The organism is Gemmatimonadota bacterium (genome assembly GCA_016719105.1).
In the GTDB taxonomy this organism is placed as follows: Bacteria; Gemmatimonadota; Gemmatimonadetes; order Gemmatimonadales; family Gemmatimonadaceae; genus SCN-70-22.
Map to the genome: position 1 here is coordinate 57,672 of JADKAQ010000020.1, position 57,671 is coordinate 115,342.

The 57,671-nt window shown below is 70.5% G+C and carries 39 protein-coding genes and 1 pseudogene (2 of these 40 cut by a window edge); 16 read left to right on the forward strand and 24 right to left on the reverse strand.

From position 1 onward, the window contains the following. Positions 1–2,200, reverse strand: the 5' portion of a protein-coding gene (locus IPN47_19270) for an EAL domain-containing protein (GenBank protein ID MBK9410141.1). It extends 158 nt beyond the left edge of the window; the window shows 2,200 of its 2,358 coding nt (coding positions 1–2,200); it begins with the start codon at positions 2,198–2,200; its stop codon lies off the left edge, out of view. Between the two features lie 296 nt (positions 2,201–2,496). On the opposite strand from IPN47_19270, the gene IPN47_19275 reads away from it, so the two are divergent. From IPN47_19275 to IPN47_19300, 6 genes are all read left to right on the forward strand, one after another. Continuing rightward, on the forward strand, positions 2,497–5,853 hold the full coding sequence (locus IPN47_19275) for an exodeoxyribonuclease V subunit gamma (GenBank protein ID MBK9410142.1): 3,357 nt from the start codon (positions 2,497–2,499) through the stop codon (positions 5,851–5,853). Then, complete coding sequence (locus IPN47_19280; GenBank protein ID MBK9410143.1) at positions 5,850–9,080, forward strand: UvrD-helicase domain-containing protein; 3,231 nt, start codon at positions 5,850–5,852, stop codon at positions 9,078–9,080. The genes IPN47_19275 and IPN47_19280 overlap by 4 nt, the downstream gene beginning before the upstream one ends. Beyond that, entirely contained in the window at positions 9,077–10,891 is a 1,815-nt protein-coding gene (recD, locus tag IPN47_19285; protein ID MBK9410144.1) for an exodeoxyribonuclease V subunit alpha, read from the forward strand. The genes IPN47_19280 and recD overlap by 4 nt, the downstream gene beginning before the upstream one ends. Continuing rightward, complete coding sequence (locus IPN47_19290) at positions 10,884–13,094, forward strand: WYL domain-containing protein (GenBank protein MBK9410145.1); 2,211 nt, start codon at positions 10,884–10,886, stop codon at positions 13,092–13,094. Before recD ends, IPN47_19290 begins: the two co-directional genes overlap by 8 nt. Positions 13,095–13,288: 194 nt before the next feature. Continuing rightward, positions 13,289–14,275, forward strand: coding sequence for a YbjN domain-containing protein (locus IPN47_19295; protein MBK9410146.1), 987 nt, complete (start codon positions 13,289–13,291; stop codon positions 14,273–14,275). Between the two features lie 168 nt (positions 14,276–14,443). Further along, complete coding sequence (locus tag IPN47_19300) at positions 14,444–14,974, forward strand: hypothetical protein (GenBank protein ID MBK9410147.1); 531 nt, start codon at positions 14,444–14,446, stop codon at positions 14,972–14,974. A gap of 199 nt (positions 14,975–15,173) precedes the next feature. Here IPN47_19300 and IPN47_19305 read toward each other — a convergent pair whose 3' ends face one another. Next, the gene (locus IPN47_19305) at positions 15,174–15,731 is read right to left on the reverse strand and encodes a Uma2 family endonuclease (GenBank protein MBK9410148.1); all 558 of its coding nucleotides are present in this window, start codon (positions 15,729–15,731) and stop codon (positions 15,174–15,176) included. A 354-nt stretch (positions 15,732–16,085) separates the two neighbouring features. On the opposite strand from IPN47_19305, the gene IPN47_19310 reads away from it, so the two are divergent. Continuing rightward, a complete protein-coding gene (locus IPN47_19310; protein MBK9410149.1) occupies positions 16,086–16,646 on the forward strand; it encodes a sigma-70 family RNA polymerase sigma factor in 561 nt (186 codons plus the stop codon). Next, positions 16,647–19,328 carry a serine/threonine protein kinase gene (locus IPN47_19315; protein ID MBK9410150.1) on the forward strand — a complete coding sequence of 894 codons (2,682 nt, stop codon included), beginning with the start codon at positions 16,647–16,649 and terminating at the stop codon, positions 19,326–19,328. 75 nt (positions 19,329–19,403) lie between these two features. Here the strand turns inward: IPN47_19315 and IPN47_19320 are convergent, their stop codons facing one another. The 4 genes from IPN47_19320 to IPN47_19335 form a co-directional block, all read right to left on the reverse strand. Further along, complete coding sequence (locus tag IPN47_19320; protein MBK9410151.1) at positions 19,404–20,045, reverse strand: hypothetical protein; 642 nt, start codon at positions 20,043–20,045, stop codon at positions 19,404–19,406. Between the two features lie 110 nt (positions 20,046–20,155). Then, on the reverse strand, positions 20,156–20,713 hold the full coding sequence (locus IPN47_19325; protein ID MBK9410152.1) for a Uma2 family endonuclease: 558 nt from the start codon (positions 20,711–20,713) through the stop codon (positions 20,156–20,158). 126 nt (positions 20,714–20,839) lie between these two features. Then, a complete protein-coding gene (locus IPN47_19330) occupies positions 20,840–21,397 on the reverse strand; it encodes a Uma2 family endonuclease (GenBank protein MBK9410153.1) in 558 nt (185 codons plus the stop codon). A gap of 129 nt (positions 21,398–21,526) precedes the next feature. Continuing rightward, positions 21,527–22,084 (reverse strand): Uma2 family endonuclease, encoded by a 558-nt coding sequence (locus tag IPN47_19335; GenBank protein MBK9410154.1) that lies wholly within the window; start codon positions 22,082–22,084, stop codon positions 21,527–21,529. Between the two features lie 342 nt (positions 22,085–22,426). On the opposite strand from IPN47_19335, the pseudogene IPN47_19340 reads away from it, so the two are divergent. After that, positions 22,427–25,688 (forward strand): annotated as a pseudogene (locus IPN47_19340) (glycosyl hydrolase). 131 nt (positions 25,689–25,819) lie between these two features. Here the strand turns inward: IPN47_19340 and IPN47_19345 are convergent. Further along, positions 25,820–26,059, reverse strand: coding sequence for a hypothetical protein (locus IPN47_19345; GenBank protein ID MBK9410155.1), 240 nt, complete (start codon positions 26,057–26,059; stop codon positions 25,820–25,822). 40 nt (positions 26,060–26,099) lie between these two features. Further along, positions 26,100–26,318, reverse strand: a complete 219-nt coding sequence (locus IPN47_19350) for a hypothetical protein (protein ID MBK9410156.1) — start codon at positions 26,316–26,318, stop codon at positions 26,100–26,102. 244 nt (positions 26,319–26,562) lie between these two features. Here IPN47_19350 and IPN47_19355 point away from each other — a divergent pair, with 244 nt between their 5' ends. Next, on the forward strand, positions 26,563–27,282 hold the full coding sequence (locus IPN47_19355) for a hypothetical protein (protein ID MBK9410157.1): 720 nt from the start codon (positions 26,563–26,565) through the stop codon (positions 27,280–27,282). On the opposite strand, the gene IPN47_19360 is transcribed toward IPN47_19355, so the two are convergent. The 13 genes from IPN47_19360 to IPN47_19420 all read right to left on the reverse strand — a co-directional run bounded on the left by IPN47_19360 (position 27,283) and on the right by IPN47_19420 (position 42,513). After that, positions 27,283–27,645, reverse strand: a complete 363-nt coding sequence (locus IPN47_19360; protein MBK9410158.1) for a hypothetical protein — start codon at positions 27,643–27,645, stop codon at positions 27,283–27,285. A 163-nt stretch (positions 27,646–27,808) separates the two neighbouring features. Beyond that, positions 27,809–28,186, reverse strand: a complete 378-nt coding sequence (locus tag IPN47_19365; protein MBK9410159.1) for a hypothetical protein — start codon at positions 28,184–28,186, stop codon at positions 27,809–27,811. A gap of 37 nt (positions 28,187–28,223) precedes the next feature. Further along, entirely contained in the window at positions 28,224–28,811 is a 588-nt protein-coding gene (locus IPN47_19370; GenBank protein ID MBK9410160.1) for a serine/threonine protein kinase, read from the reverse strand. Next, a complete protein-coding gene (locus tag IPN47_19375; protein MBK9410161.1) occupies positions 28,811–29,515 on the reverse strand; it encodes a sigma-70 family RNA polymerase sigma factor in 705 nt (234 codons plus the stop codon). Before IPN47_19375 ends, IPN47_19370 begins: the two co-directional genes overlap by 1 nt. Positions 29,516–29,662: 147 nt before the next feature. Next, positions 29,663–30,232, reverse strand: coding sequence for a DUF4287 domain-containing protein (locus IPN47_19380; GenBank protein ID MBK9410162.1), 570 nt, complete (start codon positions 30,230–30,232; stop codon positions 29,663–29,665). 177 nt (positions 30,233–30,409) lie between these two features. Continuing rightward, on the reverse strand, positions 30,410–32,335 hold the full coding sequence (locus IPN47_19385; protein MBK9410163.1) for a protein kinase: 1,926 nt from the start codon (positions 32,333–32,335) through the stop codon (positions 30,410–30,412). Next, complete coding sequence (locus tag IPN47_19390) at positions 32,332–33,252, reverse strand: Stp1/IreP family PP2C-type Ser/Thr phosphatase (GenBank protein ID MBK9410164.1); 921 nt, start codon at positions 33,250–33,252, stop codon at positions 32,332–32,334. Before IPN47_19390 ends, IPN47_19385 begins: the two co-directional genes overlap by 4 nt. A gap of 166 nt (positions 33,253–33,418) precedes the next feature. After that, a complete protein-coding gene (locus IPN47_19395) occupies positions 33,419–34,741 on the reverse strand; it encodes a serine/threonine protein kinase (protein MBK9410165.1) in 1,323 nt (440 codons plus the stop codon). A gap of 34 nt (positions 34,742–34,775) precedes the next feature. After that, positions 34,776–36,581 carry a trypsin-like peptidase domain-containing protein gene (locus tag IPN47_19400; protein MBK9410166.1) on the reverse strand — a complete coding sequence of 602 codons (1,806 nt, stop codon included), beginning with the start codon at positions 36,579–36,581 and terminating at the stop codon, positions 34,776–34,778. 227 nt (positions 36,582–36,808) lie between these two features. Further along, on the reverse strand, positions 36,809–38,437 hold the full coding sequence (locus IPN47_19405) for a tetratricopeptide repeat protein (protein MBK9410167.1): 1,629 nt from the start codon (positions 38,435–38,437) through the stop codon (positions 36,809–36,811). A 77-nt stretch (positions 38,438–38,514) separates the two neighbouring features. After that, positions 38,515–39,360 carry a serine/threonine protein kinase gene (locus tag IPN47_19410; GenBank protein MBK9410168.1) on the reverse strand — a complete coding sequence of 282 codons (846 nt, stop codon included), beginning with the start codon at positions 39,358–39,360 and terminating at the stop codon, positions 38,515–38,517. 1 nt (position 39,361) lies between these two features. Next, positions 39,362–41,908 (reverse strand): serine/threonine protein kinase, encoded by a 2,547-nt coding sequence (locus tag IPN47_19415; protein MBK9410169.1) that lies wholly within the window; start codon positions 41,906–41,908, stop codon positions 39,362–39,364. After that, complete coding sequence (locus IPN47_19420; protein ID MBK9410170.1) at positions 41,905–42,513, reverse strand: sigma-70 family RNA polymerase sigma factor; 609 nt, start codon at positions 42,511–42,513, stop codon at positions 41,905–41,907. The genes IPN47_19415 and IPN47_19420 overlap by 4 nt, the downstream gene beginning before the upstream one ends. A 279-nt stretch (positions 42,514–42,792) precedes the next feature. Between IPN47_19420 and IPN47_19425 the strand changes: the two genes are divergently transcribed. Then, the gene (locus IPN47_19425; protein MBK9410171.1) at positions 42,793–43,416 is read left to right on the forward strand and encodes an outer membrane beta-barrel protein; all 624 of its coding nucleotides are present in this window, start codon (positions 42,793–42,795) and stop codon (positions 43,414–43,416) included. Positions 43,417–43,730: 314 nt separating this feature from the next. Further along, positions 43,731–46,139 carry a response regulator gene (locus IPN47_19430; protein ID MBK9410172.1) on the forward strand — a complete coding sequence of 803 codons (2,409 nt, stop codon included), beginning with the start codon at positions 43,731–43,733 and terminating at the stop codon, positions 46,137–46,139. A 90-nt stretch (positions 46,140–46,229) separates the two neighbouring features. On the opposite strand, the gene IPN47_19435 is transcribed toward IPN47_19430, so the two are convergent. Further along, complete coding sequence (locus IPN47_19435) at positions 46,230–47,561, reverse strand: cardiolipin synthase B (GenBank protein ID MBK9410173.1); 1,332 nt, start codon at positions 47,559–47,561, stop codon at positions 46,230–46,232. Continuing rightward, entirely contained in the window at positions 47,558–48,865 is a 1,308-nt protein-coding gene (locus IPN47_19440) for a threonine/serine exporter family protein (protein MBK9410174.1), read from the reverse strand. The genes IPN47_19435 and IPN47_19440 overlap by 4 nt, the downstream gene beginning before the upstream one ends. Positions 48,866–49,063: 198 nt before the next feature. Between IPN47_19440 and IPN47_19445 the strand changes: the two genes are divergently transcribed. Then, positions 49,064–50,053, forward strand: coding sequence for an enoyl-[acyl-carrier-protein] reductase (locus IPN47_19445; GenBank protein ID MBK9410175.1), 990 nt, complete (start codon positions 49,064–49,066; stop codon positions 50,051–50,053). Here the strand turns inward: IPN47_19445 and IPN47_19450 are convergent. Further along, entirely contained in the window at positions 50,050–51,216 is a 1,167-nt protein-coding gene (locus tag IPN47_19450) for a TonB-dependent receptor plug domain-containing protein (GenBank protein ID MBK9410176.1), read from the reverse strand. The two genes, IPN47_19445 and IPN47_19450, sit on opposite strands and share 4 nt — an antisense overlap. Before the next feature lie 384 nt (positions 51,217–51,600). On the opposite strand from IPN47_19450, the gene IPN47_19455 reads away from it, so the two are divergent. The 3 genes from IPN47_19455 to IPN47_19465 form a co-directional block, all read left to right on the forward strand. Beyond that, the gene (locus tag IPN47_19455; protein MBK9410177.1) at positions 51,601–53,352 is read left to right on the forward strand and encodes a D-aminoacylase; all 1,752 of its coding nucleotides are present in this window, start codon (positions 51,601–51,603) and stop codon (positions 53,350–53,352) included. Between the two features lie 42 nt (positions 53,353–53,394). Further along, entirely contained in the window at positions 53,395–54,855 is a 1,461-nt protein-coding gene (locus tag IPN47_19460) for a M20/M25/M40 family metallo-hydrolase (protein MBK9410178.1), read from the forward strand. Between the two features lie 100 nt (positions 54,856–54,955). Beyond that, positions 54,956–57,671: the 5' portion of a protein kinase gene (locus tag IPN47_19465; protein MBK9410179.1), read on the forward strand. The gene runs 107 nt beyond the window's last position; only the first 2,716 of its 2,823 coding nucleotides appear in the window; it begins with the start codon at positions 54,956–54,958; the stop codon falls past the right edge of the window.

A 57,671-nucleotide genomic window follows, 5' to 3' on the forward strand; every position in this document is an offset into this window, starting at 1 on the left:
GCGCCGCTCCCGTCTCGACCCCCTCGGCCGTCGTCACGCACCCCAGGCGGCGCGCCATCAGCGTCACCGCCTCGATGATCGCACTGCGATGCTCAATCGAGGCGCCCCCCGCGACGAAGGTGCGGTCGATCTTGATCTTCGTCACCGGATACGTCGTGAGGTAGTTGAGCGAGGAGAAGCCCGTGCCGAAGTCGTCGAGGGCGATGCCGATCCCCAGGGCGCGCATGTCGGCGAGGAGCCTGATGGTGCTGGTGTCGCGCGCGAGAAAGAGCGCCTCGGTGATCTCGAACTCCAGCCGGTGCGCCCCGAGCCCCGACGCGGCCAGCGCCTCCAGGACGGTCGCCATGAGGGTCGGGCGCCCCAGCTGCGCCGGCGAGAGGTTCACCGCCAGGTGCAGGTGCGACGGCCACTGCGCCGCGTGGTGGCACGCCTCGCGCAGGATCCAGTCGCCTAACGGGGCGATGATCCCCGACGACTCGGCGATCGCGACGAAGGCGTCGGGGGCCAGCAGCCCGCGTGTGGGGTGCTGCCAGCGCACCAGCGCCTCGAAGGCCACCGTGTGCCCGGTGGTGATGTCGACGATGGGCTGGAAGTGCAGCACGAACTCCTGCCGCACGAGGGCGAGCGCCAGGTCCTCCTTGATCGTTCGCGCCTCCTCGGCCTCCGCCAGCATCAACCCGCTGTACCGCGTGACGGTGCCACGCCCGCCGTCCTTGGAGCGGTAGAGGGCGAGGTCGGCGTTGCGGATGAGTTCATCCACCGTGTCGCCGTCCTCCGGGCCGCAGGCCATGCCGATCGAGGCCCCGATCGTCACGCGCGCCCCCTGGATGCTGTAGCTGCGCGCCACGCGACGGATCACCTCCTCCGTCAGCGTCTGGATCTCGTCGGCGTCGGCGATCCCGCAGAAGAGGAGGCCGAACTCGTCGCCCCCCAGTCGCCCCACGGAGACACAATCGCGCTCGAAGGCCAGCAGTTCGCTCGCCACTTCGCGCAGGAGGAGGTCGCCCGCGGGGTGGCCCAGCGTGTCGTTGACCCCCTTGAAGTGATCGAGGTCGAGACAGGCGATGGCCATCGGTACGCCGCGGCGCCGCGCCTCGATGAGCGCCTCGGCGGCACGCTCCCGGAAAGCCGAGCGGTTGCGGAGCCCGGTGAGGATGTCGGTCTGCGCCATCCACGCGATCTCGTCGCGAGCACGCCTGACGTCGGTGGTGTCGGAGCCCACGCCGCGCCACCCGACGATTGCCCCCGCGTCGTTGGCGATGGGGCTCGCGCTGATGGACCACCAGCGCTGGCCGTGGCGCCCGCGCGCCGACACTTCGGCGTCGCGGAACGGGCGCCCGGACTCCATGCGCGCGCGCAGTGCATCGCCACTGTCGCCGTCGATGAGGGAGAAGAGCGAGAGTCCCTGGAGCCGCGAGCCACTGGCCTGCGAGACGTCGGCGAAGCGCGCCGAGTGCTTGACGATGTGGTAGTCGCGATCGAGCTCGAAGAGCCAGTCGGAGCCGTTCTCCTCGAACTCCGCCAGGAGCAAGGCGATCACCTGCCCGCGTTCCCGCAGGTCGTGCTCGGCGACGAGGCGATCGATGAAGAGGCGGGCGGTGCCGGTGGCGCTCATCACGACCACGACGGCGTAGGCGACGAGGAGCCCCGTGAGGAGAAAGCGATGTGGCGAGTCGGAGGTGAGGAGCCCGATCAGGCTCCCGACGGAGAGGAGGACGATGTACGCCACCGCGGCGCGTGGCACGGTGGCGAGGGCGAAGCCGCCCGCGCAGATCATCCCCGTGATGACGGTGCCGAGGACGAGTTGCGCCTGCGGGTCGACGTTGGGGAACCAGACGATCGGGACGACGGCCCACGTGGCGGCGAGGATGGCCGCGTGCATCGTGGCACGGCGCACGGCGCGCACGGAGGCGGTGGCCCGCGGGGCGCGGTGGCGGCCCGAGTACCAGGCCCTGGCCCCGGTGGCGACGATCCCCGTCAGCAGCAACACCCAGAGCCCCAGCACGCGGCGATCGACCTGCCCGACGATGGTGTCGGCCACCAGGGCGGCGTTCACCAGGTTCACGAGCATCGTGACCGGGGTGAAGCGGAAGATCGCGTGGAGCTGCGACGCACGGACGCGGGCGCGCGAATCCTCGTCCTGCGCACGGGGGGATTGCGCCTCCTCCTCGCCGGTCACGCTGCGGTACAGCGATTTCACGCGCCGCCTGCTGGGGGTGACCACATTGCCGCGCGCGCGCCACCGCGGACCTGGCGCCGGTGCGCCGCCGCCGCGCGGGGAGTTCGACCGTTCATGCCGGCAGGTCCCGGAGCCGCCGATCCCTGGCTGGAGGACCGTCGAGACCTGCCAGCGAGGAGCGGGAAATCCGAGTGAAGTTCACGGCCTTTTCAGGAGGGGCGCGGAGGGTGCGGCGTCTGCCGAGGGACGAGTGAAACGCAGGGATCGTTTCGAGCTGCGTGGCGACTGTCAGCGCGGGGGACGATTATTCCTCACCCATGCCGCTGTCGCTGCTCACCGCCCCCCGACTCACCCCCCTGCTGGAGCACCTGGCCGGCGGCTTGGCACGCGCCCCGCTCCCGCCCCGGGAGGAGGAGGTGATCGTCGTGCAATCGCAGGGGATGCGACGCTGGCTGACGTTGCAGCTTGCGGACCGGTTCGGCTGCGCGGGGTCGCTGACGATGCCCTTTCCGGCGACGTTCGTGCGGGAGCTGTCGCGGTCGATCCTGGGGGAGCACGCCGGCCGCGATCAGCAGGACCCATTCTCGCGCGACGCGCTGACCTGGCGCATCGATGCGATGCTCGACGCGCTCCCCGCGGGCGACGAGACCTTCGCCCCGTTGCGCACCTACCTCGCGCGGGCCGACGACCGGACGCGTTTTGGGCTGGCAGCGCAGGTGGCGGCCCGATTCGACGACTACCAGATGTTCCGGGCCGACATCCTCGATCGGTGGGAAGCTGGCGACGACTACCCGGGGACATCACATGGGCGCTGGCAGGGGGCGCTCTGGCGGCGGCTGCGCGCCGAGGCGGGGGACGGGACGCCGCACACGGGGAACCGGTTGCAGCGCCTGATCGAGACGTTGCAGCGCGCCGAGTCGAGCGGTGGCCCGGGCGACGCGCCGCACGGGCTTCCGTCGCGGGTGACGGTCTTTGGCGTGAGCACGCTTCCCCCGCTCTTCGTCGACCTCCTGTTCGCCATCGCGCGGCACCGCCCGGTCACGGTCTACTCGGCGGCGCTCGAGGTTGCGGCGTCGCATCCGCTGGCGCTGGCCTACGGCGGGCAGTCGCGCGAGTTCGTGGCGGAGCTGGAGGGGCGCGGGGCGGCGGTGCAGCGCGTGGGGGAGGTGCCTAACGGAGCGGGAGTGCTGGCGCGGCTGCAGCGGGAGCTGGCCACCGACGATGCCGGGACCACCCCGCTGGAGCTGGCGTGGAGCGACGACTCGCTGCGCGTGCACGACGCGCACGGTGCGATGCGGCAGCTGGAGGTGGTGCGCGACCAGTTGCTGGCGGCGCTGGCCGCCGACGACACGCTGCGTCCGCACGACCTCCTCCTGCTCGTCCCCGACGCGGCGGAGTGGGCGCCGACGGTGGATGCGGTCTTCGGCGTCTCGGTGCAAGGGGCGCCGCGCCTCCCGTATCGCATCGCCGACCGTCCGTTGCGACGCGCGCAGCCGGCGGCCGAGGCACTGGCGCGGCTGCTGTCGCTGGAAGGGGGGCGGCTGGAGCGGAGTGCCGTGCTCTCGCTGCTCTCGCTCCCACTCGTCAGGCAGGGGGCGGGGCTGGCGGCGGGCGACGTGGAGTGGGTCGAGTCGGCGCTCGAACGGGCGAACGTCCGCTGGGGATACGACGGGGCGGCGCGCTCGGCGCTCGGCTTCCCCGACTACGAGGAGGCGAGCTGGCGCGCGGGGCTCGATCGGTTGTTGTTAGGCGTGGTGGTGGGGCGGGTGGACGACGAGGTCCTGGGGTTGCTCCCCGAAGCGGGGGACATGCTGGGCGAGCCCGAGCTCCTGGCGACGTTTGCGCGCTGGGTCGACGACCTGGCGGAGATGCTGGCGCAGTGGCGACACGAGCGCTCGCTCGCCGATTGGACGGCGACGCTGATCGGCACGATCGAACGGTTCCTCGCGCCTGACGACACGTACGAGCAGCAGATGGTGGGGGCGGTGGCGGCGACGATCCGCCGGCTCTCGGCGCTTGGGGAGGTCGCGGGTTACGACAAGACGGTGAAGTTCGCCGTGGTGCGCGACTGGCTCGAGACGGAGCTCGACGACGAAGGGTTCGGGAGCGGCTTCCTGCAGGGGGGGATGACGGTCGCGGCGCTCAAGCCGATGCGGTCGCTGCCGTTCCGCGTGATCGCGATGGTGGGATTGGATGACGGCGTCTTTCCGCGGCGCGACCGGCGTTCGGCGTTCGACCTGCTGGAGCATGAGCGACGCGCGGGGGATCGTGACCTGCGCAGCGACGACCGGCAGCTCTTCCTCGATACGCTGATGGCGGCGGAGGGGCGGCTGATTCTCGCCTATGGCGGCCGGGCGGTGAACGACAACTCGCCGCGGGCGCCGTCGGTGGTGATCGATGAGTTGCTCGATCATGTGGGGCGGCGGGCGACGCTTGCGGCTGGCGGAGGGGGGCAGGGTGGGACCGCGGAGAACACAGAGGACGTGGAGAACACGGGGGGAGCGGAGAACGGTGCTGAGGATGTGGCGCGCAAAGTGATGGTCGTGCGGCATCCGTTGCAGCCGTTCTCGTCGGCGTACTTCGGGGCGGGGAAGGATGCGCGGCTCTTCTCGTATTCGAGGGAACAGGCGGGGGCGGCGCGGGCGCTGGGCAACCGGCGCGACGAGGAGTCGCCGTTCGTGGTGGGGGAGGTGGAGGCGCCGGATGACGGGGCTTCTGGGATCTTCGCGCTCACGCTTCGGAACCTCACTGACTGCTGGACCAATCCGTCGAAGTTCTTCTGCACGCGCACGCTGCGTATCTACCTGGGGCACGAGCTCGAGGAGGCGTCGGACGAAGAGACCTTTGCGCCAAACTACATGGAGCAGGGGGGGATTCGTGCGCGCATGCTGGCGGGGGCGCTGGCGGGGACGCGCGATGCGGTGGCTGAGGAGCGGCGGTTGATCGCCGATGGCTCGTTGCCGCCGCGCGAGTTGGGGCGGGCGTGGCATGTCGACCTGTGGAGCGACGTCGCGCTGGTGCTCGCACAGTTGCCGAACGACGAGTCGGCGGCGACGATCCCCATCACGCTCGAGGGTGATGGCTGGCGGCTCACTGGGCGCATCGATGGCGTGCGCGGTGCGCAGCGATTCGCGGTGCGCGCCGGGTCGATGGGGGCCGACCACTACCTGCGCGCGTGGGTCGAGCACCTGGCCATGCTGGCGGCGCGCGAGCAGGGGGATACGTCGCTCCCCGACACCACCGTCCTCGTGTGGCGCGAGCGGGACAAGGTGAAGTCGCTGCGGTACGGGCCGGTGCCTAACGCTATGCCCCGGCTGGCGGCCCTGGTCGAGTCGGCGCGCGACGGGATGCGCCGCCCGCTCCCGTTCTTTGCCAGGGCGGGCTACGCGTGGGGGGCGTCGACCTTCGTGCAGCCGCCGGGCGAGCAGGGAAAGGGGAAGGGCAAGGGGAAGAAGACGGCCACAGCCGCGACCAAGGACCCGCGAGACGAAGCGACGAAGGCGTATCACGAGCAACCCGCGGACTACTCGTCAGGCGGCGATGCGCAGGACGCCTACGTGGCGCTCTGCTTTCGCGGGATCGACCCGATGGTCGAGCTGTGGGACGACTTCGAACGACTGGCCGAGCGGCTCTTCGATGGGTGGCGGCAGGCCATGCTGGAGGGCGAGGGATGACCGGGCAGACGCCAGCGCCCTTCCGTGCGCTCGAGGTCGCGCTCGATCCCGGGATCACGCTCGTCGAGGCGAGCGCGGGGACGGGGAAGACCTTTGCCATCACGCGTCTCCTCCTGCGCCTCCTGCTCGAGCGGCGCGTGGAGTCGCTGGCGCGCATCCTCGTCGTCACCTTCACCGAGAAGGCGACGCAGGAGCTGGTCACGCGCATCCGCAAGACGCTGCGCGAGGCGGAGCGGGTGTGGAGTGCGTCGCCACCGCCGCGCACCAGCCGCAACGACGACCTGTTCGTCCTGCGCGAACGTCACGGCGACGCCGGCAGAGCCATCGTCGACGAGGCGATGCGGTCGCTCGATGACCTCGCCGTCTTCACCATCCACGGCTTCTGCCAGCGGGTGCTGGGCGAGAGCGCGCTGGAGAGCCGGATCCCCTTCCGCACGACCTTCATCGAGGACGACACCGAGCCGTTCGGGCGTGCCGCGCGCGATTGGGCGCGCAAGCGCCTCATCAACGATGCCGCCGACGCCACCCTGGTCGCCGAGCAAGGAAAGCCGTTCGAGCCGTGGGTCAAGAAGCTCGTGATTCCCTATCGTCGCCACGAGGCCTCGCGCATCGCCTTCGACTCCGCGTCGCGCGAGCAGGGGTTGCTGGCACACTTCACGTCGGTGGTGCACGAGTCGTTCGAGCGGGAAAAGGAGCGGCGTCACCTGCGCGGCTTCGACGATCTCCTGCGCACGGTGAAGCGCGTCCTCGAGGAAGAAGGGAGCGAGGGGCCGCTCGCCCAGCGCATTCGCTCGCGCTTCGGCGCCGCCCTCATCGACGAGTTCCAGGACACCGATCGCACGCAGTACCCGATCTTCTCCAACGCCTTCGCTGGCTGTCCGCTCTTTCTCATCGGCGATCCCAAGCAGTCGATCTATCGCTTTCGCGGAGCCGACATTCGCGCCTATCTCCGGGCGGCCAGCGAATCCGACCGTCGCTTCACCCTGATCCAGAACTTCCGCAGCAGCGACGCCTACGTGCGCGCGGTCGAGGCGCTCTTCACGCGCCAGCCGACGCCGTTTCGGGTGAGCGAGGGGGAGATCGACTTTCCCCGCGTGTCGGCGGCGACCACGCCCACCGCGCCCGGGACGATGGCGACCGATGGGGGCGCGGCGCTGGAGTGGTGGTGGGTCGACGGGAGCCACGGCAGCAAGGGCTTTGCGTCGAAGGAGAAGGCGCGCACCATCATCTTCGAGGAAGTCGCGCACGAGATCGTGCAGCTGCAAGCGCGTCATGTGGCCTACGGAAAGATCGCCGTCCTCATGCGTACCAATGCCGCGGCGCGCGACCTCAAGCGTGTGCTCGACCGGGCGCACATTCCGGCGGTCATCGGCGGCGATGAGGACGTCCTCGCGTCGGAGGAAGCGGACGAGCTGGTGCGCGTCGCCACCGCGATCGCCGAGCCGGGCGACGGGAGTGCGGTCCGCTCGATGCTCGCCACGCGGCTCTGGGGGGGCACGGCCTCGGAAGTCGCCTCGATGCTGGGCCCGGCGCAGGAGGCGACGTGGCAGGCGATTGTCGAACGCCTGATGGCGGCGCGCGAATCGTGGCGCCTGCGTGGTTTCGCGGTCGCGATGGGAGAGCTGCTCGCCGAGCGCGACATGGCGGCGCGACTGCTCGCCATGCCCGACGGCGAGCGTCGGATGACCAACGTGCGGCACGTGATCGAGCTGCTGCACGACGAGTGGGCCGAGGCCTCGGTGCCGCCGGAGGGGTTTGCGGCGTGGATGGCCCGCGAGCGGACGGTGCCTAACGTTCCGGGGCGGCGCGAGCTGCGGTTGGAGACCGACAGCGCGGCGGTGCAGCTGCTCACCGTGCACAAGGCCAAGGGGCTCGAGTTCGACGTCGTCTTCTGTCCCGAGCTGTGGGACCGCAAGACGGAGAAGGAGGTAGCCTTCAAGGTCATCCCGGCCAGTGTGGTGGAAGGCGAGGAGGGGATCGTCGACCTGGGGAGCCCGGAGCACGCGGCGCGCCTGGCGACGATGACGAGCGAGACCGACCAGGAGGACCTGCGGCTCGCCTACGTCGCGCTCACGCGCGCGGTCCATCGATGCTACGTGGTGTTTGGGGAGATCGGACAGCCCACCAAGGGGTCGGGGCATGTGGCGGCGAGCAGCGAATCGTCACTCGGCTGGCTCCTGCGCGACCCCGAGAGCGGGACGACGAACCGGGTGACGCTCAAGGCGCTGGTCGACGGCAGCGGCGGGACGATGGCCTTTCGGGACATCGGCGACACGAAGCGCCATCCCAAGGCACCGGAGCCCGCCGCGAGCGCCGTCGTCCCCGCGCCGCGCGCGTTGCAGCTCGCGGCTCGTCAGCTCCACACCTGGCAGCTCACCTCGTTCACCGGGATCGTCGCCGACACGCACAGCGACGAGGGGCGCGACGTTGCCGATCCGCTCCTGCTGCCGAGCGAACCCGTCGAGCGCCCGGTGGTGACCGGCTTCCGCGCCTTCCCGGCCGGGCGACTGGGCGGTATCGCGCTGCACGACGTCTTCGAGTCGCTCGACTATGCGCGAACGGCCGAGCCGCGCACGCGCGAGATGGTGCAGCGCATTCTGGGGCGCCACGGGATCCTCGACGACGCGGCGACCGCGGAGGGGCGGGTGGAAGACGTGCTGGCGATGCTGCAGCGGGTCTGCGCCGCCCCGATTCCCGGCGCTGGCTTCGCCCTCGCAGAGGTGCCGGCGCGCGCGTCGATGCGTGAGTGGCGTTTCGACCTGTCCGTGCAGACGGCGTCGGTCAAGCGCATCGCCGACGTGCTGGCCGCGCACGGCTCGGCGCACGCGCGCGCCTATGTCCCGGTATTGCGCGGGCTGCGAGATTCCGCCGTCGGTGGTTACTTGAGTGGTGTGGTCGACATCGCCTTCGAGCACGACGGGCGGTGGTGGGTGATGGACTGGAAGTCGAACCACCTGGGGCACGACGACCAGGACTATGTCCCCGAGGCGCTCTCCAACGCGATGATGCAGGCCCACTACACGTTGCAGTACCACCTGTATTGCCTGGCGCTGCACCGGCACCTCTCGGTGCGGCAGCCCGGGTACGATCCGGCGCGCCACTGGGGGGGCGTGGGCTACGTCTTCCTTCGCGGCGTCACCGGCACGGGGGACAACGGCTGGTTCCGCGACACGCCGACGCCGGCGTTGCTCGAGGCGCTCGACGCGGCGCTGGGACGGCGGCGATGAGCGCGTCGGGGGAGGAACTGGTGCTGGGGGACGACGGCGGCTCGATGATCGCGCCGTTCGAGGTGCGCGACCTGCTGGCGGCGCTGCACGGCGAGCGGATGCTGGAGTCCATCGATGTGCAGCTGGCGGAGCTCTGCGTGCGCCGCGGCGAGATTGGGGAGGAGGCGCTGGCCGTGGCGCTGGCCACCGCGCTCACCAGCCGCGCGCGCCGCGAAGGGCACAGCGCGCTGGCGCTCGACCAGCTGGCGCGGCAGGCGCGCAGTGCGGTGGCGCTCGTCATCGCGGCGGTGGAGGAAGCCGGCGGCCCCGTCCCCGACACGCTGCCGAGCGGCGACGAAGGGTGGTGGCGCGATGTGCTCGGGCGTTCGCGCATCGTGGGCGACGGCGCCAGCACGCTGCCGCTGGTGCTGCGCGACGGGCTGCTGCAGTTCCGCCGCTACTTCGACGCCGAGCAGCGCATCGCCCGCCACGTGCAACGCCTGGTGCAGGTGAGCGCGAGGACCGGGGGCGACGCCTTCTCCATCATTACCGGCGGCCCCGGGACGGGGAAGACGACGCAGGTGGCCAAGCTGCTGGTCGACCTGAGCGTCGCGCGCCCCGGGCTGCGCGTGGCGCTCGCGGCCCCCACGGGAAAGGCGGCGGCGCGCCTCACCGACTCCATCCGGCAACGGCTCGACGCCATCGAGAAGGAGACGGGGACGCGTGCCCCATTCCCCGGCGAGGCGCGCACGCTGCACCGCCTCCTGGGGTACCAGCCGCAACACGACACCTTCCGCTTCAACGCCACCGATCCGCTCGACGACGACCTCGTCATCGTCGACGAGGCGAGCATGGTGGACGTGCTCCTGCTCGATGCGTTGTTGCGCGCCCTCAAGCCCGGCGCGCGCCTCATGCTGGTGGGCGACCACAACCAGCTGGCTTCGGTCGACGCCGGCGACGTGTTAGGCGCCCTCTGTCGTTCGGCGCTTGCCGACGGCGAAGGGACGCCGTTGCGGAAGAGCGTCGAGTGGCTGCAGCACAGCTGGCGGTTCGAGAAGCATCCGGCCATCGGGACGCTCGCCGCGGCGATCCTCGGCGGCGACGCCGACGCGGTGCTGCGCAGCTGCGCCGACTCGACCGCGAGCGAGACGCAGCTGCGACCGCCGGCGCCGAACACCGATGCGCTGGTCGAACCGATCGTCCCCAACCTCGAGCGCTGCCTCGCGGCGACGACGCCCGGCGAGTTGCTGGATGCGCTGGATGCGTTCCGCATCCTCGCACCGGAGCGCGAAGGGCGGCTGGGGGTGAGCGGGATCAACGCCGCCGTGGAGCGCTGGCTGTCGAAGCGCGGGCACTCGGTGAAGGACCACTGGTACCATGGGCGCCCGGTGCTCGTGACGGCCAACGACTACACGACGGGTGTGTTCAACGGCGACATCGGCGTGGTGTGGCGCGACGACGAGAGCGGGCGGGCGATGGTGCACTTCCGCGCCAACGACGGGACGATTCGCGGCCTCGCCCCCACGCGCCTCCCGGCGTGCGAGACGGCGTGGGCGATGACGGTGCACAAGTCGCAGGGGTCGGAGTTCGACGACGTGATGGTCGTAGTCCCCGACTACGACAGTCGCGTGATGAGCCGCGAGTTGCTGTACACCGCAGCGACGCGGGCGCGGCGCGGCGTGACGCTGGTGGGGAGCCACGCGGCGATCCGATCGGCGGTCGGGCGCACGACGGGACGGATGAGCGGGCTCGAGGCGCGGATGCTCGAGGCCAAGGGGGGCGCACCGGTGCAGGGGACGGGGAGCGGAGCCAATGACAACGTGGGTGCCTGACGAGGACGACGACCTTCCGCCGGTCCCGGCGGGGGCGGGGAATGTGAAGCTGCAGCGGTGGGTGGACCTGGTGGCGGCGCTGCTCTCGCGTCACGCGCCGGCGTCGTTCCTCGAGCTGGCGGGTGATGTCCCCGCCTACGCGTTGCGGCTGGAGGCCCACGAGCGCGAGCCCGACCCGCGTGCGCGCGCGACCATCATGGACTCGCTCAAGCGCACCTTCGAGCGCGACAAGGACGAACTGCGTGCCTTCGGGATCCCGATCGAGTCGCGAGAGGATGGCGATGGCGCGGTCAACGGCGTGTACCAGCTCAAGCGCACCGACTTCTATCTCCCGTATCTCTGTGTGGCCGCCCCCGACGGGGGAGTGACGATTCCCCCGAAGGTCGACAGCTACGGCTACCAGGCGCTCAAGTCGCTCACCTTCGACGCCGACGAGCTGCAGGCGGTCGTCGATGCGGCGGCGGGTGTGCGGGCGCTTGGTGAGCCACTGCTCGCCTCGCACGTGGAGAGCGCGATGCGCAAGCTCGCCGTCGACCTTCCACTCGGCAGTGCGCTCCCATCACCCGACGCCCCCGCGTTGCTCGCGCCGCGCCCGCGCGCCAGCTCGGCGACCTTCGAGGCGTTAGGCGATGCACTGCGGCGCCGGAAGGTGGTCACGTTCGACTATCACGCGATGTCGAGCGATCGCACCGACGTGCGCGAGGTGGAGCCGTACGGGCTCTTCTTCCTCAGCGGGCACTGGTACCTGGTGGGGCGCGACCGCGGACGTGGTGAGCTGCGGAACTTCCGGCTCAACCGGATGGCACAGGCGACGGTGAACACCAGGAAGGCACAGAGTGCCGACTACGAGGTGCCGGCGACCTTCCGCCTGCGCGACCATGCCCGTTCGCGCCACGCCTGGGAGCTGGGGGACGGCGATGCCGTGCGTGCGGTGGTGGCGTTCGACGGAGGATCTGGGCCGACGATGGCAGCGATGAAGCTGGGGGCGGCGGTCGAGGGCACCCCCACGCACCGCACCTTCGACGTGCGTCGCATCGACGCCTTTGCCCGGTGGCTCCTCTCGTTCGCCGGCGAACTCACCCCCAAGGCGCCCGCCGCGCTCGTCGCCGCCTACCGCGAGGAGGTAGGCGCCACCGCGGCGATATACGACTCCCCTGCGGCGACGGCGACGATCGCGGCGGCGGGCGGCGCCGACACTGCGACAAAAGCTGGAAAGCGAGGCGCCGCCGAGAAGGCCTGGGAACCCAAGGGGGCCGCGGCGCAGCTGCGGCGCATCCTCCACCTGGTGCCGCATATCGCCAACGGTGAGGAGCTGGCGCTGCACGAGGTAGCGGCGCGCCTGGGGACGAGCGTCGAAGAGCTGCAACGCGATCTCTACTCGCTCGTCGATCGCTACGACATGCCGGGGGGCTTCGTCGAGGGGGTGCAGCTCTATGTCGGATCCGACACCGTCTCGGCGGTCACGAACCACCTGCGCCGCCCGATGCGCCTCACCGTGGCCGAACTGTGCGCCCTGGAGTTGGGGCTGGCGGTGCTGCGCTCGTTGCGCGCTCCCGACGAACGGCAGGCGCTCGAGCGGGCACGCGAACGGCTGCGGGCGGTGATCGCGCGCCTCCCCGGCGACCCCATCCCCGACGGGTTGCACGGCGCCTCGCTGGGCGACGTCGGCAACACCGCGCACCTGGTCGTGGTACGTGAGGCGCTCCGGCAGGGGCGCAAGCTGCGCCTCGCGTATCGCCGGTCGGGGAGCCAGGCGTCGAGCGAACGCACCATCGCGCCGTACTTGCTGCTGTCGGCGAGTGGGATGCTGTACATCGTGGCCTTCTGCGAGCGCGAGCAGACGACGCGCCTCTTCCGCATCGATCGCGTCGAGTCGGTGGCACTCATGGACGAGACGTTCGAGCGTCCCGACGCCGCGGTCCTCGACACGCTGCTGCGCGAGCGCCGGGCCTTCCAGGGCGACGGCGCCCCCACCATGCGCGTGCGCTACTCGCCGCGCATTGCGCGATGGATCGCCGAGCGGGAGGGAAAGGCGCTGGCGGCTGACGGATCGCTGGAGATGGAGCATCCGCTCGCCGACTGGGAGTGGGGGATGCGCCACGTGCTGCAGTACGGGCGAGACGCCGAGGTGGTGGAGCCGGCGGCGCTGCGGGAGCGGCTCAAGGCACGGCTCGACGAGCGACTGGCGGTGCTGGCGCGGTAGTCGTGGTCGCCGCGTGCGCGGCGACGTCGAACCGACTGTCAGAGGGGGGCCCTACACTACGCCCGGCAACTGAGGGAGGCAGCACGAACCTCGACGCCGGGAGGGAGCATGAGTGTATGGGTCCATTCGCTGTCGCTGGTTGTTCCGAAGCAGATCCTCGAGCAGAGGTATCCCGGGGGTGTGACGCCCTGCTGGTGGCGCTGTCGTCGTTCGCGCGCTACCCGCGCACCTACTGCGAGGCCGACGAGCGCCTCGTCTGCATGACCTTTCGCGACGAGGGGCACCTCGCGCCGGTGCGCGATCACCTGGTGGCCGCGGGGCTCACGGAGTGCGTCGATGGCGACTTCATCGACTTCGCCTGCGTCGAGCCGATGCACGGTCCAACCGCGCCGTGCGAGTGGTTGATGTGGCGCATCGACGAGGACGGGCGCACCATCGCGTGGCACGCGAGCGGTGAGGAAGGACCGTGCTGGATCCCGTCAGAGGCGAATGCCTTCGAGGAATCGGTGCCGCAGCACGAGCTGCGGCTGGCCTGCGAGAACGGCGTGGAGACGTGGCTCGACTTCCGCACCGGGGCGCTCACGTGGCAGGTCCTGGATGAGGGGGAGTCCAGCGACGGAATGCCGGACGCGACCGACGGTGGCGATGACGATGCGGTCATTGACGAGTCGCCGTGCGACGAGTCGGTGCTCGACGAGTTGCGCCTCGACGCCGGCCACGGCCCGGCGTTGCTGCGGATCGTGGCGGCCACGCTCCGGAAGCATGCGCGGCACGTGCATCGCCTGACGCCCACTGCCTTCGGCTTCCGCGCGCGGCAGTCCGGGGCCAGCTACGACGTGATCGTCACGGCGCAGGAGGAGACGCAGGTGGTCGCCGTGTACGTCACGCACCCGGTGCACCTGCCCGCGTCGTGTCGCGCCGCGCTCGCCGAGGCCATCACGCGCATCAACTGGCGGCTGGGCGTGGGGAGCTTCGACCTCGACGTGGACGGCGGCACGCTGCGCTATCGAACCGCGGTCGACGTGGAGGGAGGGGCGCTCGTGCCGACGATGGTGCACAACATGATCGGGACGTCGCTGTACACGATGGAGCGGTTCCACGCGGCATTCATGCGCGTGGCGTGGGGTGGGATGCCGGCACGGGAGGCGGTGGCCGAGGTGGAGGGTTGGGAGGAGGGGTAGCCGCCGCCTGGTGCGGTCGAGGGGTGTCAGACCTCGGCCGCACCGTACCGTGACGCGACCGCGGCAGCGCGCGAGCGCACGGAAGTGCCGGTGCAGGTGGCCGCGGCCAGGGGGTCGCGTGCAGAGGCGATAACTCAACGGGAGGGGAAGAGAGCGATGACACGATCGATGCTTCGATGGTCCGCGATGCTGTCGCTGGCGATTGCTGCACTGGCGACGCCGGCGATGGCACAGCAGCCGCAGGAACGCAAGGGATTCTGGTTCAACGTGGGACTCGGCGCGGGGAGCCTCGGGTGCGATGACTGCGACTCGCGAGCCAACGGCCTGTCCGGGCAGTTGTCGTTAGGCGGCACGCTCACGCCGCGGCTCCTGCTGGGGGCGGGGACCAACGGCTGGACCAAGAGCGAGGATGGCGTGACGCTCTCGATGGGGAGCCTCGCGGCGTTGGTGCGCTTCTACCCCTCGGCCACTGGTGGCTTCTATCTCACCGGAGGGCTCGGCGTCGCCACACTCGACCTGGGGGTGTCTGGCTACGGCTCCGCCTCGGACACGGGGGTGAGCGCGCTCCTGGGGGTGGGCTACGATATTCGCGTGGGGCGCAACGTCAGCCTCACACCGTTCTGGAACGGGATCGGCGGGAGCTTCGACGGCTACGGCGCCAACTTCGGCCAGATCGGGGTGAGCCTCACGGTGCACTAGCGCTCGCGGTCGGTGCAGTGGAGCACACGCCGGACGGCGCCCTGCCGTCCGGCGTGTGCCGTCTCCTCTCGCGCCGCGCCGAGCGCGGTGGGGCGCGAGGAGGCATGCTGATCCGCCACGGGTGTGTGGGCGGCGCGACGAGCATTCGCGTGCCTCGTGTGCAGCTGACGGCGTGCGCCGACCGGCGCGTCGGTCGCGCTCAGCCCTGGAGGAGCGTCGCCAGCTCGAGGATGAACGCCTCGGACGCCCCCGCCGGCTGCCACGTGAGTGACTGCGTCTCAATGACTGGAAAGGTCGCCTCGGGCGTCCACACCTCGGCGCGGCGCTGGTCGATGTCGATCAGCCAGTAGAGCGGGACGCGCATCTCCTGGTACAGGCGGCGCTTCGTGAAACGGTCGTAGCGCGCGGTGGTGGGGCTCAGGACTTCGATGACGAGAGAGAGCTGCTCGACCTCGCCCCAGTCGCGGACCCGCCCGAGGTGCGGCGGTACGACGAACAGGTCGGGCTGGACGAGGACATCCGGGAGCCCGCCCCACGAGATGTCGGCAGGGGACATGAGCGCCTCTCCTGCGCTGCGCTCCTCCAGATAGCGAGCGAGCGCGACGAGTAGCCGTGCAATCGCACGCTGATGCCGGGCCTGCGGCGCCGGGCTCACCAGCAACTCCCCGTGCACCAGCTCGTAGCGGTTCCCGTCCTCCGGGAACGCGAGCACTTCTTCCCTCGTGTAGAACCGATCGAGCGCGGCAGGCATGGACATACGATCTGCTCGGCTCGGCCGAGGGCGCAAGGGTGGTGGGGGCGCAGGCGCATGGCGCATAGTTGCCCGGCCCCAGCGAGGCGACGTCATCGTTTCGTTGCGCACCGGCGCATGTGCGCGGGGGTGCGCGGCGCGCAAGGGTGCGCGCGGCGCGCAAGGGTGTGCGCGGCGCGCAAGGGTACGGCGCCGGCCGCACAGGTCGGGTTGGCCGCGCCGATGTAACGGTCGCCCTGAACGACCCGATGCTCTGGCGCCGCGCGCAAGCGGGCGCGAGCTTGGGCACCGCCCCCCAGTCGGACTCGGTGCCTCAGGCCCCCGCGTCCCCCCTCAGACGTTCCGGCAGGCCGGTTGTCGATGCGCGACGGTATCCAGCACCCGGACGACGGCGCGGGCGATGTCGCCGACCGCGCGGCACTCGACGCGCTGTTCAGCGACGCCTACGAAGAGCTGCGCCGCCTGGCCGCCGCCGTCAGTCGCCACGATCCGAGCGCCACGCTGAGCCCCACGGCGCTGGTCAACGAGGCCTGGATCAAGCTCGCCGATTCGCCGCACGTGGCGCGCACCTCGCGCCTCCACTTCAAGCGCATCGCCGCGCGCGCCATGCGCCAGGTGCTCATCGAGGCGGCGCGCCGGCGGCAGGCCGACAAGCGCGGCGGAGGCGCGGACTTCGTCACCTTCGAGGATTCGTTAGGCGGCACCAGCACGGCGGCCGACGAGGTCCTGGCCATCGACGCCGCGCTCGACGAGCTTGCCCGCCTCTCGCCCCGCCAGGCGCAGATGATCGAGGCGCGCTTCTTCGGCGGCTTCGACCTCAGGGAGACGGCCGAACTGCTCGAGGTCTCCGAGGCGACGATCGTGCGCGACTGGCGTGCCGCGCGCGCGTGGCTGGCCACGACGCTCGATGGGGGGCGTTAGGTGGAACCGGGAGACGCGGGACACGGGGCGGGCGCGCGGTCGCCCGAAGGGGAACGCTTCGACCGGGTGCAGGCGATCTTTCACGCCGCCGTCGACCTCCCGGTCGAGGCACAGGCCAAGTTCGTGGCGACGGCGTGCGGCGACGACGTCGAGCTGCGGCGTGCGGTGACGCGAATGCTGGCGGCCGACTCGGTGAACGACTCCCCGGTCGACGGCGACGCCTCGCGGCTCGCGGCCATGCTCCTGGGCGACCGAGCCAACGCCCCACTCCCCCCGCACAACTTCGGCCCGTATCGCGCGGTGCGCGTGCTGGGAGAAGGGGGGATGGGGGTCGTCTACCTGGGGGAGCGCAGCGACCTGCAGAGCGTTGCGGCCATCAAGATCCTGCGCGATGCGTGGGCGTCGATGGCGCGACGCGAGCGATTCCTCACCGAGCAGCGCACGCTGGCCCAGCTCAACCACCCGGCCATCGCGCACCTCATCGATGCGGGATCGCTCGCCGACGGGACGCCGTGGATCGCGATGGAGTACGTCGACGGGAAATCGCTCACCGATCACTGTCGCGAGAACCACTCCCCGCTCCGCCAGCGATTGCAGCTGGTGCGCGCCGTCTGCGAGGCGGTGCTGCACGCGCACCAGCACCTCGTGATCCATCGCGACATCAAGCCGTCCAACGTCCTCGTGCGCGCCGACGGGACGGTGAAGCTGCTCGACTTCGGGATCGCCAAGCAGCTCGAACCGGCCCATGCCGCGGTCGACGCGACGCGCACGGGACTCCGCCTCATGACCCCGGCGTACGCGGCCCCCGAGCAGGTGCGCGGCGAACGCGTGGGCGTGCACACCGACGTCTACTCGCTGGGCGTGCTGCTCTACGAACTGCTGGCCGGGACGGTCCCCTTCGATCTCTCCGACCGCACGCCGGCCGAAGCCGAGGCGATCATCACCGGCGAGGACCCGGTGAAGCCGTCACAACGCGCGCGCACCACCGGCGGCCGCGGCACCTCGGCGAGCCTCGCGCAGTGGGGCGACCTCGACGTGTTGTGCCTGACGGCGATGCACAAGGACCCGGCGCGCCGCTACCGCTCGGTCGACGCCTTCATTCGCGACATCGACCACTTCCTGGGCGGCGCCCCGCTCGACGCGCACCCCGATTCGGTGGGATATCGCGTCACGGCCTTCGCCAGGCGCAACGCACGTGCGGTCACCTCGGTGGCGGTGGGCGTGGTGGCGCTGGTCGCCCTGGTCACGTTCTACACGGTGCGCCTGGCGCAGGCGCGCGACGAGGCACGCCAGGAGTCGGTGCGCGCGCAGCGCATCCAGCGCTTCATGTCGTCGCTCTTCCAGGGGGGCGACGAGGCCGCCGGGCCCGCCGAGTCGCTGCGGGTGGTCACGCTGCTCGACAAGGGGGTGGTGGAGGCCCGCGGCCTCGACGCCGAGCCGGCGGTGCAGGCCGACCTCTACGCCACGCTGGGCGGAATCTACCGACAGTTAGGGGTCTACGACCGCGCCGATTCGCTCCTGGGGGTGGGGGTCGCGCGCTGGCGCACCCTCGCCGGCGAAGAGAGCCCGGAGGCCGCGCGCGCGCAGGTGGCGCTAGGCGACCTGCGCACCGACCAGGCGCGCTACGACGACGCCGAGCAGCTGCTGCGCGCCGGGATGGCGACGCTGCGCCGCACGCGCCCCGCCGACGATCCGGGGATCGCCGATGCCGGGATCGCCCTCGGGCGATCGATCACCGAGCGCGGCGAGCACGAACGGGCCATCGCCGTGCTCGACTCGGTGGTGGCCGAGCTGCGCCTGCGCGACAGCGCCTCCACGCAGCTCGTCGACGGACTCGAGGAGCTGGCGAGCGCGCACTTCTACGCCGGCAACTACGACGTCGCCGACTCGCTCAACCGCGACGTGCTCGCCCTCACCAAGCGCCTCTTCGGCGAGCGTCATCCGCGCGTCGCCAACGACCTCATGAACCTCGGCGCCACGGAGCAGGAGCGCGGGAACACCGCCGCGTCTGAGCGCTACTTCCGCGAGGCGCTGGCCCTCACCACAGCGTTCTACGGCGAGAACCACATCCTCACCGCGGGGAACCTGGTCTATCTCGGGCGCTCGCTTCTGGTGCAGAATCGGTATGCGGAGTCGCGCGGCTTCTTCGAGCGCTCGCTGGCCATCCGCGAGCGCGTCTTTGGCCCCATGCACCCGTCGGTGGCCAACACGCTCAACGAGATCGGGTCGCTGGCCATCCGCGAGTCGCAATACGCAGACGCCGAGCGGACGTACGCGCGAGTGCTCGACATCTATCGTCGCGCGTATCCGCCCACCAACTACCGCATCGGCGTGGCGACGGGCAACCTGGCCGACACGTACCTCTATCGGAAGGACTATCGACGCGCCGAACCGCTCTATCGTGAGGCACTGGAGATCTACATCGCCTCGCAGGGGGCTGAGCACATCAACACCGGGATCGGCTACCTCAAGCTGGGGCGCTGCCTGATGCGCAGCGGCCGCTTCAAGGAAGCGGTCCCCCAGACCGAGCGCGGCTACGCAATTGTGGGCAAGGTCGCCGCGCCGGAGAACGGCTTCATGCAGGCGGCGCGGCTCGACCTGTCGATCGCGCTCGACTCGTTAGGGCGGCGCGAGGAGGCGGCGCGCTACAAGGCGGAGCGGGAGAAGTACCTGTCCAAGTGAGGTGCGGCGCCCGGCGCGCGCGGGGATCTCCCGCGACGCGCCGGACGTTTCCCACCCCCCCCCCCCACCACCCAACTACTTGTTGCCGCTCCCCAGCCCGAACGTCACCCCCACGTTGAGCGTCGAGGCCCCCGCCCCGACGTCGGCGTAGAGGGCGAGGCGCGGCTTGTAGAAGTAGCGGATGCCGGCGCGCCCGATGAAGTACACCCCGCTCGAGTAGTCGCCGGCGAAGTCGGTGCTCACGCTGCTGTTGCCCAGGCCCAGCCCGAGGAACGGGTCGAGCTTGGGGTTCCCCTTCACCTCGAAGTGGTAGTTGGCGGTGACGCCGAGGTTGAGGTAGCGGAAGTCGTAGTCGGTCCCGACGTAGCGGTTGTTGTAGTTCCAGATGTCGGCGCTGACCTGAATGCCGAGGACGCCGTTGCCCAGGTCGGGGAGGCGCTTGATGGCGCGCTCGAAGCGCCCACCAAAGGCGATCCCGGCCTCACCAATCCCGCCGAGCCCGATGGTGGGGCCGAGGTCCATGTAGCCGGGGGCGAAGAGCGCGCTTCCCGCTCCCTTGCCCTGTGCTGCCGCTGACGCGGGGGCGATGGCGAGTGCGGCGGCCGACAGCACGGCGATGGCGCGCGCGACGGACGCACGACGCCTGCGCGCGACGATGGCCGGCACGGTGAGCGCGAGCGGCGTGCGGTCAACGAGGGGATTGACGAAGCGGGGCATGCGGGACTCCTGCGAGGTGGGGGAGGGATGTTCGTGCGGGTGCACGACTCCCTATGCGCAGGAGCTCGGCGCCAGCGATCACCGCGGCGCGACGAAATGCTGGAGGTCGGCTACTCGGCGAAGAGCGCCGCGAGTTCTATGGTGAACGCCTCGGGCGCCCCCGCCGGCTGCCACGTGAGCACCCGCTCCTCGAACACCGGGAACTTCGCCTCCGGCGTCCAGACCTCGGCGCGGCGCGCGTCGAGGTCGATCAGCCAGTACAGGGGGACCTGCATTTCCTGGTAGAGGCGCCGCTTGGTGAAGCGGTCGTGGCGGGCGGTGGCGGGGCTCAGCACCTCGATGACGAGCGAGAGCTGCTCGACCTCGAGCCAGTCGCGGACCCGGCCGAGCTGCGGGGGGACGACGAACAGGTCGGGTTGGACGAGGACATCCGGGAGCCCGCCCCAGGAGATATCAGCAGGGGACATGAGCACTTCGCCGGCGCTGTGCTCGCCGAGGAAGGTGCGCAACGCGAAGTAGAGATCCCCGACCGCTCGCTGGTGCCGAGCCCGCGGCGCCGGACTCACCAGCAGCTCCCCGTGCACGAGCTCGTACCGGTTCCCGTCCTCCGGGAACGCGAGCACTTCCTCCCTCGTGTAATACCGATCGAGCGCGGCAGGCATGGACATACGATCTGCTCGGCTCGGCCGAGGGCGCAAGGGTGATGGCGCAGGCGCATGGCGCATGGTTGCACCGTGCGGGGCGCGCGCCGGCATCATTTCATTGCGCTCAGGAGCGATTCGCGTGCAGAAGCGCTAGTCCTGGAAGAGCGTCTCGAGCGCGAGCGTGAACGACGCGGCCGCCGCCGCCGGCTGCCACGTGAGCACCCGCGTCTCGATGACCGGAAAGGTCGCCTCCGGCGTCCAGACCTCGGCGCGGCGCGCGTCGAGGTCGATGAGCCAGTACAGGGGGACCTGCATTTCCTGGTAGAGGCGCCGCTTGGTGAAGCGGTCGTGGCGCGCGGTGGCGGGGCTCAGCACTTCGATGACGAGCGAGAGCTGCCGCACGTCGATCCACTCGCGGGCGGGATGGTCCTGCGGTGCCACGACGAAGACGTCGGGCTGCACCGTGACGTCGGAGCGCCCGCCCCAAGAAAGGTCTGATGGGGAGATGTGGAGTTTCCCCACCCCGTGCTTCGTCACGTACGGCGCGAGCTGGAGGGCGAGCGCGAGCACCGCATCCTGGTGCGACAGGCGCGGCGCCGGACTCACCAGCAGCTCCCCGTGCACGAGCTCGTACCGGTTCCCGTCCTCCGGGAACGCGAGCACCTCTTCCCTCGTGTAGTACCGATCGAGCGCGGCAGGCATGGACATACGATCTGCTCGGCTCGGCCGAGGGCGCAAGGGTGGTGAGGGCGCAGGCGCATGGCGCATGGTTGCACCGTGCGGGGCGCGCGCCGGCATCATTTCAGTGCGCTCAGGGGCAATTCGCGTGCAGCAGCGCTAGTCCTGGAAGAGCGTCTCGAGCGCGAGCGTGAACGACGCGGTCGCCGCCGCCGGCTGCCACGTGAGCACCCGCGTCTCGATGACCGGAAAGGTCGCCTCGGGAGTCCACACCTCGGCGCGGCGCGCGTCGAGGTCGATCAGCCAGTACAGGGGGACCTGCATTTCCTGGTAGAGGCGCCGCTTGGTGAAGCGGTCGTGGCGCGCGGTGGAGGGGCTCAGCACTTCGATGACGAGCGAGAGCTGCTCGACCTCGAGCCAGTCGCGGACCCGGCCGAGCTGCGGGGGGACGACGAACAGGTCGGGTTGGACGAGGACATCCGGGAGCCCGCCCCAGGAGATGTCGGCCGGGGACATGAGCACTTCGCCGGCGCTGTGCGCCTCCACATACCGCATCAACGCGAAGTGAAGCCGTCCGACCACTCGCTGGTGCCGCGTCCGCGGCGCCGGACTCACCAGCAGCTCCCCGTGCACCAGCTCGTACCGGTTCCCGTCGTCCGGGAATGCGAGCACTTCCTCCCTCGTGTAATACCGATCGAGCGCGGCAGGCATGGACATACGATCTGCTCGGCTCGGCCGAGGGCGCAAGGGTGATGGGGGGACGGCATCCCGCACCGTCGCACGTGGTGTGACGCGCGGCGTCACCATTCTCTTGCAGTCGGTGCCGAAAATCGCACCTCGCGAGAACGCCCTGCCCCACCACTGCGTACTTCATCCAGCGTGCATAGAATCCCCCTCATCGATTCCACCCCCCAACCCCAGGGTCCGATGTCTTCGTCCGTTCGCAGACCCGGCAGTCGATGGCGTCATGCATCGTTCGCCGTCGCGCTCGCCGCCGTTTCGTCAGCCGCCGGTATCACCACGCTGGAGGCGCAGGCGCGCCCGGCCGGCGTTCGCGCGATGGTCGCGCCGGCCCCCACCGCGTCGATGACCGTCGACACGTCGCTGTTCAACGCCCTGCGCTGGCGCGAGATCGGCCCGGCGCGTGGCGGCCGTTCGGTCGCCGTCGCCGGCTCGGCGCAGCGCCCGCTCGAGTACTGGATGGGGACCACTGGCGGTGGCGTCTACAAGACCACCGATGCGGGGATGAGCTGGCAGCCGGCCACCGACCGCTACTTCGGCGGGACCATCGGCGCCATCGCGGTCGACCACCTCAACCCGGACATCGTCTGGGTGGGCGGGGGCGAGACCGACATCCGCGGCAACACGTCGCACGGCGACGGTCTCTGGAAGACGACCGATGGCGGGCGCACCTGGCAGATGCTCGGCTTCAAGGAAGAGTACATCTCCACGATCCGCATTCACCCGACCAACCCGAGCGTCGCCTACATCGGCGTGTTTGGGGACGTCTTCAAGGCGACCAGCAACCGCGGCGTCTACAAGACGACCGACGGCGGCAAGACCTTCAGCAAGGTGCTGTTCGTCAACGACTCGTCAGGCGTGATCGACATCGCCATGGACGTGACCAACCCCGAGATCCTGTACGTGGCGATGTGGCAGGCCTGGCGTGCGCCGTGGGGGATGTCGTCAGGGGGGCTGCACTCGGGGCTCTACAAGACCACCGATGGCGGCGCGACGTGGAGCAACCTGGTGAAGACGGCCAAGGGGCTGCCGCAGGGGAACATCGGCAAGATCGGCCTCACGGTGTCGCCGGTGAATCCGCAGCTCGTGTGGGCGCTCATCGAGCACGACTCGGGCGGGGTCTACAAGTCGAATGACGGCGGCGCCAACTGGCGCTACATCAACCGCGAGCGCAAGCTGCGGCAGCGCGCCTGGTACTACTCGCAGATCTACGCCGACCCCAAGGACACCAACATCGTCTACGGGCTCAACGTCGGCTTCTTCCGCTCCAACGACGGCGGAAAGACCTTCCCGGCGTCGATCAAGGTGCCGCACGGCGACAACCACGACCTGTGGATCGCGCCGAACGACAACCAGCGCATGGTGCAGGGGAACGACGGCGGCGCCAACGTCTCGTTCACCGCGGGGCGCGCGTGGACCGCGCAGACCTTCCCCACGGCGCAGTTCTATCACGTGACCACGACCAACGACTGGCCGTACAACATCTGCGGGGCGCAGCAGGACAACTCGACGCTCTGCGGGCCGTCGCGCAAGCAGGGGTCGATCGACATCAGCGGACTGGTACGACGCCGGTGGTTGCGAGTCGGGCTACATCGCCGCCAACCCGGCCAAGCCGAACATCACGTATGCCGGCTGCTACGGCGGCAACCTCGATCGCCGCGATCGCGAGACGGGCTTCACGCGCGACGTGACGGTGTATCCGCGCAACCCGATGGGGCACTCGTCCGAAGACATCAAGATCCGCTTCCAGTGGACCTTCCCGATCGTCTTCTCGCGGCACAACGCCAACGTGCTGTACGCCGCGGGGTCGCAGCTCTTCCGCTCGACCAACGAAGGGGAGTCGTGGACGGCGGTGTCGCCCGAACTCGCCCGCAAGGACCCCAAGACGATGGGCCCCTCGGGCGGCCCGATCACGAAGGACCAGACGGGGGTCGAGACCTACGGCTTGATCTTCGCCTTTGACGAATCGCCGGTAACGCCCGGGCTGCTGTGGGCCGGGACCGACGACGGATACATCTGGATCTCGCGCAACAATGGCGTGAAGTGGGACAACGTGACGCCGAGCGACATCGGCGACTTCACCCGCATCTCGATCATCGAGCCGTCGCGTTATGCCGCCGGGACGGCCTACGTGGCCGCCAACCGGTACGCGTTAGGCGACAAGACGCCGATCCTCTACAAGACCACCGACTACGGCAAGACGTGGACGAAGATCGTCAACGGGATCAAGGGCGATCACTTCGCGCGCACCATTCGTGAAGACCCGGTCCGTCGCGGCCTGCTCTTCGCCGGGACCGAGCGTGGCGTGTACGTCTCGTTCGACGACGGGCAAAACTGGCAGTGGCTGCAGAAGAACCTCCCGTTCGTCCCGGTGCACGACCTGACCATCAAGGACAACGACGTGATTGCCGCCACGCACGGGCGTTCGTTCTGGGTGATGGACGACATCTCGGCGCTGCGGCAGTACACGCCGGCGATCGCCGAGAAGGGGGCGCACCTCTTCAAGCCGGTCGATGCCTATCGCACGCAGTGGAGCGGTGGCTTTGGTGGTGGTGGACGCGGCGGTTCGACGGTCGGCGGCAATCCGCAGTCGGGCGCGGTCGTGTACTACACCCTCAAGTCGCCCAACCAGAAGGTCACGATCGACTTCATGGATGCCAAGGGGACGGTGATCCAGTCGTTCACCAGCGACATGGATCCCGACGCGGCCGCCGATTCGGTCCGTCAGGAGCAAGCGCGGGCGGCCCGCATCGATTCGCTCGTGCGCGGCGGGGCCTCGCGTGACAGCGCCATGCGCCTCGTGCGCGCGGCGGCGGGTGGCCCGGGCGGTGGCGGCGGTGGCGGCGGTGGCTTTGGGGGCGGCGCGCGTCGTCCGCGCGTCCCCAACCGTGCGGGGCTCAACACCTTCGCGTGGAACCTGCGCTACCCCGACGCCGTGTCGTTCGACAACCTGATCATGTGGGCGGCCAACACCACCGGCCCCGTTGCACCTCCCGGGACCTACGCGGTCAAGCTCACCGTGAACGGTGAGAGCCAGACGCAGCGCATCGTCGTCAAGAACGACCCGCGCGGCACGGCGACCGATGCCGACCTGCTGGCGCAGTTCAACCTGCTCATCGCCATTCGCGACAAGACCACCGAGGCCAACAACGCCGTGCGCATGGCGCGCAACATGCGCTGGAACGTGAACGACCGCACGGGCAAGCTCACCGGCGCGCCGGCCGAAGAGTTCAAGGCGATCGCCGGCACGATGATGAAGGAAGTCACGAGCGCCGAGCAGGAGGTCTACCAGACGAAGAACGAGAGCAACCAGGATCCGCTCAACTTCCCGATCAAGTTGAACAACGAGGTCGCGGGGGTGGCGAGCTACGTGGGACAGGGCGAGTACCGTCCCACAAAGCAGGCCTACCAGGTCTTCGAGGAGCTCAAGGTCGAAGTCGACAAGCAGATCAAGGCGCTCAAGTCGTCGATGGACGCCAACCTTCCGAAGCTGAACGCGATCCTGCGGGCGGCGGGGCTGCAGGAGCTCAAGCCGTCGACGGAAGAGATCAAGCCGCAGCGTCCGAACGTCGTTTCGTAGAGGACGGGAAGACGGGAAGACGAGAAGACGAGAGGGGTCCGGTCGGTGGCCGGGCCCCTCTCGCGTTTGACGGGCCGGGCGCGACGGCGACCAGTCGTTTCCGGGCCTGTCATCGCTCGGCGTGGCTGTCGCTAGGGCGAAGCCGACCGGGCCCAGACTGCATCAGGTAATGACGCGGTCAGCGACGCGGTCTGGCAGCGGGCGGTGCCAGCCTCGAACGGTTCCTGCTTCCACTCCTTGACCCAAGGCGCGCCAGCCGCGATCAGGGTGCTGCCGGCGATGGAGCCACTCACCTTGCCCGGCGAGCCGAGGTCGAAGCGCACGACCGTGGGGGCGCCGTTCACGTCGAAGTACGAGACGTAGCGGCGCACGCTCCCGCTCAGCGTCAGCCCACTCTGCCTGACGTCGAACTCATACCAGACTTCCTGCGCCCGCCCATCGGGGAGGATGTAGCGCCGTTGGGTTCTCGGACCCGGTGGCCGAACTGAGATCGAGGCGCCAAGGATCCGGCGTCGGCGTCTTGGCGAGCAGTGGCGCGTCGACGGCGGGGATCGCGGTCGGGGCGTCGGCAGAGCAGGCGGCGAGCAGGAGGGCGACGACGGCGAGAGCGGCGGGGCGGAACGAGGTCATGAAATCTCCGGAAGGGTCAGTGGTGATGCCCCGGAGAATTGCAAGAAGGCCACCGCGCGCGCGTGCGGGTGCGATGTGCGTAAGTCGTTGTGGCCGTGCGAAGTACAGAGTCGCTGTCGGTGGCGATCCCCTCGCGGGACGTAACGCTTTGGGCCACGCGCGCATCGCCACGATACAACGCGGCGTGAGCCACCCGCCCGCGCTCGCGCGCGTGTACATGAGAGCCCATACCCGCGCGAATCCCATGAGTCGACTGCCCACAACGCCCGCCGCCGCGAACGGAGAACGCGCCCTCCCGCGCCCTCCGTCGCTCGTCGACTATACAGCCGCCGAGGTCGCGCTCCTCTTCGCCGACCGCTTCGTGCCGGCGAAAGCCGAGCCGTTCCTCGGCTGCTACCGCGTGCCGCTCTCGGGCGCGTATGTGCGGGACGACGCGGCGGCAGCGCTCGTGATGGAGGTCGCGCTGGGGGCGCTGTTCGCGACGCCAGACGTTCGCCCAACCGAACGCCAACGTCGTGGCCTGCTGCTGTCGTCCACCGAGGCGTACGTGCAGCTCTCCGACGCCGCCACCGAGCAACGCCCGGGAAGCCCCGAGGGGGTGCTGGTGGCCTGGCTCGCGGCACAGGAAGGACGCGGCGCGTGGCTCGACGACGCGCTGCGGCAGCTCATGCCCTCTGTGACGAGTTCACCCGAACACGTGTGCTGCGACCAGTCGCTCGCCCGCCTGGAGCGCGAGGGTGTGGTCGTCCCGATCACGCGTCGGGTGATGTTCGTCATCAAGGCCCGCGAGTACGACGTGGTCGATCGTACGCGTCGTCAGCTGGTCGCCGTGCCCGAGCGCGACGTCCGCGAGCTCGTGGAGAGCTGCCGGGACGTGGCGGGGCTGCATCGTGGGGCGGTGGACCGCGCCTGGCGCCACGCGCTCGCGGCGCGAACCGCGACCGATGGAGGGGCGTCGCTCTGACTACGCCGTTGCCTTCCGCGCCCCGTAGCGCTGCGTGAGGTAGCCGACGATGAGTCCCACGAGCGAGCCGGGAATCAGGATCTCCCACAGGTAGACCTTCCCCGTTTCGGGGTTGACCCCCATCGCAAACGGGAGCGCAAAGAGCGCCCCCATCGCCAGCCCGAAGACGACGCCATAGGCGAGGTTGTTGACCTTCTTGGCGAACCAGCCGATGAGGATGCCGGCGGCGAGCCCTTTGCCCATCGATCCCACCACGATCATCGTGATCTGCGGGGCGACTTCGGGGGCAGAGACCAGGGCGGTGAGTCCGTCGATGACGCCGAGGACGCCGCCGGCGAGGAGACCGAGGAGGGGCTTGTTCATGGGGGGCGGAGGACGGGAGGACGGGAAGACGGGAAGACGCGTTCGGCGCAGCGGGCGCGGGACGCGGCTCGCGTGACCTGGACGTGTCTCCGAGGGGCATCCGCTACTTAGGCCTTGGTCGCGTCAGCCATTACGGCGCGGCCCGCCATGTCTTACCGCTTCCTCAGACTCCCCGCCAGAGCAGGATGGTGACGCGCACGACGGCGTAGGCCAGGAGGAGAAGGATCAGCGGGCGATTCCGTCCGTAGAAGCGGGCGGCGCGTTCCAGGGCGTTCTCGCGGTACGCCTGCACAGGCTCGGCGTCGAACCAGCGCCGCACATCGGCGGCGAGCGCAGCGGCCGACGCGTAGCGGTCGTCGGGGAGCAATGCCGTCGCGCGCGCGACGATGGCGGCCAGCGGGCGAGGCGCAGGGGCGCCACTTGCCGCCAACAGGTCGCGCAGGATCGCCCCCAGGCCGAACACATCGCCCCGCTCATCGACGTCGCGCGCACCGCCCGCCGCCGCCTCAGGCGGCATGTACCCCGGCGTCCCGACGATCACGCCATCGCCGGTGCGCTGAGTGCCGGCCGCCAGCGCGTCACCCGACGCGCGGCCAGCTGCAACGGGGGATGTTTCGTGGCCGATGCCGGCGTCGGGATGCCGTGCGCCGAGCACGCGGGCCGAGCACGCGGGCCACCCCCCAATCCACCACCAGCACCTCGCCGAACTCGCCGATCATCACGTTGCGCGGCGTCAGGTCGCGGTGAATCACCCCGCGTGCATGCGCGAAGGCCACGGCATCGCACACCTGCAGGAAGAGGCGCAGCAGTTCGCCGCGTCCACGCCCGGCGGCATGCTGCGCCAGGTTGGTCCCGCGCACGAGCCGCATCACGTAGAACGGGCGCCCATCGGCCAGCGTCCCCACGTCGTGTACCGCGACGATCCCGGGGTGCTCGAGCTGCGCGAGGACGCGCGCCTCCCGCGACAGGCGTTCGGTGACGCCGGCGTCGGCGTGAAAGGCGATGGCCTTGAGCGCGACCTCGCGCCCCAGCTGGTGGTCCATCGCCCGGTACACGGTCCCCATCCCGCCGCGCCCGATCTCGCCCAGTACCTCGTAGCGCTCGCCGGCGTCGGGGACGTCGAGCGTACGTTGCAGGTGACGGATGGCGGCGTCGCTCAGCGACATCACCCCACCTCCACGCCCAGCAGGGCACGGGCCTCGTCGCGGAACTCCTCGTCGCTCGCCGTCAGCGCGCGCAACGTGTCCAGCACGTGCCGGCGCAGCGCGCGCCGCGCCCAGTTGAGGTAGTTCGTCACCTGCGTGGCGGGGATCGCGAAGCGCGATGCCAGCTGCGCATAGTTGGGCCGCTCGGCCGCATCGGCCCCCTCGATGTCATAGGCGACGAAGACGTCGTAGGTGAGCTGTCGTCCGCCGGCTTCGCACTCCTGTCGCAGCCCCTCCAGCGACCGTTCGAAGACGCTGCGCACCCACTCGCGCTCGAAGACGGCCTCCACCTCGGCGTCGGTCGCCGGGGCATGCAGGGCGGCGTCGAAGGAGAGATGCGTCGCCCCGCCGCCGCGCTTGAGGCGCGTGGCCCCTTCGTGCGCGGTGCTGGCGAAGGCCATGAGGCAACTCCTCAGGAAGGTGCGAAAGCGCCCCTTCGACCGGTCGTAGCGCTGCAGCCAGTCGCGCTCGAAGGCATGCGCCAGGAAGTCGTGCGCCAGGTCCTCGGCGTCGGCGCGCTCGAGCTGCCACCGATGCCGCAGCACCGCGATGATCGGATCGCGATACACGCGTGCCACCGCCTCCGCCGCGCGGGCGCGCGTCGCGGCATCGTCGCTGCGCAGCGCCGAGACGATGGAGTAGTGGGTCTCCGGAAAGAGCGGCACACGGGAAAGGTGAGGACGGGAAGACGGGAAGACGAGAGGACGAGAGGACGAGAGTACGAGTACTACGCCGGGCAGCGCCGATTCCCGCGCCCGAGGGTCGTTGTCGCGTCTTCTCGTCTTCTCGTCTTCTCGTCCTCCGCGCTTCGCCTACGCCCCGTCGTACGCGGCCCGCAGCCACCCGATCAGCTCTCGATCCACCTGCGCGGCCGACTCGAGCTTCACCCGGTGCGTGACCATCGCGTTCCAGCTCCCAGCGGCCTCGAGGCGCCCCGCCGGCGCGACCCCCTTGAGCTTGATCCCGACGTCGAAGCGTGCCTTGGTCGACGGGTGCAGGGTGGCGAACTGCGTCTTTCGCCGGAGCGAGAGGTACCCCTTCTTGGGCGACTGTTCGATGTCGTCACCGAAGGCGAGGATCGCCTTCATGAGGGCATCGAAGATCGGTCGCAGCGCCGCCTTGTCTCCGGCGAACATCTCGGCGACGAGGTCGTCGCCAGCCGCAATCTTCGCCCCCGAGTCGGACTTGAGCGTGCCGTGGGCGATGAGGTTCGCGTAGCCATGCGTGATGCCGTGCTCGCTCTTGAGCCACGCGACCAGTTCGCCGTGCTTCGCCTTGCCGCTCTTCCTGGCGAGGGCGGTCCACTGCTCCATCGACTTTCCGGTCTTCTCCTTGAGGGAGGCGACCATGGAGGCGAGTTGTTCTTCGGGGGACGTGGCCATCGGTGCGCTCCGCGAGGGTTGGTGTGCCTCTCGATTAGGCGATCGGTGGCGAAGACATTACTGGGGAAGACGGGAGGACGGGAAGACGGGAAGACGAGTTCGGCGTCCCGCGGCGCCGAGTCCTGCGCCCGAGGGTCGGGATCTCGTCTTCTCGTCCTCCCGTCTTCCCGTCTTCCCCTACTTGAGCTCCAGCCCTCCCTGTGGCCGCAGCGAGGTCACGCGCCAGCCGCTGCCACTTCGCTGCAGCTCGGCGGTAAAGCGCGCACCGCGGCGTTTGTTGGCGCCGAACGGCGAGCGGACGTTCACGTTGGCGTCGAATTCCGCGGACGCGCGCGAGCCACGGAGCTGCACGTCGGGGGCTCCGTTGACGCTCAGCGAGACGCGTCCTTCCTTCATGAGCGCAATCCACTGGTCCTGCACGGCGCCGCCGAGCATCGCCGACGCGGCTCCCGTGTTGCTGCCGCTCAGCGACGACGCGGCGCTGGCGATCGCGTCGCGAATCGCACTCATCGCCTCCGATTCGCTCTCCGCGTCGCTGGGCGGTGGCTTGGGGGCGTCGACCCGCGGGGGTGGCGACTCGATGCCGCCGCGCACCGGCTCCGGCTGGGGGAGGGGCTTCACCGGCGCATCCTCCACCGGGCGCTCGCTCCCGCCACCGGGGGCACCACCACCGCGCGGCGGTCGTGTGGGCGCTCCGGCGGGGGGCGTCACCTCACGCACTGGCGCCCCGCCGCCGAGTCCCCCGGCGCCACTGCCGCTCCCCGACGCCGGCGGGTTGATGAGCAGGGCGCTGGCGTCCTCGCGACGCGCGGGGCGCACCGAATCGCCGGAGGCGACCTGCGCCCCCGGCACCGTCGTGACGACCGAGTCGCCACGAGCCGCCGGAACGGTCTGGTCATCGGGGCTGGGGCGCAGGAGGCGCACGCCAAGCCCCGCGGCCACCAGGAGGGTGGCGGCGATGGCGAAGGTCCGCCAGTCGCGCAGCCACTCAGGCGCCGCGGATTGCGGCTGGCGGGGGGTCTCCGCCGTGGCGACGGTCGTGCGCGCGGGTGGCACCTCCTCGCCGGCAAGGCGTGTGGGGGCCGGCGTATGGCGCGGCGCCTCGTCGACCAGCCGCGTCGCCGGGAAGGCGTCACGCGCGGGGTCGCGCGATGAGTCGCGCGCGGGGTCGCGCGAAGCTTCGCGCGCGGGATCGCTCGCCGCCGCCGCCGGGCGCAGCGGGTCGCTCGCCGGCGCAGGCCCCAGTCGCGTCTCGGCGGGGATCGGCGTGCGGCGCGACGGCGGCGTCGCGATGCCGGCCACCGCCTCCAGTTCGTGGCGGAACGCGACGGCGTTCGCGAAGCGATCGTCGCGATGCTTGGCCATCGCCTTGCGGATGATGTCGTCGATGCTCGACGGAACCTCCGCGACCACCGAACTTGCGGCTGGCGGCGGCTCGTTGAGCTGCTTCATCATCAGTCCGTAGTCCGAGTCGGCCTCGAACGCCAGGCGCCCGGTGACGAGCTCGAACAGCACCGCTCCCACGGCGTACAGGTCGGTGCGCCCGTCCACCTCCTCGCCGCGCAGCTGCTCGGGCGCCATGTACATCGGCGTCCCCACGGCGTGCCCCACTTGCGTCTGGCGGGACTTCCCCACGAGGCGGGCGATCCCGAAGTCCATCACCTTCACCGCGCCGTTGCTGGCCAGCATCACGTTGGCCGGCTTGATGTCGCGGTGCACCACCCCCTTGTCGTGGGCGTGGTCGAGGGCGTCGAGCACCGCCGCGCACAGTTCGGCGGCCCGCGGCCAGGCGATGCGCCCGGAGCGCTGCACGATCGCCTCCAGCGTCTCGCCGCGCACGTACTCCATGATCATCAGCAGCGACTCGCCGTGGCGCTCCAGCCCGTGCAGCGTGGCGATGCGCGGATGGTTGAGGCGCGCCAGCGCGACCGCCTCCAGGCGAAAGCGCTCGATGAGCGCTGCGTTGCGCGCGAGTTCGGGCTTGAGGACCTTGATCGCCACCTCGCGGTCGAGCATCTCGTCGACGGCGCGAAAGACGGCCCCCATCCCGCCGTCGCCCAGTCGCTCGACGATGCGGTAGTTGCCGACCGTGGTCCCGATCATTGCGGAATCTCGACGGCGCGCGTCTCCTTCGCGCCGGTGGGCGTGGTCTCGCTCGCCGCCGTCATGGCGAGAATGGCAACCGAGATGTTGTCGTGGCCGCCCGCCTCACGCGCGAGCGTCACGAGGCGATCGCAGGCGACCTGCGGATGCACGTCGCGTGCGGTGGCCAGCAGCACCTCGTCGCCCACCAGGTCGTACAACCCGTCGCTGCACAGCAGGAAGGTGTCCCCCGGGTGCACGGCAAATCCCTGCGGCCACCCGGTGACTTGCACCTCGCGGTGGCTCCCGAGGGCACGCGAGATGACGTTCTTGTCGGGATGATGCCGCGCCTCCTCGCGCGAGATCACGCCGCGCCTGACGAGTTCCATCACCGCCGAGTGATCCTCGGTCATGAGGAAGATCTCGCCGCCACGAATGAGGTAGAGGCGCGAGTCGCCGACATGTGCGCTGTAGGCCAGCCCGCCCCGCAGCACCAGCGCGGTACACGTCGTCCCCATCCCCTTGAGCTTGTGGTTGCGATCCGACGAGTCGAAGATGGCGCGATTGGCCGCCTGCAGCGCCTTGGGGAGCGTCACCAGCGGATCGCCCTCATCACCCTCGAAGCGCTTCACGATCGTCTCCACCGCCAGGCGTGAGGCGATCTCCCCGGCCTCGTGCCCGCCCATGCCGTCGCACACCACCGCGAGCACGCCGCGCCGAGCCGTCTCGTCAGGCGTGGTGGGGCGAATGATGCGCAGGAAGTCCTCGTTGATCTCGCGCACGCACCCGGGGTCGGTGGCGATCCCGGCCTCGATGCGCAGCTCGGGCGCGTTCGCGCCATCGCCGAGACGTGACAACTCGGTCGTGGGGCGAACGCTCCCCGCGCTGGGCGGCGTGGCGGAGGCGGGGCGGGAGAACAGCCGATCCAGGAATGACATCACGACCTCGGGTAGAATCGTCGGGTGAATCCGCCTGCGTGCCCATCGTCCGCGCAGCGACCGCGGGCGGTGCGACCAGGCGACCTGCTACCGGCGTCGACAGCCGCTGAGGCTCTCGACCGTTTCCTGCATCCCCTCTTCCAGCCGCAACGGGCGCCGGAGGTCGTCACATCCCTCGCGCCGCAGCATCAGCTGCACCTCGGTGCCGATCGGCGCCGTGAGCGTGTACGGCGTGACGCCGACTCGCACGTCGTTGATGTAGACGTCGGCCGTCCCCTCCAACACGCGGATGATCAGCGGTCGGCGGCTCACCGAATCGGCGAGCGAGACGCGATCGCGCCCCTCCGGCCCGATGCCAGCGCTCGCGCCGAGCGCCGGTGGCGCGTCGTGCGATGCGGGGTCGCGTGGCTCGCGCGGCTCGTCGGTTGCTGGCGGCAAGTCGTCCACGCGCGCCGGTCGCCCTCCCAGTGTCGACGTGCCGCCGCCAGACGCAGCTGACGGGGGGACGTCTGGTGCGCGCAGGCTCCAGGCAAAGAAGGCGACGGCGATCACCGCCAGCGTGGCCGAGAGCGCGAGGCGCCACTGGCGGGCGATCGTCGTGGCCACCTCGCCGCTCGTGCGCAGGAGGTCGTACGACGCATGGGCGCCTCCCCAACGGCTTCTCCCCTGACTGCAGCGCGCGCAGGTCGGTGAGCAGCGCCTCGGCGGTGGCGTACCGATCCTCGAGGCGGACCTTGAGGCAGCGTCCGATGATGCGGTCGACGTCGCGCGGCAGCTCGGGACGCAGCGTCGACGCCGGGGTGTACTCGCCGCGCATGATGCGCTCGCCCACGAATCCCGGGGCCGCGCCGTCGAACGGCGGGCGCCCGGTGAGCAGCTCATACAGCACGATGCCTAACGCCCAGAGGTCCGACCGCGGCTCGGCACGCCCGGTGCGCAGCTGCTCGGGGGCGAGCGACATCAGCGTCCCCACCACGTTGCCGGTACTCGTCAGGCGGGGCGACCCGTCGCCCACGGCGATCCCGAAGTCGAGGAGCTTCACCGCCCCCAGCGTATCGACCTTGACGTTGGTCGTCTTGAGGTCGCGGTGCACGATCCCGCGCTGGTGGATGTAGCCCACCGCGTCGGTGAGGGCGGCGAAGATGCGGAGGGCATCCTGCACGGGAAACGGCCCCCGCGTGCGGATGAGCTGCTCGAGCGTGTCGCCGTCCACGTACTCCATCACGAGGCACGGGGCGCCGTTCACCTCGAGGAACTCGTACATCGCGGCGATGGAGGGGTGGGAGAGCGCCTGGAGGATGCGCGCCTCGTTGCGAAAGCGCTCCAGCGCGCGCGGCGTCGTCCCACCCCCCGTCATCACCTTGGCCGCCGCCACCTTGCCGGTGGCGCGATGGCTCACCCGGTACACCGTCCCCATGCCGCCGGCCCCCACATGGTCGATCACCCGGTAGGGGCCGATCGAACTGTGCATGGGGAGGCCGGCGGACATGGGGCGGGTCGGAAGGAAGTTGCGGCTGTCGGGACTACTTGCCCGTCGGGTCGCCGATGCGCAGCAGCTCCATGCCGTAGCGGATCGGGATGGCGAAGGAGATCTGCGCGTCGCCGCTCTTGCCGGCGAAGTAGATCCCGATCACGCTCCCCGTCGCGTCGAACATCGGGCCACCGCTGTTGCCACCACCGGTCGAGTTGATCGTGAGCTGGTACGTGTCGCCGCTCGGCGCGAAGGTCATGAAGCCGTCGCGGACTTCGGCGTCGGCCGCGCGCAGGATCTTGCCGATGTTGCCGGTCGAGAGCGTGGGCTCGGGGAGCACGCGCTGCTGCGACTCGCGGTTGAACATGTCACGCGACTTGATGACGGTGAGCACTTCCTCGGAGATGCCGGGGTAGCCCATCACCGTGACCGCATCGCCCTGGCGCGTCTTGTCGTACGTGTCGGACATGTTGACGTACTGCAGCGTCGGCGGCGCATCGACCTTGATGAGGGCCACGTCGTGGCGCTGCGAGGGGCGCACGTTGCTCGCCTCGAACGGCGTGGGATCCTTCGGGAAGCGCACCATCAGGTACTCGACGCGCGCCTGGAAGTCGCCGATGTCTCCCTTGGGGCCGGCCTGCTTGGTCTCCGACGGAATCCACTGCTGCGGCGGGCGCGTGAGCACCGGCTGCCCCGACTCGTCGAGCAGCGCGCCGCCGGTGCGCGGATTGATGACCGGCCCCACGTCGTCCTGCGAGTCGAAGCGATACCAGGTCTGCCAGTTGTAGGCCACGTGCCGGTTGGTGATGATGAAGCCGTTCGACGTGACCACGAAGCCCGAGCCGCGCGAGCTGACGCCGATGGGACGCCCCGAGTTGGCATCGAGCGTGAGCGCCGGCTCGATCGCGTTGTCGACCTGCACGTACGCCGGGATCATCTGGCGCCCGTTGTCCATGATCGGGCGCACGCGCCCGTCCGTTCCCCTGTAGCGGTTGGCAATGAGGCGGTGGTACACCTGCCCGCCCGTGCCGCGATACGTGAGCTTCCACGAGAAGTCGACCTGCACGACCGCCGCGCCGAACTTGGCGGCGATCTCCGACGGTTGCAGCTGCTTGGACAGCTCACCGGCACGCCCGAGCTTGTCGTCGAGCGCGGCCAGCCCCGACTGCTGCACCTTGGCCAGCGAGTCCTTGGCGGCCGCGAGCTGGGCCGCCGCGATGCGCGCCTTGTCGTCGCTGCTCTTCTTGGCGTACGCCGCCCCCGCCACCACGAGCAGGAGCGCCGCCGCCCCGACCATCATGGAGTTGCGGTTGGACTTGGTCTTGGTCTCGCCGATCATGCGCTCGACCGTCGCCTTGCCGATGGCGTTAGGCGCCGGCGCCGAGGCGCTGCCACCCGACGACGCATGGCTCCCGCCGTGCGAGGCCGCGCTGGTGCTGCTCACGCGCGTCTCGGCCACCCCCTGCACCGTCGCCCCCACCGGCCCGGCGACGCCCAGCCGCGTCGCCTTGACGTAGATCGCCGGGAGCGGGTCGAGGTCGAACTGCAGCTCCGGGCCACCGGCACCGAGCTGGATCACGTCACCCGGCTGCAACGGCATCTCGCCAACGACGCGCAGCTTGTTGAGGAAGGTCCCGTTGCGCGAGTTGAGGTCCTGCAGCTTGAAGCGGTACGGATCGGCCGCATCCTTCGAGATGCGCGCGTGCTGGCGCCCCACGAGGTCGTCCTTCTCGGGGTCGAAGCGGATGGTCGAGTTGGGGTCGCGGCCGATCGTGAGCTCGGCGAACTGCGGCAACGGGAACTCCTCCAGCTGCGAAGCCTTGGAGCCCTTGAGGTGGCGAAGGATGACGCGTTCCATGGTGAAGTCTCCTGGGGAGTTCCGGGGGAGTTTCCGGGGTCGTGTACTGCAGGTGCTCTCCAGGACACGCGCAGGGCCGTCCCAGAACGGCTCATGGCGTTCTGGGGAAGACGGGAAGACGGGAAGACGAGAAGACGAGAAGACGAGTTCGACTGCTACGGCGCCGAGTCCTGCGCCCGAGGGTCGTTATCTCGTCTTCCCGTCTTCCCGTCTTCCCGTCTTCCTCCCTAACTCGCCGGCTTCGCCTCCGCTTTCCGCCGCCATGACGCGGCCTCGCCCTTCGCTCCGGCCAACTCCAATACCTCGGCCAGGCGCTCGGCGGTCTTGCGGGTGGGCTCGGCGTCGGCGCCGCGGGCCGCCAGGAGCGTGGCGTAGGCCCGCCGCAGCATCGCCTCCCCCTCGGCGCGGCGCCCCGTCTTTCCCAGGTGGTGCCCCAGCACCGACTCGGACGAGGCGATGGCCCAGTGCTCGGGGGGGAGGTACTTGCGGCGCAGCGCCAGCGACGCGCGCAGGGCGCTGTCGGCGCCGGCGACGTTCTGCAGCGCCCCCCGGGCAATGCCCAGGTACTGCAGCGCCACCGCCGACTGCGGGTGGCTCTCGTGCATCTGGCCGCCGATCTGCTGCACCACCTCGCGCGCGGCCTGCTCCGCCCCGATCCAGTCCTTGGCGCTGAGGCGAATGCCGGCCAGCATCGCGACCACGCGCAGGTACTCGGGGTGCGCCGCGCCCACGGTGCCGCGCAGCACGTCCATCGAGAGGCGCGCCACCGAGTCGGCCTCCGCCAGGCGCCGCTGCGATTCATAGATGCCGGCCAGGTTGCGCAGCGTGCTGCCGTACGGCACCGAACGCCGGCCGCGTACCCGCGCTTCGGCCTCCGTGGCCTCGAGCGCCAGCGACTCCGCGCGCGCCATGTCGCCCATGTACTGGTACGACACGGCCAGGTTGTTGAGCGTATACGGGAGTGCGCCTAACGACGCCGAGTCGGTGCTCACCCGGCGGAGGGCCACCGACTGCAGCTTGTACTTCATCGCCTCCTCGAGCCGCCCCTGCTGCTCGACGTATCGCGCCACGTTGTCGTACGCGGTGGCCAGTTCGCTGTTGCTGCGCGGGGCGATGCCTTCCTGGATGACGAGCACCTCGCGCGCGATGCGCTCGGCCTCGGCGAAGTCGCCGCGCGCCTCCGACAGTGCCGCCAGGTACGACAGCGACATGCTGGTGCGTTGGTCCAGCCGGCCGTGTTCGCGCTGGCGCAGTGCCACGGCGCGCTCCATGTGCGCCTGTGCGGAGTCGTACAGCGCCAGCTCGTAGTACGTCTGGCCCAGCGTGTGCCGAATCTGCGCCTCCACCTCGGGCGCCAGTCGCTGGCGGTCGATGTCGCGCGCCGCTTGCGACAGCACCTGCGCCACCGTGACCTCGCGCCCCGCGTTCCCCGGGTCGACGGCAGCGAGCATGGTGGAGAGGAAGTTGTTCACCTGCGCCACCTTGGCGCGCTCCACCTCGGCCACGCGCGCCTGCCGCGTGGCGCCGATGACACCGCCGACGAGCGAGGCGATCACCACGACGCCACCCATGACCTCCACGCGCCGGCGCCGCACGAACTTCCCCAGGCGATAGCCCACCCGGTCGCGTTGCGCCGAGACGGGGAGCCCGTCGAGGTGACGGCGCAGGTCTTCGGAGAGCTGGTCGGCCGATCCGTACCGACGCTGCGGTTCCTTGCGCAGCGCCTGCAGGACGATCGCGTCCAGGTCGCCGGCAAGCCGACGTTTGAGTCGTGCCGCGTCGCCGTCACCGATCGTCGCCGCCTCTCGCGCGGTCACCAGCGAGGAGGGGAGCGGGGGCGGGGCGTCGCAGATCATCGCCTGCATCTCGGCGAAGAGCTTGCCGTCGAAGATGAAGGGGCGCTGGCCGGCGAGCAGCTCGCAGGCGATGACCCCTAACGAGTAGAGGTCGCTGGGGGTGGCGACGGGGAGGCCCCGGACCTGCTCGGGGCTGGCGTAGTCGGGGGTGAAGGCGTGCAGCCCGCCCTGGGTGGGGGGAGCTGGTCAGGGCCCTCGCCCTCGCGCAGGAGGCGGGCGATGCCGAAGTCGAGGAGCTTGACGGTGCCGTCGGGGGTGACGAGGATGTTCCCCGGCTTGAGGTCGCGGTGGACGACGAGGTTCAGGTGGGCGTGCTGGACGGCGCCGCAGACCTGGCGCAGGAGCTGGACGCGGGCGGCGACGTCGAGGCGGCGCTGGGCGGCGTAGGTGGTGATGGGGAGCCCGTCGACGAACTCCATGACGATGTAGGGCTGCCCGTCGGGCGTGACGCCGCCATCGAGGAGGGCGGCGATGTTCTTGTGATTGAGGTTGGCGAGGATCTGGCGCTCGTAGCGGAAGCGGCGGATGGCGAGGTCGCCCTCGAGGCCGCGGCGGAGGAACTTGAGGGCGACGCGTTTCTGGAACTGGTCGTCGGCGCGGACGCCTTCGTAGACCGCCCCCATCCCGCCGTAGCCGATCAGGCGCGTGATTTCGTACGCCCCGATCCGCGTCCCTAGCGGTGCCTCGTCGTCGTGCTCGCGCATCGCCGACGCCAGCGACGCCCCCGCTGGGCGCTCCCACGTGTCGCCGCCACGGTCGAGCGCCGCCAGCAGGCTCTCGACCTCGAAGCGCAGCGTGATGTCGCCACCGCACGCACGCATGAGATAGGGGATGCGCTCCTCGGTGGCCATCTCCAGCGCCGCGTCGAACAGCTCGCGAATGCGCACGAGGCGCGTCGGGGTGATCTCGGGTCGCGACGTCATCTCACCCCTTCGCCCGCCAGCGCCTGGCGTCGTCGGTGCGCCCCAGCTTCTCCATCAGCTCCGCCAGGCGCACGGCGACGCGTTTGGTGGGGGCGGCGTCGGCGCCGCGCAACTGCGCCATCCGCTCGTACGCGGCGCGCAGGATCCGCTCGGCCTCGGCGTTGCGCCCCACGCGCCCCAGATGGTAGCCGTACACGGCTTCGGCGTTGGGGATGAGCCAGTGGTCGGCGGGGAGGAACTTGCGGCGCAGTTCGAGGGCGCGTGCGAGCGCCGAGTCGGCGGCGGCAAACTGGTGCAGCGAGTCGAGCGCGAGCCCCAGCGCCTGCATCGTGGTCGCGGCGGAAGGCTCCCCTTCGTGCAACCCCTTGCCGATCTGCGCGGCCACCTCGCGCGCGTAGGTGATCGTCCCCTCCATGTCGTTGGCGCTGTAGCGCAGCTGCGCGAGCATCGAGACGGTGCGCAGGTAGTCGGCGTGCGTGGGGCCTAACGCGGCGCGCAGGATGCGCAGCGACTCGCGCATGAGCGAATCGGCGCCGGCGCGGTCGCCCATGTCGTCGCGCAACGAGGCGTAGGCGCGCATGATGTTCCCGGCGTACACCGACTCGGGGCCGCGGATGCGCCGCTCCACGGCCAGTGCCTCGCGCATGAGCGAGTCGGCGCGGGCATGCTCGCCCTTGTACTCGTACGAGACGGCCAGGTTGTTGAGGGCGTAGGGGAGGGTGCTCATCGACGCCGAGTCGCCCTCGACGCGGCGAATGCCGATCGACTCCAGCTTGATCGCCATGGCTTCGTCGAGCCGTCCGCGCTGCTCCACCATGCGCGCCAGGTTGTCGAGTGCGGTGGCCAGCGCCGCCGCGTTCTGCTGCCCGCGGGGCATGCGGCGCTGGTGGTCCACGTCCACACGCGCCAGCGACTCGGCCACGGCAAACTCCGACCGGGCCTCGGCGAGGTTGACGCGCGTGGAGAACGACTGCGCCGTGCGCTGGTCAAGCTCTCCGTAGCGTCCGCGGCGCAGCGCGTAGGCGCGCTCCACGTGCGTCGACGCCGAGTCGTACATCGCGAGCCCGTAGAACGTCTGGCCGATCGTCTGGCGCAGCTCGGCCTCGATCTCGGGGTCGAGCGCCTGCCCGCCGATGTCGGCGGCGGCCTGCGTGAGCACCTGCGCGACCGTGACGTCGCGCCCGCTGTAGCCGGGATCGACCGCCGAGAGCATGGTGGCCAGGAACTCGTTCACCTGCTCCATCTTGCCGCGCTCGAGCTGGGCGCGGCGCGCCTGACGAGTCGTGGCGACGATCCCGCCCACCAGCGAGGCGACGACGAGCAGGCCGGCGGCGACTTCCACGCGGCGACGCCGCAGGAACTTGCGCGTGCGATAGCCCAGCGTGTCGCGCCGCGCCGTGACCGGGAGTCCCTCGAGGTAGCGGCGCAGGTCCTCGCCCAGCTGCTCTGCCGACCCGTAGCGGCGCTCGGGTTCCTTGCGCAGCGCCTGCAGGACGATGGCGTCCAGGTCGCCGGCAAGCCGCCGTTGGAGCCGTGTCGCATCGCCTTCGCCCATGCTCGCCGCGCTCGCGCTGGTCACCAGCGTCGATGGCGCCGGCGCCGGGGCCAGCGCGATCATCGCCTGCATCTCGGCGAAGAGCTTGCCGTCGAAGTCGAAGGGGCGCTGGCCGGCGAGCAGTTCGCAGGCGATGACCCCTAACGAGTAGAGGTCGCTGGGGGTGGCGACGGGGAGGCCGCGGACCTGTTCGGGGCTGGCGTAGTCGGGGGTGAAGGCGTGCAGCCCGCCCTGGGTGGGGGGGAGCTGGTCAGGGCCCTCGCCCTCGCGCAGGAGGCGGGCGATGCCGAAGTCGAGGAGCTTGACGGTGCCGTCGGGGGTGACGAGGATGTTCCCCGGCTTGAGGTCGCGGTGGACGACGAGGTTCTGGTGGGCGTGCTGGACGGCGCCGCAGACCTGGCGCAGGAGCTGGACGCGGGCGGTGACGTCGAGGCGGCGCTGGGCGGCGTAGGTGGTGATGGGGAGCCCGTCGACGAACTCCATGACGATGTAGGGCTGCCCGTCGGGCGTGACGCCGCCATCGAGGAGGGCGGCGATGTTCTTGTGATTGAGGTTGGCGAGGATCTGGCGTTCGTAGCGGAAGCGGCGGATGGCGAGGTCGCCCTCGAGGCCGCGGCGGAGGAACTTGAGGGCGACGCGTTTCTGGAACTGGTCGTCGGCGCGGACCCCCTCGTAGACCGCTCCCATGCCGCCGTAGCCAATCAGGCGCGTGATGGCATACGCCCCGATCCGCCTCCCGATGGCGGCGTCCTCGTCGTGCTGCGCCGCCACGTCGGCCAGCGACGCCCCCAGCGATCGTTCCCAGGTGGCCCCGCCGCGATCGAGCGCGGCCAGCAGGCTGGCCACCTCGCCCTGCAAGGTGTCGTCGCCCGCACACGCCCGCGCCAGGTACGGCGCGCGCTCCTCCGTCGCCAACTCCAGCGCCGCGTCGAACAGCTCGCGGATGCGAAGCAGGCGTGCTGGCGTGATCGGCGCACCCCCCTCCTGGCTCACGCGCCGTCCATCTCCCGCTGCAGGAAGGCGCGGGCAAAGGTCCAGTCACGCTTGACCGTCGCCGGGGAGATGCCTAACGACTCGGCGGTCTGCTCGATGTCCAGCCCCCCGAAGTAGCGCAGCTCCACCACGCGCGCCTGGCGCGGGTCGAGCGCGGCCAGCTTCACCAGCGCGTCGTCGAGCGCGATGAGGTCGACCGAGCGCTGCGGCGCTTCGGCCACCGACTCGTCGAGCGTGACCCGCTCTCCCCCTTCGCGCTTGGTCGCCCGCTTCCGCCGCGCATGATCCACCAGGATCCGTCGCATCGCCTGGGCGGCGATCCCGAAGAAGTGCGACCGGTTCTGCCACGACGCGTTGCGCTGGTCCACGAGCCGCATGTAGGCCTCATGCACCAGGGCCGTGGGCTGCAGCGTGTGATCGGTGCGCTCGCCACGCATGTAGTGGACGGCCAGGTCGTGCAGCTCGGCGTACACCAGCGGCACCAGGGCGTCGGCCGCCCCGTCGCGCCCCTGCTGCAAGTCCAGGAGGAGGCGGGTGACGTCGGATTTCGGGGCGGGGGGGACGCCCGAGCCATCGGGCGAATCGGGGGAGGCGGGAGCGGACATCGCGGCGCGGGGCGGGAAGAATGGGACGCGCTCTATGCTTGGGCACGATTCAGGCCAGCGGGACCATATCCTCTGGTTCGGCTCGCCAATAGGCAATGCGCAGAAGTGAGGCGGCGCGGCTCACGGCGAACGATCGGGAGGGGGCGTGAGCCGATTCGGCGCGCCGCCGCGCGTGTCCAGGTGAAGGCCCCACGAAGACCCCCGGAATTCCGCCGGGGGCGACCTCGCCAGCGGCGCGACGGCTGCCGCACACCTCTCCACACCCTCGCGTACCCTCCCATGCCCGCTCATCGCGCCATTCCGTTTGCGGCTCTCGCCGCGCTCGCGCTCCTCGCCCTCCCGGCCGCGTCGCACGCCCAGTCGGCGCAGCGCTACTCCGTGCAGGCGTCGGGGATCTTCGTCGGCACCTTCGGCGAAGCGTACGATGGACTCAAGGACGGCGCCGGGATCGAGGCGCAGTTCCGCATCACCCCCGGCGCCTGGTCGTACGGCTTCGGCCTGCAGGGCTCCTCGCACAAGTTCGACGACACCTCCCTGGGGAGCGAGAGCGTCACCCTCGCCGGCATCTTCTTCGAGCCGCGCCGAGTGATCGACGTCGGCAGCTCGCAGTTTGCGCCCTACGTGTCGGCGCGCGTGGCCTTCCTGCAGCAGTCGCTGGACGTCGACGTCAACGGCACCACGATCTCCGCCAGCGCCTCCGGCGCCCAGCTCAACGGCGGGGGCGGTGTCCTCGTGCGCCTCTCGCCGCGCGTCAACCTGGACCTCGGTGCCACCTACGGGCTGATCAACTTCAGCGACGTGGAAGTCGATGTCGCCGGCCTCGGCAAGACGAAGGTCGAGGGGACCAGTGGCAACGGGAGCAACCTGGTGCTGCGCGCGGGGTTGGCGATCGGTCTCAAGTAGGAAGGCGGGACGACGGAGAGATCGGAGGGCGAACGCGGTCCCCAGGGCGCCGCACTCGGCGCCACGGAGCGACGTCTCGCCCACCCATCTCCCCGTCTGGTCGCCTTCTTTTCTGTCTAGCGAGCCCGTCCCACCCCGGGTAGACTTTCGGAACTCTCCCGCCCGAGCCGCAGCGCCGCCCCCGAGCCCTTCCTTCCTTCGGCGGCCGCGGCCCGCTCGCCCCGGTGTCCGTATTGCCCACTCCGCAGGGACCATCGACCGCAGCTACGGCGCCCCATGGTCCGCCGGGCTTCTGGCGTCTCGATTCCGCGCTCGTGGTCGCGTATGCGGTCTTCTACAGCATCGTGGTGGCGCTGCAGCCGAACCCCGCCGAGACGGAGTTCGAGACCGCGGGCTTCCTCCCCCTGTACTTCGCGGCAGGGCTGGGCGTGTTGGCCGGTTCGTTCAGCGGGGGCCTCTCCCGGCGTGAGGTCCATGGTTGGCGATTCGTCTCCCTGGGGTGGCTCTGCTCGGCCTTGGGGGCGGTGGGCTACCTGCTTCCACCGACCACGCTCGGCGTCATCGCCGCCGACGTCCTCTATCGCAGCTACTATCCGCTGCTCGTCTGCGGCTTTCTGCTGCTGGCGGTGCTGCCGGCCGTGCGGGAGGTGCGTCGCCGGCTCTGGCTCGATGTCGCCATCGTCGTCCTCGCTGCCCTCACGCTGAGCTGGTACTTCGTCTGGGGGGACGAGGTGGTCCGGCGGTACCTCGTCCAGCAGGCACTGGTCGACGGCATCGTCCCCTTCGGCGAAGTGGCGGTGCTCATCGCGGCGGGGATCGCCCTCGTGCGCCCCGGCGACGGTGCGCTGCGTCGCCCGCTGGAGTTGTTGGGCGTGGGGGCGTTGGCGGCGTCGCTGGGCGACCTGTTGCTCGTCCGCTCCGATGCCATTGGGAACGCCCAGTTGCGCGCGACGGGCGACGTCATCCTCGCCGTGAGCGCGGCGCTCTTCACGATCGCCGGACTCGCGGTGCGGCGTGCGGCGCCGCGATCGGGGCGCCGCACGGCACCGCTCCTCCCCTACGCGGCCATCGCCACCGTCGGGGCCTTGATCATCTTCGAGACGATATGGGGAGGCGAAGCCAGCCGCTCCGTGCGCGGCCTCCTGCTGGGCGCCGTGATCCTGACGGCGCTGGTGATTGCCCGCTCGCTGATTGCCGAGCGCGAGGCGCGCGCGCAGGCGGCGGCCCGTGTGGCGCAGGACGCTCGCTTTCGCGCCCTGGTGCAACGCAGTGGCGAGGCGCTGCTTCTCGTCGATGCCGACGGCATCGTGCGGTGGGCCAGCGAGTCGGCGACGCGCGTCTTTGGCGTCGACGCAGACGCCGTGGTGGGGGAGCGTCTGGCGGGGCTCGGTGCGGCCGCCGATTCGCCGCTCGTGCGCGCGCTCGAGCGACCGGAGGATGGAGCGATGGTGCAATGGGACGCGCTCGTCGGTGACGTCCGGCGCACCTTCGAGACCGTGGTGTCCGACCGACGAGGCGATCCGCTCGTGGGAGGCCTCATCCTCACCACGCGCGACGCCAGCGAGCGCATCCAGCTCGAACGGCGGTTGTTGCAGTCGCAGAAGCTCGACGCCCTCGGCCTGCTGGCCGGCGGGGTGGCACACGACTTCAACAACCTGCTCGCCGCCATTCGCGCCAACGCCGACCTGGTGGCGAGTTCACCGCAGGAGGATCCCACCCCGGAGATCGCCGAGATCCAGCGCGCGACCGAGCGTGGGGCGGCGCTCTGCCGTCAGCTGCTCGCGTTCGGGCGACCGGACAAGGGGGAGAGCACCGTCTTCCCGCTGTCGACCGTGCTGCGCCACGTCCTGCCGATGCTGCGCCGCGTGCTGCCCAGCACCATCTCGCTCGAGCTGTCGGTCCCCGATGACGCCACGACCGTCCACGCCGATCGCTCGCAGGTGGAGGTCGCGATGCTCAACCTGGTGATGAATGCGCGCGATGCCATCCAGGGGGCGGGGACGATCCGCATCGTGCTCACGCGCCGTACGCTGCAGGCGGCCGACGAGGCCTCGCGCGAGGGCGTTGCGCCTGGCGACTACCTCGCGTTGCAGGTGACGGACAGCGGTGCGGGCATGGATGCCGCCACCATGGCGCGCGTCTTCGAGCCGTTCTTCACCACCAAGGGGATGGGCGGCTCGGGGCTTGGCCTGGCCATGGTCTACGGCCTGATGAAGGGGATGGGGGGGCAGGCCCAGGTGCGCTCGACCCCCGGCGCCGGCACGGAGGTGACGCTCCTCTTCCCGTTTGCCGACGTCCCGGTCGTCGACCGGGAGCGCGAGCGGGGGGCCCCCCCGGGTGGGATGGGCGCGGGACGGATCCTGGTGGTGGACGACGAGCCGTCGTTGCGCGACGTGGTCAACAAGTGGCTCTCGCGCGCTGGCTTCGAGGTCCTGGTCGCCGCCGACGGGATCGCGGCACTTGAATTGCTCGAGCGCGAAGGATGGCGCGTGGATGCGATGATCTCCGACATCAGCATGCCGCGACTGAACGGCCTTGCCCTCGTCGCGCGCGTCCGCGCGGGCCTCCCGCAGCTGCCCATCATCCTCATGTCGGGCTTCGAGCCGGTCGCGGTCGACGCCGACTCCGTGGTCCCGCCGGACGTCGTGCGGCTGCAGAAACCCTTCCCGCTCGAGGTCCTGCTTCCGCTCTTGCACGACCTGCGGGGGAGCGCCGTTCCCTGACGCCGGCGGCGTGCCGCCCGCCCTCGCCATTTCCGCGCGCCCTGCTGGCGCACCCCCCACGCGCCCTGCCGGCGCACGCGCTTCGGGCGCTTAGGGCGCCGAGCTGCGCTTCCAGCGAATCTCGCGCGCCTGGTCCAGGTCCTCGAGGAACATCTGCTCGGCCTGCGCGCCTAACGTGGCGTCTTCGATCACCGCGTCGAGCTCGAAGTTGATGGCCACCCCCAGCAGGTTGAAGTCGGTCGACCCCACCCGCACCCAGCGCCCGTCGACCACGTTCGTCTTGGCGTGCATCATCTCGCCGCGCCACTCCCAGATGCGCACCCCGTGCTTGAACAGGCGGGTGTAGAACGGCGCGATGATCGTGCGCAGCCAGGGGTGGTCATAGCGCGAGGGGACGAGGACGCGCACGTCGACGCCGTCGCGCGCCGCACCGGCCAGCGCCTCGACCATCCCCAGCGACGGGGCGAAGTAGGCGCTGGCGATCCAGATCGTGCGCTCCGCGCCTAACGCCTGCATCTGCAGCGCCCGCGACACGCGCATGCGCCCCGGCTCCCCCTCGATGATCCCCACCAGCGACGGCGGGTCCACCTGCGGGTCGAGGTGCGAGGCGCTGGGACGGCGGATCAGGCGGATCCCCTTGGGGCGCCCCTCGTGCGCGCGCGCCCACATGCGCTCGAACGAGTCGACCATGTCCACCGCCGCGGGGCCGGCAATGCGCACCGCCGTATCGCGCCACGGCGCGCTCCGGCGCCGCAACACCCCGCGCTTCCACTCCTTCCCGATCCCGATCCCGCCGGTCACCGCGATGGCGCCGTCGGCCACTACCAGCTTGCGATGGTCGCGCGGGAGGATGCCGCCCCACGCCCGGAAGCCGGGCGGCGAGAACAGCTGCACCTGCACGCCGAAGCGTGTCATCTCGCGGAAGAAGGCGCGCGGCGTCCCCATGCGCCCCACCCAGTCCACGAGCACGCGCACCTGCACCCCGCGCATCGCCGCGTCGATCAGCGCATCGCGAAAGCGGCGCCCCACCTCGTCGTCGCGAAAGATGTAGCCCTCGAAATCCACGCGGGTCGTCGCCCCGTCGATCGCGGCGATCATGGCATCGAAGGTCGCCGGGCCGTCCTGCAGCAGGTGCACGCGGTTGTCCGCCGACACGTCGGCGGCGGCGATGCGCCAGAGCCCGCGCGCGAAGGTGCGGGTGCGCTGCGCGGTGGGGAGGAGCGGGGCGGGGCTCACGGTCGGCGGGAGCGGCTCGAGCTCCAACGGCTCCGGGATTCCGTCCGGCTGCGGCGGCACCGCGAGCGGCGTGTACGGCACGAGGGCATGTGCCAGCTCGGCCCCGTCGCCACGCGCCCGCGCAACGGCGGGGGCCTCCGCGTCGCCGCGGGGGACGACGTCGCCCCCGTCCAGCGGGTCGCTCACCGCTCGAACTCGCGCGCCATCCCCTGGCGCAGCGCGACCCGCGCCAGGAGTGCACCGATCGACAGCGTGAGCGCCACCATCAGCATCATGAAGCCGGTCTGGATCGCCCGGTTGACGTTCTGGTCCACCAACGATCCAAAGCTGAGGAAGCCGATCGTCCCCGGGACCAGGAGCACCGTCGCCGGCTGCTGCAAGACGGCGTACGGCAGTCGCAGGCGACGCGCCAGGAGGATGCTCGCCGCCGTCGCCGTGAACGCCCCCACGAACGCCCCCGCATTGGAGCCGAGCCACTTGCCGCCGCCAAAGGCCGCGAGCGAGGTGATCACGCAGATCAGCGTGATCCACAGCGCGTCCTTTCGGCGCGCGTTGAACAGGTGCGTCATCGCCAGCCCCGCCACGAGCGGCGAGAGAATGCGCACCCACGCCGGCAGGTTGGTCGCGGCCGGGAGGATGAGGCGCGCCTTCACGTCCGACGCGACCGCCTGCTGCCCCACCACCACCCCAACGATCAGGAGCAGCAACGTCACCACCCCCGCCAAGAAGCGCCCCGACCCCGCCGTCCAGTGCCCCTGCGCCAGCTCGCTCATCGACACCGTCAGGCGCCACCCGGGGAGGAGGATCACCAGCGACGCCACCAGCACCGGGACCGGGCGGATATCGGCGATGTTGAGCCGGTCGAAGCCGAACGCCGCCCCTGACGCGATCGCCGCCAGCAGCACCGTCGCCAGCGGGACCAGCGACTCGCGGCCGGCCACCAGGTGCAAGACCGCCCCCACCAGCGCCCCCAGGAGCGCCACCAGCCCCAACTCCGTGAGGTCGGCGCGCAGCAGGAGCGCCGCCGACGCACTCAGGAGTGCGCTGGCCAGCGTGTCGAGCACGATGCTCGACTTCGAGCGCCAGGCCAGCAACGTCGTCAGCCGCTCGGCCGCGTCGCGCGGGGTGATCTCGTTGCGGGCTACCCGCTCCAGCACCCGATGCAGCGCCACGGCCCGCGTGAGGTCGGGCGACGACGCATGCACGCGGATCACCTCGGTCCAGCGGCGCCCCTCCTTGGCCAGCGTGATGAAGATCGCCGTCGCCGTCGCCGTGCAGTCGGCGGTGAAGCCGAGCCGGCGCGCCAGGTACTCGAGCCCCTCCTCGGTCCGCGCCGGGATCTCGTCCACGGCCGCGTACGCCCGCGCCGCGAGGCTGATGAACAGCACCGCGTCCTCGACCGTCGTCGGGGCCTGCGAGGGGGGGGCCTCGTAGAGCGCCGTCAACGACAGCGACTGGGTCGGGTCTTCGGCAGTGACCGAGGCGCTCATGGCTGGAGAGGGGGGATTCGCACCGTAAGTTGTCACCGACGTCGGGCGAAGGGGATCGCAAAGCACGAATCGCGCGCATCTTTTCCCCGTCGCCGGGCGTAGAGCCCGCCGTACGCGCGCGGTTTCCGTGCGTCGCGCGCGCACCTCCCGCATCCAGCGACTTGCGACGCCCCCCATGCACGGGCGATATACCCTCCCATGCTTTCAATCGACCTGACCGGCAAGCGCGCCCTCGTGGCTGGCGTTGCCGACGACAACGGCTTCGGCTTCGCGATCGCCAAGGCCCTGGCCGAAGCAGGCGCCAAAGTCTGCGTGGCCACCTGGCCCCCGGCGCTCAACATCTTCCGCAACCTGATCGACCGCGGAAAGATGGACGATTCCCGCCGCCTCTCGAACGGCGAGCTCCTCCAGTTCGAGCGCATCTACCCGCTCGATGCCGCCTACGACACCCTCGACGACGCCCCCGAGGACGTCCGGACGAGCAAGCGCTACAAGGAAGTCGGCGACTTCTCGATCGCCGGCATGGCCGCCAGCCTCGAGCGCGACTTCGGCCCTCATGGGGTCGACGTCGTCGTGCACTCGCTGGCCAACGGCCCCGAGGTGCGGAAGCTCCTCGTCGACACCTCGCGGGCCGGCTACCTCGCCGCCGTCGGGGTGAGCGCCTACTCGCTCGTCTCCATGGTGCGCACCCTCGGCCCCCTCATGAGCCCGGGGGGCTCCGTCATGTCGCTCTCGTACCTGGCCGCCGAGCGCGTGGTCCGTGGCTACGGCGGTGGGATGGGGACGGCCAAGGCCGCGCTGGAGAGCGACACCCGGACCCTCGCCTTCGAGGCCGGTCGTCGCTGGGGCATTCGCGTCAACACGATCTCGGCCGGTCCGCTCGCCTCGCGCGCGGCCAGCGCCATCGGGATCGTCGAGAAGATGGTGAGCTACTATCGGCTCAATGCCCCGCTCACCGACGATCTCAAGGCGATCGAGGTCGGCTACGCCGCGGCCTTCCTCGCATCACCGCTGGCCAGCGGGATCACCGGCGCCACCGTCTACGTGGACAAGGGCTTCCACGCCATGGGGATGGCGGTCGCCATTCCGCAGTGGATGAAGGACGAGGAGGTGGAGCTCCAGGCCGAGGCCGATGCCAAGGCGGCCGCCGAAGCGCAGGCGGCCGCCGGAACACCGAGCGCGGGCTAGCGCCGTCGAACGGCGGTCGAGTCGGGGACGAAGGTGAAGGGGAGCTGCACCACCTGCTGCACGATCTGCCCCTTTCTCACGGCGGGGACGAACAGCTGATCGCGCAGGGAAAGACGCACCGGCTCCACGAAGCCGGCGTGCGTCGTCGTCACCACGTTGAACGTGTCGAGGTTCACCGTCCCCTTGGCATCGACCACGAACTCGGCGAGCACCTTCCCCGGGACGAGGTTGGTGTACAGCGAGTCGGGATACACGGGGCGCACGATCTTGCTCGAATCGACGCGCGCCTGCTGGTCGACCTGCTCGGCGGTGAAGACCGAGAGCTGCTGCACGAGCGCGGCGATCTCGGCCGCCGCTGAGATCTCGCCCTTCTTCCGCTTCTTGGGGCGGAGTTCGCCCTGCCGCGACCAGAGGATGATCGTCCCGCAGGCGGAGCTCAGCGAGCGGTTCCCCTGGAACTCGGCCGGGACGCTGGCCGCGCCGCTGTAGATCTCGATCCCCTCGAAGCTGCGCGGGTCGACCGAGTCGAGGTCGAACTCGCCCGCGTACAGCGGCGAGCCGTCCATCCAGGTGAGCGGGGCGCAGCGGGCGCCGCGGAAGCGCACGCTGGTGTTGAAGCCGCGCGTGTCGATGCGAACGCCGGGGATCATGCGGAACAGGTCGGTCATGTTGCCGGGGTTCCGCTTCTCCACCTGCTCGCGCGTGATGAAGTGCCCGTGCCCGCGCGACTGGCGCTGGTAGAAGCCGGCCATGCGACCGGTGATCTCGCGCCGCCCCATGATCACCACCGGCTGCAACGCCACCACCACGCGGCGCAGCGTGAACTCCGCGTTGATCGTCGTGCCGGCCAGGACGTTGACCGTCGTCGATTCGGGGAGGAAGCCGATGCGGCGCACGTGGATCGTCATCGGGCCGGCGGTGGCCTTGGCAAAGAGGAACTCGCCGCCGACGCCACTTTCCCCACGAATCGGCGCCCCGGTCACCGAGACCTGTGCTCCCTCCACCGGCGTGCCGGAGGAGTCACGGACCAATCCCTTCACCCCACCGGTCCCCACTTCACCCTGCTGCCCGAACGCCGGCGATGCCGTTAGGCATGCGAGTAGTGCGGATACCACAAAGGCGCGCTGGCGAATGCCAGGGCGCGACGGGCGATTGTACATCACGACAAAACCTCCCCCGCCGAGGGCGGGTGCGCGTGGCATCCTGGGGGTGATGGCCAGCAGGCGACCAGTATCGTACCCTCCAGACGGGATAAATGCACTACCGGCGCCTCCAGTTGCCGGCGGCCGCGTTTCCACCCCGGCTCCGATCGCCCTGCTCGTCACGGAATGCGCACTTCCGGCCCCGCGAAGTCGCCGCCAGGGGGACGGGACGCGCCGAAAGCGCCGTGCGACGCACCGCGCGCGACGTCGACGGGAATGCCGGGGATGCTGGGCGATCGCCCCCCGAGCCAGACCGTGCCAACCGACCGTCGGACGCGTAGGTTATCGCCGCCGACTCGGGGCGCTCCACCCCGTCCAACCCGCCGGCGCTCCTCCCGCGACTCCATGCGCACACTTCGTCGTCGGCGCCCCGGGCGCCCCAGCTTCCGGGCCACGGCCCTCGTCGCCGCGGTCGCCCTCGCCGCCTGCTCCCGTCCGGCCACGCCGGGGCTCGCCCCGGATCGCGGCCCGTACGACGTCATCATCGAGAACGGTCGCCTCGTCGACGGTACTGGCAATCCGTGGTTTGCCGGCGACCTCGCCATTCGCGGCGACCGCATCGCTGCCATCACCATCGCCGGCGGGCTGCGACAGGCGACCGCGCGCGAGCGCATCGACGCCGCAAACCGCGTGATCGCGCCAGGCTTCATCGATATCCAGTCCCACTCGTGGGACGCGCTGATGTGGGGCGATGGGCGCGTCGTGTCCAAGGTGACGCAGGGGGTCACCAGCGAGATCCTCGGCGAGGCGACCACCCCGGCACCGTCCAACGAACGTGTCGACTCGCTCCCCGAGTCGAGCCTGACCCCGCAGCGTGCCGTCATGGTGCGTCGCTATCGCGGCGGCGCCGGCTTTGGCCTGTGGCTCGCCGACATGGAGAAGAACGGGATCTCGGTCAACGCCGGGTCGTACCTCGGCGCCACCACCGTACGTGGCTACGTGATGGGGCAGGCCCCCGGGATGCCTAACGCCACGCAGCTCGACACGATGCGCGCCGTGGTGCGCGACGCGATGCGGGGCGGGGCCTTCGGCATCTCCACCGCCCTCATCTACCCGCCCGGCTCGTATGCCAGCACGACGGAGTTGGTCGAGATGGCCAGGGCGATGGCGCCGTTCCAGGGGGGCTACATCACCCACATGCGCTCCGAGGACGACTCGCTCTACGAGGCGATGGACGAGGCCTTCCGCATCGGGCGCGAAGGGGGCGTGCGCGTCGACATCTACCACCTCAAGGCCTCCAACCGCCGGAATTGGTCCAAGGCCCCGGGCATGGTCGCCAAGATCGACTCGGCGCGCGCCTCGGGCTTCGATGTCGCCGCCACCATGTATCCCTATCCCTTCTCGGGCAACAACCTCGGCGAGTGCTTCCCCGACTGGGCCGCCGAGAACGGGAAGCTGTTCGACAACCTGAAGAATGCGGAGGTGCGCGCACGCATCGTGCGCGAGATGACCGACATGGACGGCGCCCCCCTCTGCCAGCGCGAGGGGCCCACGGGCTACATGATCGCCGGCTTCACCAAGCCGGAGCACAAGCCGTTCGAGGGGAAGCTCCTGTCCGATATTGCCTCGGCGATGAACCGCCCGTGGCCCGATGCCGTCATCGAGCTGATCCTCTCCGAAGGGCACGACCTCGACAAGATCAACTTCACCATGTCCGAGGAGAACGTGCGCATGCAGCTCAAGTGGCCGTGGGTCTCCATCGGCAGCGATGCCGGCGGCGTTGACCCCGACAGCGCCACCGGCGTCGTCCATCCGCGCGCGTACGGGACGTACCCGCGCATCCTCGGGCGCTACGTGCGCGAGCAGAAGCTCCTGACGCTCGAAGACGCCGTGCGCCGCATGACCGGCGCCGTCGCGTCGCGACTGGCCCTGCGCGATCGCGGACTACTGCTCGAGGGGATGTTCGCCGACATCGTGATCTTCGACCCGGCCACCATCATGGATCTCGCCACCCCCGAGCGGCCACACCAGCTGTCGCGCGGCGTGGAGCAGGTCTGGGTGAACGGCGTCCGCGTGCTGCGCGACGGGCGCCACACCAACGCCAAGCCGGGACGCGCGTTGCGCGGACCGGGGTGGGATGGCACCTCGGCTCGTTAGGTTCGTCGCACTCCTTCCCTTTCGTTCGCTCCGGATCGTCGCGTGCTCAAGAAAGTCATCGCCGTCGTCTCGTTCGCGCTCGCCGCCCTCTCCGGGTTGGGGGCCTGGCGCGCGACGCGCCTCGTCCCGCGCGCGCCGGCCTCGCTCGCCCCCGATGCCGGGATCGCCGCCGCCACCGTCACCACCGATCGCTTTCGCGAGTCGCTGCGCTTTCGCACCGTCTCGGTGCAGGATTCCACCCAGTGGAACCCGCAGCCCTTCCTCGAATTCCACGACTGGCTACGCGCCGCCTTCCCCCGCGTCGACTCGGCGCTCACGCGCGAGGTCGTCAACGGCTACTCGCTCCTCTACACGTGGAAAGGCGCCGACACCACGCGCGCCCCCATCCTCCTCACCGGGCACTTCGATGTCGTCCCCGTGGAGAGCGGGACCGACTCGATGTGGACCCACCCGCCCTTCGCCGGCGACACCGCCGACGGGATGCTGTGGGGGCGCGGCGCCGCCGACGACAAGATCTCCGTCATCGGGTTGCTCGAAGGGGTCGAACTCCTCGTGGCGCAGGGCTTCCAGCCCACGCGCACCGTCCTCCTCGCCTTCGGCCACGACGAGGAGGTCGGCGGCTATCGCGGCGCCGAGCACATCTCCCGCCTGCTGCAACAGCGCTACGGCAAGGTCGCCTTCCTCGTCGATGAAGGGGGCTTCATCACCGAAGGGATCATCCCCGGCGTGAAGCGTCGGGTGGCGATGGTGGGTGTCGCCGAGAAATCGTCGATGTCGGTCGAGCTCTCGGTCATGGGCGGGGGCGGCCACTCGTCCATTCCGCCCACGCATACCGCCCTCGGGATCCTCGCCCGGGCCATCACCCGGCTCGAGGACGACCAGATGCCGGCGCGCCTCACCCCGGCCACGGAGGCCTTCCTCACCAACGTCGCTGCCGAGGGGTCGTTCGCGATGCGCTTCGCCTTCGCTAACCTCGGCGCCGTGCGACCGCTCATCGTCCAGGCGCTGGTCAAGCAGCCCCAGACCGCCTCGGTCGTGCGCACCACCACCGCGGTGACCATGGCCAGTGGGAGCCCGAAGGAAAACGTCCTCCCCATCCGCGCCACGGCGGTGGTCAACTTCCGCATCCTCCCCGGCGACTCGGTGCAGGGGGTCCTGACCCACATCGCCCGCGTCGTGGGCGACACGATGGTCAAGGTGCGGCAGCTCGGAAACGCCCGCGAACCGTCGGCCATCACCCCGTTCGATTCGCCGGAGTACGCCGCGCTGGAGAAGACCATCTCGCAGCTCTATCCCGACGCCCTCCCCACCCCGTACCTGCTCGGGGCCGCCACCGATACCCGCCACTACGAGCCGCTCACGAAGCACATCTTCCGCTTCGCCCCGGCCGTCGTCACCGCCCCCCTCGTCTCGGGGGCCCACGGGACGAATGAGCGCATACCGCTGGCGGACTTCGCGTACGGCGTAAAATTCTGGGCGCAACTCATCCGAAACGCCCAATAGCCGCCCTGCGGCCCTATCTTTGCTCACGCGATAGGGCTCCCGCCCCCAGAAGACGCGCCCGCTCGTCTTCCCGTCCTCCCGTCTTCCCGTCTCCCAGAACTTGGCCCGGACCTGCCCGCAGTGTGGGAAGGAGTACAGCGACGACGACCGTTTCTGCACGGTCGACGGCGCTGCGCTCATCTCGGCCGGTGGCGCCAACTCGCTCATCGGGACGGTCCTCGCCGATCGGTATCTCGTGCAGGAGCGGCTCGGTGAGGGAGGGATGGGCGAGGTCTATCTCGCCGAGCACGTCCGCATCAAGCGCAAGGTCGCGGTCAAGCTGATGCGCACGTGGATGGTGGGCGACCCCGTGGCGGTGTCGCGCTTCCATCGCGAGGCCGAGAACGCCTCACAGATCTCCCATCCCAACGTCGCGCAGGTCTACGACTTCGGCGAGACGGCCGATGGGATGATCTACCTGGCGATGGAGTACGTCCCCGGGGAGCCACTCTCGTCGATCCTCGATCGCGAAGGGCGCCTGAACGTCGTGCGCACGGGGGAGATGGTCCGCCAGACGGCCGAGGCGCTGGTGGCCGCGCACGGGATGGGGATCCTGCACCGCGACCTCAAGCCCGACAACATCATGGTCGCCCGGACACGCGCCGGCACCGACATGGTGAAGCTCGTCGACTTCGGTATCGCGCGGGTCATGAGCCGCGGGACGCAGCAGTTCACGTCGACGGGGATGATCGTCGGGACCCCCGACTACATGAGCCCGGAGCAGCTGACGGGCGATTCGCTCGACGAACGCTCCGACCTCTACGCCCTCGCCCTCATCGCCTTCCGCGTCCTCACGGGCGAGAGCGCCTTCAAGTCCAACGTCGCGGGCGATGCGTTCATCGCGCGGATGATGGGGAAGCCACGCACGCTGGCCGACGTCCTCCCCGACGTCGCCTGGCCTGCGGCACTGCAGGCCGCCTTCGACAAGGCGCTGGCCGCCGATCCCGCCGCGCGCCACGCCGACGCGATGGAGTTCGTCGCCGAGTTCGACGGGGCGATCGACCAGATCCCGCTGAACGAGGAGGAGCAGGCATACCTGCTCCTCGTGTCGCAGCGCATGGCGACGCCGAGCCGCGGCGGGATGATCGTCGACTCGTCCACGCCGGTGCGCTCGATGTCGGCGGTGCGGGCCGCCGGTGGATTGTCGCCGACCCCAACCACCGGGCAGCCGCCGGTGGGCGTCGCGACCCCGCCGAGCGAGTCGCAGGCCATGCCGCGCCCCGCGCTCCAGCCCACGGTGCAGCTGGCGGGAGCCGCCGTGCCGCCCGTGGGCGTGCCGCCCGTGCGCAGCGAAACACCGGTGGTCCCCGCCGCCGCCGCCGCCGACGCGTCGCGCACCACCACGCCGACACCGCCGCCACCCGCGTCGCCGATCGCGGCGCGTGACGACACGCAGCCCGCGTCGATCGTGGTGCGTGACGCCACGCCGGCGGTGCCACACCCGGCCGTTGTCGCGGCCCCCCCCGCTGCCGCCTCGCCTCGCCGCGGTCCCCCGCTCGGGGTCATCGCCGCTGCCGCGTTAGGCGTGGCGGTGCTCGGCTACGCGGCCACCCGGCTCGGCGGTGGCAAGGACGAGACGGCGGCGCCCCCCGCGGCCGCCCTCGTCGACTCGACGCTGAATGCGGCCCCCGCCGAGACCGCCGACACGCTCGCCGCCTCGGCGCTCCCCGCGGCGGCCAGCGCCGACAGCGAACGGGTGCAGCGAGCCCGCGGCGCGGTCCTCTCCGTGATGTCGGCCAATGGGCGCGGCAGCGCCTTCGCCGTCGATTCGGCCGGGCTGCTCGTCACCGCCGCCTCGCTCGTCCCAGCCGATCGACGCATCGACGTCTTCGTCGACGCCGACAACACGGTGCACGCGACCGTCGTCTCGGTCGATAGCGCCACTGGGCTCGCCGCCCTTCTCGTGTCGCCGCGCGTCTGCCGTCGCTGTCGCGCGCTCGATGTGGGGCAGCGCGATACCATGCGCACCGCGACGGCCGTGGGTGACTCGCTCCTTGCGCTCCCTGCCGTCAGGCGCAACACGGTCACGCCGCAGCCGGTCGTCGTCGCCCGCGTGACCGCCTCCACCTTCGCCACCGCGACCTCGGTCGGCACCAGCGCGCTCGGCGCGCCGATCCTCAATCCGCGCAGCGGGAGCGTGGCCGGGATCGTGGCGCGCCGGCGCGGCAACGTGGTCATCGCCAACGCCGCGGCGCTTCGGGCCCTCGTCGCGACCGCGCGCCCCGCGGCGTCGCGCCTCACCACCAACGACTCGCTCTTCCGCACCTGGCCGGCGCGCGCGGTCGGCGCGTCGGAGCTCACGGCGGCCGAAGCGGCGTCGTTCGACCTCGCCGGCTATCGCGCCACGCAGGGCGGGTTCGACGTCCTCGCCATGACGCCGCAGCTCCTCGCCTGGCGCCTGGCGCAGTCGGCGCCGCCGGCCGTGGAAGACAATCCGTTCGAAATCGGCGCCAAGACCCCGGGGGGCCCGCCGGATCCACTGCTCGAGTGGAAGTCGTGGCGCGCCTATCGGGAGGAGCGACGCGCGGTCGTGATCTTCCACGTGGCGCCCGACAAGGCCGCCTACCCGCAGCGTCCTGACAAGCCGCTCGACGCGCGGAAGGGCGACTTCTACTCGTTGACCATCACGCGCGACGGCACGCCGCTGGTCCCGCTGGAGAGCCAGACCATCCACGCGGTGGGGAACGTCGACATGTACCGGCGCGAGAAGAAGGCGATCCCGAACGCGGGGATCTACGTCTTCCACCCGGCCGACTTCGCCGCCGCGTCAGCGACGT

What these genes read in the sequence shown, in the direction of transcription:
- IPN47_19390 (MBK9410164.1), bottom strand. Translation starts at nt 33,252, where the DNA reads ATGTCATTCCTGGATCGGCTGTTCTCCCGCCCCGCCTCCGCCACGCCG.
- IPN47_19330 (MBK9410153.1), bottom strand. Translation starts at nt 21,397, where the DNA reads ATGTCCATGCCTGCCGCGCTCGATCGGTACTACACGAGGGAAGAGGTG.
- IPN47_19300 (MBK9410147.1), top strand. Translation starts at nt 14,444, where the DNA reads ATGCTTCGATGGTCCGCGATGCTGTCGCTGGCGATTGCTGCACTGGCG.
- IPN47_19395 (MBK9410165.1), bottom strand. Translation starts at nt 34,741, where the DNA reads ATGTCCGCCGGCCTCCCCATGCACAGTTCGATCGGCCCCTACCGGGTG.
- IPN47_19385 (MBK9410163.1), bottom strand. Translation starts at nt 32,335, where the DNA reads ATGATCGGGACCACGGTCGGCAACTACCGCATCGTCGAGCGACTGGGC.
- IPN47_19360 (MBK9410158.1), bottom strand. Translation starts at nt 27,645, where the DNA reads ATGAACAAGCCCCTCCTCGGTCTCCTCGCCGGCGGCGTCCTCGGCGTC.
- IPN47_19380 (MBK9410162.1), bottom strand. Translation starts at nt 30,232, where the DNA reads ATGGCCACGTCCCCCGAAGAACAACTCGCCTCCATGGTCGCCTCCCTC.
- IPN47_19280 (MBK9410143.1), top strand. Translation starts at nt 5,850, where the DNA reads ATGACCGGGCAGACGCCAGCGCCCTTCCGTGCGCTCGAGGTCGCGCTC.
- IPN47_19405 (MBK9410167.1), bottom strand. Translation starts at nt 38,437, where the DNA reads ATGATCTGCGACGCCCCGCCCCCGCTCCCCTCCTCGCTGGTGACCGCG.
- IPN47_19335 (MBK9410154.1), bottom strand. Translation starts at nt 22,084, where the DNA reads ATGTCCATGCCTGCCGCGCTCGATCGGTATTACACGAGGGAGGAAGTG.
- IPN47_19410 (MBK9410168.1), bottom strand. Translation starts at nt 39,360, where the DNA reads ATGACGTCGCGACCCGAGATCACCCCGACGCGCCTCGTGCGCATTCGC.
- IPN47_19275 (MBK9410142.1), top strand. Translation starts at nt 2,497, where the DNA reads ATGCCGCTGTCGCTGCTCACCGCCCCCCGACTCACCCCCCTGCTGGAG.
- IPN47_19425 (MBK9410171.1), top strand. Translation starts at nt 42,793, where the DNA reads ATGCCCGCTCATCGCGCCATTCCGTTTGCGGCTCTCGCCGCGCTCGCG.
- IPN47_19420 (MBK9410170.1), bottom strand. Translation starts at nt 42,513, where the DNA reads ATGTCCGCTCCCGCCTCCCCCGATTCGCCCGATGGCTCGGGCGTCCCC.
- IPN47_19440 (MBK9410174.1), bottom strand. Translation starts at nt 48,865, where the DNA reads ATGAGCGCCTCGGTCACTGCCGAAGACCCGACCCAGTCGCTGTCGTTG.
- IPN47_19455 (MBK9410177.1), top strand. Translation starts at nt 51,601, where the DNA reads ATGCGCACACTTCGTCGTCGGCGCCCCGGGCGCCCCAGCTTCCGGGCC.
- IPN47_19370 (MBK9410160.1), bottom strand. Translation starts at nt 28,811, where the DNA reads ATGTCGCTGAGCGACGCCGCCATCCGTCACCTGCAACGTACGCTCGAC.
- IPN47_19310 (MBK9410149.1), top strand. Translation starts at nt 16,086, where the DNA reads ATGCGCGACGGTATCCAGCACCCGGACGACGGCGCGGGCGATGTCGCC.
- IPN47_19445 (MBK9410175.1), top strand. Translation starts at nt 49,064, where the DNA reads ATGCTTTCAATCGACCTGACCGGCAAGCGCGCCCTCGTGGCTGGCGTT.
- IPN47_19320 (MBK9410151.1), bottom strand. Translation starts at nt 20,045, where the DNA reads ATGCCCCGCTTCGTCAATCCCCTCGTTGACCGCACGCCGCTCGCGCTC.
- IPN47_19355 (MBK9410157.1), top strand. Translation starts at nt 26,563, where the DNA reads ATGAGTCGACTGCCCACAACGCCCGCCGCCGCGAACGGAGAACGCGCC.
- IPN47_19325 (MBK9410152.1), bottom strand. Translation starts at nt 20,713, where the DNA reads ATGTCCATGCCTGCCGCGCTCGATCGGTATTACACGAGGGAGGAAGTG.
- IPN47_19400 (MBK9410166.1), bottom strand. Translation starts at nt 36,581, where the DNA reads ATGGAACGCGTCATCCTTCGCCACCTCAAGGGCTCCAAGGCTTCGCAG.
- IPN47_19305 (MBK9410148.1), bottom strand. Translation starts at nt 15,731, where the DNA reads ATGTCCATGCCTGCCGCGCTCGATCGGTTCTACACGAGGGAAGAAGTG.
- recD (MBK9410144.1), top strand. Translation starts at nt 9,077, where the DNA reads ATGAGCGCGTCGGGGGAGGAACTGGTGCTGGGGGACGACGGCGGCTCG.
- IPN47_19350 (MBK9410156.1), bottom strand. Translation starts at nt 26,318, where the DNA reads ATGACCTCGTTCCGCCCCGCCGCTCTCGCCGTCGTCGCCCTCCTGCTC.